Origin of the sequence: Pseudobacillus sp. 179-B 2D1 NHS, from assembly GCF_045370945.1 — a bacterium.
Lineage (GTDB): Bacteria > Bacillota > Bacilli > Bacillales > Domibacillaceae > Pseudobacillus.
Genome location: NZ_JBIQDP010000010.1, coordinates 57672 through 115342, shown reverse-complemented (window position 1 = coordinate 115342; position 57671 = coordinate 57672). Strand labels below are relative to the sequence as shown.

General features: G+C 42.6%; 56 protein-coding genes, 1 tRNA gene, 1 other RNA gene, 1 pseudogene, 2 riboswitches and 1 other annotated feature (1 of these 62 only partly in view). Of the genes and pseudogenes, 51 read left to right on the top strand and 8 right to left on the bottom strand.

Annotation, left to right across the window (positions count from 1 at the left end; translation table 11 throughout):
- The 3 genes from uvrA to ACH0BF_RS12065 form a co-directional block, all read left to right on the top strand.
- Nucleotides 1–1858 carry the 3' portion of an excinuclease ABC subunit UvrA gene (gene uvrA, locus ACH0BF_RS12075; RefSeq protein WP_340852344.1) on the top strand. The gene continues 995 nt to the left of window position 1, outside the view, so only the last 1858 of its 2853 coding nucleotides appear in the window; its start codon lies beyond the left edge, outside the window; its stop codon occupies nt 1856–1858.
- A 226-nt stretch (nt 1859–2084) separates the two neighbouring features.
- Nucleotides 2085–3266 (top strand): DUF4097 family beta strand repeat-containing protein, encoded by a 1182-nt coding sequence (locus ACH0BF_RS12070; RefSeq protein ID WP_182917020.1) that lies wholly within the window; start codon nt 2085–2087, stop codon nt 3264–3266.
- Nucleotides 3267–3271: 5 nt separating this feature from the next.
- Complete coding sequence (locus tag ACH0BF_RS12065) at nt 3272–3622, top strand: phage holin family protein (protein WP_120034705.1); 351 nt, start codon at nt 3272–3274, stop codon at nt 3620–3622.
- An 86-nt stretch (nt 3623–3708) separates the two neighbouring features.
- Here ACH0BF_RS12065 and ACH0BF_RS12060 read toward each other — a convergent pair whose 3' ends face one another.
- Nucleotides 3709–4260 (bottom strand): N-acetylmuramoyl-L-alanine amidase, encoded by a 552-nt coding sequence (locus ACH0BF_RS12060; protein ID WP_340852348.1) that lies wholly within the window; start codon nt 4258–4260, stop codon nt 3709–3711.
- A gap of 161 nt (nt 4261–4421) precedes the next feature.
- On the opposite strand from ACH0BF_RS12060, the gene hprK reads away from it, so the two are divergent.
- The 21 genes from hprK to ACH0BF_RS11955 all read left to right on the top strand — a co-directional run bounded on the left by hprK (nt 4422) and on the right by ACH0BF_RS11955 (nt 22583).
- Entirely contained in the window at nt 4422–5357 is a 936-nt protein-coding gene (hprK, locus tag ACH0BF_RS12055; RefSeq protein WP_120034701.1) for an HPr(Ser) kinase/phosphatase, read from the top strand.
- 30 nt (nt 5358–5387) lie between these two features.
- Nucleotides 5388–6203 (top strand): prolipoprotein diacylglyceryl transferase, encoded by an 816-nt coding sequence (gene lgt / locus ACH0BF_RS12050; protein WP_340852350.1) that lies wholly within the window; start codon nt 5388–5390, stop codon nt 6201–6203.
- Between the two features lie 14 nt (nt 6204–6217).
- Nucleotides 6218–7168: a nucleoside recognition domain-containing protein gene (locus ACH0BF_RS12045; protein ID WP_340852352.1), complete on the top strand. Its 951-nt coding sequence runs from the start codon at nt 6218–6220 to the stop codon at nt 7166–7168.
- Nucleotides 7165–7821 carry a pyrophosphatase PpaX gene (gene ppaX / locus ACH0BF_RS12040; protein ID WP_120034695.1) on the top strand — a complete coding sequence of 219 codons (657 nt, stop codon included), beginning with the start codon at nt 7165–7167 and terminating at the stop codon, nt 7819–7821. Before ACH0BF_RS12045 ends, ppaX begins: the two co-directional genes overlap by 4 nt.
- On the top strand, nt 7818–8315 hold the full coding sequence (locus ACH0BF_RS12035; protein WP_120034693.1) for an acyltransferase: 498 nt from the start codon (nt 7818–7820) through the stop codon (nt 8313–8315). The genes ppaX and ACH0BF_RS12035 overlap by 4 nt, the downstream gene beginning before the upstream one ends.
- A gap of 117 nt (nt 8316–8432) precedes the next feature.
- Nucleotides 8433–9062, top strand: coding sequence for a LysE family translocator (locus tag ACH0BF_RS12030; RefSeq protein WP_340852355.1), 630 nt, complete (start codon nt 8433–8435; stop codon nt 9060–9062).
- Nucleotides 9063–9262: 200 nt separating this feature from the next.
- Nucleotides 9263–10447 (top strand): ATP phosphoribosyltransferase regulatory subunit, encoded by a 1185-nt coding sequence (locus ACH0BF_RS12025; protein ID WP_120034689.1) that lies wholly within the window; start codon nt 9263–9265, stop codon nt 10445–10447.
- 5 nt (nt 10448–10452) lie between these two features.
- Entirely contained in the window at nt 10453–11082 is a 630-nt protein-coding gene (gene hisG / locus ACH0BF_RS12020; protein WP_120034687.1) for an ATP phosphoribosyltransferase, read from the top strand.
- 5 nt (nt 11083–11087) lie between these two features.
- Nucleotides 11088–12356, top strand: coding sequence for a histidinol dehydrogenase (hisD, locus tag ACH0BF_RS12015; protein WP_340852357.1), 1269 nt, complete (start codon nt 11088–11090; stop codon nt 12354–12356).
- 47 nt (nt 12357–12403) lie between these two features.
- Nucleotides 12404–12994 carry an imidazoleglycerol-phosphate dehydratase HisB gene (gene hisB, locus ACH0BF_RS12010; RefSeq protein WP_340852358.1) on the top strand — a complete coding sequence of 197 codons (591 nt, stop codon included), beginning with the start codon at nt 12404–12406 and terminating at the stop codon, nt 12992–12994.
- Nucleotides 12995–13627, top strand: a complete 633-nt coding sequence (gene hisH, locus ACH0BF_RS12005; protein WP_340852359.1) for an imidazole glycerol phosphate synthase subunit HisH — start codon at nt 12995–12997, stop codon at nt 13625–13627.
- Nucleotides 13624–14358 carry a 1-(5-phosphoribosyl)-5-[(5-phosphoribosylamino)methylideneamino]imidazole-4-carboxamide isomerase gene (hisA, locus tag ACH0BF_RS12000; protein ID WP_340852361.1) on the top strand — a complete coding sequence of 245 codons (735 nt, stop codon included), beginning with the start codon at nt 13624–13626 and terminating at the stop codon, nt 14356–14358. Before hisH ends, hisA begins: the two co-directional genes overlap by 4 nt.
- The gene (hisF, locus tag ACH0BF_RS11995) at nt 14355–15113 is read left to right on the top strand and encodes an imidazole glycerol phosphate synthase subunit HisF (protein ID WP_340852362.1); all 759 of its coding nucleotides are present in this window, start codon (nt 14355–14357) and stop codon (nt 15111–15113) included. The genes hisA and hisF overlap by 4 nt, the downstream gene beginning before the upstream one ends.
- On the top strand, nt 15110–15748 hold the full coding sequence (gene hisIE, locus ACH0BF_RS11990) for a bifunctional phosphoribosyl-AMP cyclohydrolase/phosphoribosyl-ATP diphosphatase HisIE (RefSeq protein ID WP_340852364.1): 639 nt from the start codon (nt 15110–15112) through the stop codon (nt 15746–15748). The genes hisF and hisIE overlap by 4 nt, the downstream gene beginning before the upstream one ends.
- A gap of 239 nt (nt 15749–15987) precedes the next feature.
- Nucleotides 15988–17499, top strand: coding sequence for a tetratricopeptide repeat protein (locus ACH0BF_RS11985; protein WP_340852366.1), 1512 nt, complete (start codon nt 15988–15990; stop codon nt 17497–17499).
- Between the two features lie 113 nt (nt 17500–17612).
- A complete protein-coding gene (trxB, locus tag ACH0BF_RS11980; RefSeq protein WP_259455610.1) occupies nt 17613–18566 on the top strand; it encodes a thioredoxin-disulfide reductase in 954 nt (317 codons plus the stop codon).
- A gap of 391 nt (nt 18567–18957) precedes the next feature.
- Nucleotides 18958–19416 (top strand): NUDIX domain-containing protein, encoded by a 459-nt coding sequence (locus ACH0BF_RS11975; RefSeq protein ID WP_049664749.1) that lies wholly within the window; start codon nt 18958–18960, stop codon nt 19414–19416.
- A gap of 62 nt (nt 19417–19478) precedes the next feature.
- A complete protein-coding gene (gene rapZ, locus ACH0BF_RS11970) occupies nt 19479–20372 on the top strand; it encodes an RNase adapter RapZ (RefSeq protein WP_120034672.1) in 894 nt (297 codons plus the stop codon).
- On the top strand, nt 20369–21334 hold the full coding sequence (locus tag ACH0BF_RS11965; protein ID WP_340852375.1) for a gluconeogenesis factor YvcK family protein: 966 nt from the start codon (nt 20369–20371) through the stop codon (nt 21332–21334). Before rapZ ends, ACH0BF_RS11965 begins: the two co-directional genes overlap by 4 nt.
- Before the next feature lie 19 nt (nt 21335–21353).
- Complete coding sequence (gene whiA / locus ACH0BF_RS11960; RefSeq protein ID WP_340852378.1) at nt 21354–22301, top strand: DNA-binding protein WhiA; 948 nt, start codon at nt 21354–21356, stop codon at nt 22299–22301.
- Nucleotides 22302–22319: 18 nt separating this feature from the next.
- Complete coding sequence (locus ACH0BF_RS11955; RefSeq protein ID WP_120034668.1) at nt 22320–22583, top strand: HPr family phosphocarrier protein; 264 nt, start codon at nt 22320–22322, stop codon at nt 22581–22583.
- Between the two features lie 171 nt (nt 22584–22754).
- Here ACH0BF_RS11955 and clpP read toward each other — a convergent pair whose 3' ends face one another.
- Nucleotides 22755–23351, bottom strand: coding sequence for an ATP-dependent Clp endopeptidase proteolytic subunit ClpP (gene clpP / locus ACH0BF_RS11950; protein WP_120034666.1), 597 nt, complete (start codon nt 23349–23351; stop codon nt 22755–22757).
- A gap of 249 nt (nt 23352–23600) precedes the next feature.
- Here clpP and ACH0BF_RS11945 point away from each other — a divergent pair.
- The 10 genes from ACH0BF_RS11945 (at nt 23601) to secG (ending at nt 33389) form a co-directional block, all read left to right on the top strand.
- Nucleotides 23601–23672, top strand: a tRNA-Arg gene (locus ACH0BF_RS11945).
- Nucleotides 23673–24167: 495 nt separating this feature from the next.
- Nucleotides 24168–25496, top strand: a complete 1329-nt coding sequence (gene rpoN, locus ACH0BF_RS11940) for an RNA polymerase factor sigma-54 (protein WP_120037928.1) — start codon at nt 24168–24170, stop codon at nt 25494–25496.
- Between the two features lie 19 nt (nt 25497–25515).
- Nucleotides 25516–25752 (top strand): glutaredoxin family protein, encoded by a 237-nt coding sequence (locus ACH0BF_RS11935; protein WP_120034664.1) that lies wholly within the window; start codon nt 25516–25518, stop codon nt 25750–25752.
- 153 nt (nt 25753–25905) lie between these two features.
- Complete coding sequence (locus ACH0BF_RS11930; protein ID WP_340852382.1) at nt 25906–26934, top strand: sugar-binding transcriptional regulator; 1029 nt, start codon at nt 25906–25908, stop codon at nt 26932–26934.
- Between the two features lie 87 nt (nt 26935–27021).
- On the top strand, nt 27022–28029 hold the full coding sequence (gene gap, locus ACH0BF_RS11925; RefSeq protein ID WP_340852384.1) for a type I glyceraldehyde-3-phosphate dehydrogenase: 1008 nt from the start codon (nt 27022–27024) through the stop codon (nt 28027–28029).
- 166 nt (nt 28030–28195) lie between these two features.
- Entirely contained in the window at nt 28196–29380 is a 1185-nt protein-coding gene (locus ACH0BF_RS11920) for a phosphoglycerate kinase (protein WP_340852385.1), read from the top strand.
- A 32-nt stretch (nt 29381–29412) separates the two neighbouring features.
- Nucleotides 29413–30174, top strand: a complete 762-nt coding sequence (gene tpiA / locus ACH0BF_RS11915; RefSeq protein ID WP_120034658.1) for a triose-phosphate isomerase — start codon at nt 29413–29415, stop codon at nt 30172–30174.
- On the top strand, nt 30167–31702 hold the full coding sequence (gene gpmI, locus ACH0BF_RS11910) for a 2,3-bisphosphoglycerate-independent phosphoglycerate mutase (protein WP_406909416.1): 1536 nt from the start codon (nt 30167–30169) through the stop codon (nt 31700–31702). The genes tpiA and gpmI overlap by 8 nt, the downstream gene beginning before the upstream one ends.
- Nucleotides 31703–31729: 27 nt before the next feature.
- A complete protein-coding gene (gene eno / locus ACH0BF_RS11905; RefSeq protein WP_120034654.1) occupies nt 31730–33025 on the top strand; it encodes a phosphopyruvate hydratase in 1296 nt (431 codons plus the stop codon).
- A 127-nt stretch (nt 33026–33152) separates the two neighbouring features.
- Nucleotides 33153–33389: a preprotein translocase subunit SecG gene (gene secG / locus ACH0BF_RS11900; protein WP_340852390.1), complete on the top strand. Its 237-nt coding sequence runs from the start codon at nt 33153–33155 to the stop codon at nt 33387–33389.
- 139 nt (nt 33390–33528) lie between these two features.
- Here secG and ACH0BF_RS11895 read toward each other — a convergent pair whose 3' ends face one another.
- The gene (locus ACH0BF_RS11895; protein WP_340852391.1) at nt 33529–34914 is read right to left on the bottom strand and encodes an APC family permease; all 1386 of its coding nucleotides are present in this window, start codon (nt 34912–34914) and stop codon (nt 33529–33531) included.
- Between the two features lie 321 nt (nt 34915–35235).
- Nucleotides 35236–35452: a binding site (T-box leader), on the top strand.
- 44 nt (nt 35453–35496) lie between these two features.
- Between ACH0BF_RS11895 and argS the strand changes: the two genes are divergently transcribed.
- The 9 genes from argS to ssrA all read left to right on the top strand — a co-directional run bounded on the left by argS (nt 35497) and on the right by ssrA (nt 46505).
- The gene (gene argS / locus ACH0BF_RS11890; protein WP_340852393.1) at nt 35497–37188 is read left to right on the top strand and encodes an arginine--tRNA ligase; all 1692 of its coding nucleotides are present in this window, start codon (nt 35497–35499) and stop codon (nt 37186–37188) included.
- 201 nt (nt 37189–37389) lie between these two features.
- Nucleotides 37390–38349, top strand: coding sequence for an agmatinase (gene speB, locus ACH0BF_RS11885; protein WP_120034650.1), 960 nt, complete (start codon nt 37390–37392; stop codon nt 38347–38349).
- A gap of 71 nt (nt 38350–38420) precedes the next feature.
- Nucleotides 38421–39782 (top strand): APC family permease, encoded by a 1362-nt coding sequence (locus tag ACH0BF_RS11880; RefSeq protein ID WP_406909415.1) that lies wholly within the window; start codon nt 38421–38423, stop codon nt 39780–39782.
- A 42-nt stretch (nt 39783–39824) separates the two neighbouring features.
- Nucleotides 39825–41462 carry an amidohydrolase gene (locus ACH0BF_RS11875; protein WP_340852398.1) on the top strand — a complete coding sequence of 546 codons (1638 nt, stop codon included), beginning with the start codon at nt 39825–39827 and terminating at the stop codon, nt 41460–41462.
- 132 nt (nt 41463–41594) lie between these two features.
- Nucleotides 41595–42173 carry a TetR/AcrR family transcriptional regulator gene (locus ACH0BF_RS11870; protein WP_340852399.1) on the top strand — a complete coding sequence of 193 codons (579 nt, stop codon included), beginning with the start codon at nt 41595–41597 and terminating at the stop codon, nt 42171–42173.
- Nucleotides 42174–42422: 249 nt separating this feature from the next.
- A complete protein-coding gene (locus tag ACH0BF_RS11865; RefSeq protein WP_120034644.1) occupies nt 42423–43169 on the top strand; it encodes an alpha/beta hydrolase in 747 nt (248 codons plus the stop codon).
- A gap of 24 nt (nt 43170–43193) precedes the next feature.
- A complete protein-coding gene (gene rnr / locus ACH0BF_RS11860; protein ID WP_340852402.1) occupies nt 43194–45536 on the top strand; it encodes a ribonuclease R in 2343 nt (780 codons plus the stop codon).
- A 59-nt stretch (nt 45537–45595) separates the two neighbouring features.
- On the top strand, nt 45596–46063 hold the full coding sequence (smpB, locus tag ACH0BF_RS11855) for an SsrA-binding protein SmpB (RefSeq protein ID WP_120034639.1): 468 nt from the start codon (nt 45596–45598) through the stop codon (nt 46061–46063).
- Between the two features lie 100 nt (nt 46064–46163).
- Nucleotides 46164–46505: a transfer-messenger RNA gene (gene ssrA / locus ACH0BF_RS11850) on the top strand.
- A 407-nt stretch (nt 46506–46912) separates the two neighbouring features.
- Here the strand turns inward: ssrA and ACH0BF_RS11845 are convergent.
- Together ACH0BF_RS11845 and ACH0BF_RS11840 are read right to left on the bottom strand one after the other, a co-directional pair.
- Entirely contained in the window at nt 46913–47320 is a 408-nt protein-coding gene (locus ACH0BF_RS11845) for an LAGLIDADG family homing endonuclease (RefSeq protein WP_340852405.1), read from the bottom strand.
- 194 nt (nt 47321–47514) lie between these two features.
- Nucleotides 47515–47865, bottom strand: a complete 351-nt coding sequence (locus ACH0BF_RS11840; RefSeq protein ID WP_340852407.1) for a winged helix-turn-helix transcriptional regulator — start codon at nt 47863–47865, stop codon at nt 47515–47517.
- Between the two features lie 119 nt (nt 47866–47984).
- Between ACH0BF_RS11840 and ACH0BF_RS11835 the strand changes: the two genes are divergently transcribed.
- The 7 genes and pseudogenes from ACH0BF_RS11835 to brnQ all read left to right on the top strand — a co-directional run bounded on the left by ACH0BF_RS11835 (nt 47985) and on the right by brnQ (nt 55010).
- Nucleotides 47985–48611 (top strand): nitroreductase family protein, encoded by a 627-nt coding sequence (locus tag ACH0BF_RS11835; RefSeq protein ID WP_340852410.1) that lies wholly within the window; start codon nt 47985–47987, stop codon nt 48609–48611.
- Between the two features lie 140 nt (nt 48612–48751).
- Nucleotides 48752–48852, top strand: a riboswitch (glycine riboswitch).
- Nucleotides 48853–48855: 3 nt separating this feature from the next.
- Nucleotides 48856–48939, top strand: a riboswitch (glycine riboswitch).
- A gap of 108 nt (nt 48940–49047) precedes the next feature.
- Nucleotides 49048–50297 (top strand): annotated as a pseudogene (gene glyA, locus ACH0BF_RS11830) (serine hydroxymethyltransferase).
- A gap of 15 nt (nt 50298–50312) precedes the next feature.
- Nucleotides 50313–50831: a serine dehydratase beta chain gene (locus ACH0BF_RS11825; protein ID WP_120034633.1), complete on the top strand. Its 519-nt coding sequence runs from the start codon at nt 50313–50315 to the stop codon at nt 50829–50831.
- Nucleotides 50831–51712, top strand: coding sequence for an L-serine ammonia-lyase, iron-sulfur-dependent, subunit alpha (gene sdaAA, locus ACH0BF_RS11820; RefSeq protein ID WP_120034631.1), 882 nt, complete (start codon nt 50831–50833; stop codon nt 51710–51712). The genes ACH0BF_RS11825 and sdaAA overlap by 1 nt, the downstream gene beginning before the upstream one ends.
- A gap of 307 nt (nt 51713–52019) precedes the next feature.
- A complete protein-coding gene (gene gcvH, locus ACH0BF_RS11815) occupies nt 52020–52415 on the top strand; it encodes a glycine cleavage system protein GcvH (RefSeq protein ID WP_340852414.1) in 396 nt (131 codons plus the stop codon).
- Between the two features lie 375 nt (nt 52416–52790).
- Nucleotides 52791–53264, top strand: a complete 474-nt coding sequence (locus ACH0BF_RS11810) for a CarD family transcriptional regulator (RefSeq protein ID WP_259455608.1) — start codon at nt 52791–52793, stop codon at nt 53262–53264.
- A 390-nt stretch (nt 53265–53654) separates the two neighbouring features.
- The gene (brnQ, locus tag ACH0BF_RS11805; protein ID WP_340852418.1) at nt 53655–55010 is read left to right on the top strand and encodes a branched-chain amino acid transport system II carrier protein; all 1356 of its coding nucleotides are present in this window, start codon (nt 53655–53657) and stop codon (nt 55008–55010) included.
- A 43-nt stretch (nt 55011–55053) separates the two neighbouring features.
- On the opposite strand, the gene ACH0BF_RS11800 is transcribed toward brnQ, so the two are convergent.
- Nucleotides 55054–55716 carry a GntR family transcriptional regulator gene (locus ACH0BF_RS11800; RefSeq protein WP_340852419.1) on the bottom strand — a complete coding sequence of 221 codons (663 nt, stop codon included), beginning with the start codon at nt 55714–55716 and terminating at the stop codon, nt 55054–55056.
- A 293-nt stretch (nt 55717–56009) separates the two neighbouring features.
- Between ACH0BF_RS11800 and ACH0BF_RS11795 the strand changes: the two genes are divergently transcribed.
- Nucleotides 56010–56249 (top strand): hypothetical protein, encoded by a 240-nt coding sequence (locus ACH0BF_RS11795; RefSeq protein ID WP_120034621.1) that lies wholly within the window; start codon nt 56010–56012, stop codon nt 56247–56249.
- A gap of 63 nt (nt 56250–56312) precedes the next feature.
- On the opposite strand, the gene ACH0BF_RS11790 is transcribed toward ACH0BF_RS11795, so the two are convergent.
- Both ACH0BF_RS11790 and ACH0BF_RS11785 read right to left on the bottom strand, forming a co-directional pair.
- Entirely contained in the window at nt 56313–56789 is a 477-nt protein-coding gene (locus ACH0BF_RS11790; RefSeq protein ID WP_340852423.1) for a DUF4188 domain-containing protein, read from the bottom strand.
- A 10-nt stretch (nt 56790–56799) separates the two neighbouring features.
- Entirely contained in the window at nt 56800–57348 is a 549-nt protein-coding gene (locus ACH0BF_RS11785) for a PadR family transcriptional regulator (protein WP_340852425.1), read from the bottom strand.
- Nucleotides 57349–57671 lie beyond the last annotated feature (323 nt).

Below are 57671 nucleotides of genomic sequence, written 5' to 3'. Positions count from 1 at the left end.
GGATGTACCAGTAAAGGATTTATCGAAAGAGCAGCTTGAAAAGATTTTAAATGGCTCTGGACGGGATCGCATTCATTTCCGTTATGAAAATGATTTTGGTCAAATTCGCGAAAACCATATTATTTTCGAGGGAGTTCTTACTAACATTGAGCGCCGATATAAAGAAACAAGCTCGGATTTTATTCGGGAGCAAATGGAGAAATACATGAGGGAGCAAAAATGTCCGACATGTAAGGGCTACCGTTTGAAAAAAGAAAGTCTCGCCGTCAAAATTAATGGCCTGCATATTAGCGAAGTAACCGACTTTTCAATTGAAGAAGTGAAGCAGTTTTTCGCGGATCTGTCCCTGACAGAAAAAGAAACGCAGATTGCTCAATTAATCTTACGGGAGATCTGTGAACGGCTTGGTTTCTTAGTCGATGTCGGTCTTGATTACCTGACATTAAGCCGCTCAGCCGGTACGCTTTCAGGCGGGGAAGCGCAGCGGATTCGTCTTGCTACCCAAATTGGTTCGCGGCTGACAGGTGTTCTTTACATTCTTGATGAGCCATCAATCGGTCTGCACCAGCGGGACAACGATCGCCTGATCAGCACGATGCAAAATATGCGCGACATCGGTAATACATTAATCGTTGTCGAACATGACGAGGATACGATGATGGCAGCCGATTATTTAATAGATGTAGGACCGGGTGCTGGCGTACATGGTGGGCAGATTGTTTCAGCAGGTACGCCAGAAGAGGTGATGAATGATCCAGCCTCGCTGACCGGCCAATACTTATCAGGGAAGAAATTTATCCCGCTGCCGGCAGAACGCCGCAAGTCGGATGGACGATGGGTTGAGGTGACCGGGGCAAAAGAGAACAATTTACGCAATGTAAAAGTTAAATTCCCGCTTGGAACATTTATTGCTGTTACAGGCGTTTCTGGTTCAGGTAAAAGTACGTTAATTAATGATATTCTGCATAAAGCACTTGCTCAAAAGCTGCAGCGTTCCAAACAAAGGCCAGGTAAGTATGGGACAATCAAGGGGATTGAACACCTTGACAAAGTGATTGATATTGACCAGTCACCGATCGGGCGGACCCCGCGCTCAAATCCAGCCACATACACAGGTGTGTTTGACGATATTCGCGACGTATTTGCTACGACGAATGAAGCGAAAGTTCGGGGCTATAAAAAAGGTCGTTTCAGCTTTAATGTCAAGGGTGGCCGCTGTGAAGCTTGCCGCGGTGACGGGATTATTAAAATTGAAATGCATTTCCTGCCGGATGTGTATGTACCGTGTGAAGTCTGCCATGGCAAGCGTTATAACCGTGAAACGCTTGAAGTGAAATATAAAGGCAAAAACATCGCTGATGTGCTCGCTATGACAGTCGAAGATGCGCTTGAGTTTTTTGAGAATATCCCTAAAATCAAGCGCAAGCTGCAAACCATCGCTGATGTTGGTCTTGGTTATATTAAGCTGGGCCAGCCGGCAACGACGCTGTCAGGAGGGGAGGCGCAGCGCGTAAAACTCGCTTCTGAATTGCATCGCCGTTCGACCGGACGTTCATTTTATATCTTGGATGAGCCGACGACGGGTCTTCATGTAGATGATATTTCCCGCCTGCTAACTGTTTTACAGCGCCTTGTCGAAAATGGTGATACTGTTCTCGTCATTGAGCATAATCTCGATGTGATTAAGACAGCCGATTATATCATCGATCTTGGACCTGAAGGTGGCGATAAGGGGGGAACCATTGTTGCAGTCGGTACACCTGAGGAAGTTGCAGAAGCAGAAGGGTCATATACCGGCCGTTATTTGCATAGAGTGTTAGCGCGCGAACGAGAAAGAGAGCAGTACATCGAAAGCTGAAAAGATTGAGCACTTTTCGGAGGCTATCCGTATAATTGGCTTCCGCACGGCTATCAGTCTAATTAGAAACGCTTGTTTTTCGAGAGTAAGGTCCAATGGAGAGCCTGTGAAAATAAAACCAAGAAAGCAAGCGTTTCGTAACAGCTTAGGAAAAGAATGAAACCTTTTTCTTTTATCTTCGTAAGAATGAACAGAAAACCAATTCCTAATGAATGGAGTGCCTGAAATGAACGAAGAGAAAAAAAGAATTTTGGAAATGGTAGAAGCAGGCTTAATTTCAGCAAGTGAAGGGTTAACCTTGCTGGAGGCGCTTGATAAGGAGCCTTCCCAGCAGGCCCGTAAAGAGCGCAGAGATAATTTCTTTGATGAATTGCTCAACTTGGGCCAAAAGTTGACTGGCAGCGGAGAAAAGCAAAGTGAGCAATCACATAGCCAAGCAGACAGTTCTGTTAACCAGCCGAAAGACAAGCTGTTTCAATTTGTTCAGTCCACTGTACAAAAATTAAAAGACTTTGAGTTTCCACTTGGAAAAACAGTAGAATTCACTCACACATTCCAAGAAAATGATTTTTTACCGAAGCGCATTAAGGCAGAGACTGCAAGCGGCAGCTTCACTATTAAGCCTTGGCAGGAAAATGGGGTAAAAGCAGAGTGCCAGATCAAGATGTACGGGGCGGATAGTGAGGATGAAGCGCGGGAGTCATTTATTAAAAATAGTGTCTTTTACGCACGTGAAGATAAGCTCTCATTCTCAGTCGGTTTAAAACTGATGAAAGTTGATACGGTTTTGTATGTGCCTGAAGCGGCTATTAACAACATTTCTGTCAAGTTGTTTAATGGGTCATTTAGCATGCGTGATATGGAAGTGCAGGATCTCGAGGTAAAAACAGCAAACGGCAAAATTGAAGTAAAGAAATCACAAGTAAATGAATTTGAAGCAGAAACAGGTAATGGCCAAGTTTATTTTATTGACTGTGAAGCAAGGAAAGTAGAAGCCAGTTCCTTTAATGGAGCCGTTCACGTAGTCGGTTCTGTTGGCTACACGGAGATTAAGTCATTTAACGGAAATGTGCTTTGCGATTTAAAGTCTGATGCAGCTCATACAGTAAAAGCCCAAGCTGTGACCGGCAATATTGAAATATATGTGCCTGAACATATGGCAATGAAAGGGATTTTACGCACAAATCTCGGCTCTTTACATCTTCCTGAAACGGGGCTGAAAAAAGTAACGGAAAAAGAGGAAATGGTTCAGAAGCTTATTCGTTTTGAAAGTGAAAAGGAAACACTTGGGCAAGTGACGATCGAGGCAGAAACGAAAACGGGATCTGTTTCTGTCAAGACAACAGCTTTTCATGAAAACGATAATAGCGGAGATGATGAACCACCGTCTATTTTTGAAGGTAAGTGATTAAGATGAATTGGATTATAGGCATTTTAGTGAATGCAGTTTTGTTTATTGCCATTTCAGGCTATTTTTCGGGACTGCATGTAGATAATTTTTCATCAGCGGTTATCGCCAGTTTTATCTTATCAATCCTAAATATGATTGTTCGGCCGCTGCTTGTTCTTTTTACTTTGCCTATTACCTTTTTAACACTCGGGCTGTTTCTATTTGTTATCAATGCTATTACCTTGCTTTTAACAGACAATATTATGGGATCGGCGTTTGACATTGCCGGTTTTGGAATGGCATTGTTCATTGCGGTGATTATGGCATTAGTCAATCTTATCCTTCAGGTGACAGTATTTAAAAAAAATAAATAACTGTTCCGGAAGAAAGCCAGGTAACTCTCATTCTCTTTGTTCGACTAAATGTTTGAAGAGAAGAGGAGAAGCCTGGCTTTTAGCTGTTAGCGAATAGACAGCTTATATATTTTTTCTATAGCTTCGACTATTCCACGGGCGCATAGTTCTCTATACGTGTCTGTTCGCAGAAGGCGTGCTTCTTCAGCGTGGGTCATGAATCCTGCTTCCACAAGAACAGCTGGCATGAGAGTCTTTTTGAGTATATAGAAGTTTGCGGTCTTTACCCCACGGTTTTTACGTCCCGTGAGCGCAACCAGGCGTTGCTGGATGGCTGTTGCTACAGTTTCTGCCTGTTTGGGGCGTGAAGAATGAATAAACGTTTCAATACCATTAGCGTTATTCCAGTCGTTTCCATAAGCATTTGCATGGATGGATAGAAAGAGATCGGCTTTCCAGTTGTTTGCTTTCCACACCCTTCTATCGAGGAGGACATCTTCTGTGTCTGAGTGAGAGAAAGTGATACTTGCTCCTCTTTCCTCCAGCTTTTTTCTAATCAAGATAGCCACACTTCGGTTAAATTCAAATTCCTTCATGCCATCCGGCGTTCTTTTGCCTGGAGTAGAATAGCCGTGCCCCGCATCGATCATAATTTTCATCAGCTTTCCTCCCTATCATTTTTTCATTTTATACATGCTGATTAGCAAAGAAAAAGGACACTTTAACAGCCTGTAAATAAAAAATTCTAATTCTTCATTTTAATTGCCCCCCGCAAAAATGTTACAATGGAATCAGACTGCCATGATGAGGAGGAAAAACAGTGGCTAAAGTGCGTACATCTGATTTGCTAGAAAACCTAGACTTGGAGCTAATTAGCGGTGAAGACGGCATCCATCGTCCGATTATAACGAGCGATCTTTCTCGCCCAGGACTTGAGCTTGCCGGCTTTTTTGATTATTATCCAAAAGAGCGTGTGCAGCTGCTTGGCATGACAGAGCTGACCTTTTTTCAAAAGCTTCATCCAGATGAAAAGCTGGAGAGAATGGAAAGGCTATGTGATGACCAGACACCAGCAATTATTATCTCACGTGAACTGGAAGTGCCGAAAGAATTAATTGAAGCTTCTGAACGGCATGCAGTCCCCGTAATGAAGTCAAAACTGACTACTACAAGGCTCTCCAGCAAACTGACGAATTACTTGGAAAGAATGTTGGCACCGACAACAGCCGTTCATGGTGTGCTTGTTGATATTTATGGTGTAGGCGTGCTCATTACCGGGCAAAGTGGTGTCGGTAAAAGTGAGGCCGCCCTTGATCTCGTTAAAAGAGGGCATCGCCTCGTGGCCGATGACTGTGTAGAGATCCGCCAGGAAGACAACGATACGCTTGTCGGCAGCGCACCGGAACTTATTGAGCATTTACTTGAGATTCGCGGGCTCGGCATTATTAATATCATGACCTTATTTGGCGCGAGTGCTATTAGGAGTACAAAAAGAATTACCCTGAATGTCCACTTGGAGCTGTGGAATTCTAAAAAACAATATGACCGTCTAGGCATTGAGGAAGACAAGCTGAAAATAATTGACACGGAAATCACAAAAATCACTATTCCTGTCCGTCCAGGCAGAAATATAGCCGTTATTATTGAAGTAGCCGCAATGAATTTCCGCTTAAAACGTCTGGGAATTAATACAGCGAAGGATTTTACAGATAAGCTAGCCAATGTCATCAGTGAGCGCGACACTGATTTTATGTAACAAGGGCTGCAAGCAGAAAGGGGAAAAAGAATGGAAGGCTATCCGCTTGATCCGATTGCGATCGCGATTGGGCCGCTTCAGGTTCATTGGTACGGTCTCATTATCGGTCTTGGTATTGCACTCGGTTTTTATTTAGCTGTAAAAGAAGGCGACCGGCTTGGGTTGCCAAAAGATACATTTGCCGATTTGCTGATTTGGGCCATCCCGATTGCTATTATTTCAGCACGTATTTATTATGTTTTATTTCAATGGGAATACTATTCCCAGCATCCGGGAGACATCATTAAAATTTGGAATGGCGGAATTGCCATCCATGGTGCGTTAATCGGTGCAGTTGTTACCACTGTTATTTTTTCGAAAGTCAAACGTGTTTCGTTCTGGAAGCTGGCTGATATAGCGGCCCCCAGCATCATTTTAGGGCAAGCAATTGGCCGCTGGGGAAACTTTATGAATCAGGAGGCCCATGGCGGCGAAGTGACAAGGTCTTTTTTAGAGGGCCTGCACTTGCCTGACTTTATTATTAATCAAATGTATATAGACGGTCATTACTATCACCCGACTTTTTTGTATGAATCGATATGGAATTTTGTCGGTTTGATATTGTTGTTAAGCTTGCGGAAAGTGAATTTAAAACGGGGAGAATTGTTTTTATCTTACGTTATTTGGTACTCCATCGGGCGTTTCTTTATTGAAGGGCTCCGTACAGATAGTCTGATGCTGACTGATTCACTGAGGATTGCTCAGGTGATTTCACTTGTCCTTTTAATATCAGCTGTCCTTATTTTGCTTATCCGCCGCAGGCAAAAAGGTAAACAGCTGCCTTACAATAGTTTAGTGAATGAATGAACAAGGGGGATAATATGGGGAACACGTTAAGAAACGGTCTGTTTTCAGGGGTAAAAACAACATGGCTGCTCGGTAAAATTATTTTTCCAATTACCCTCATTGTCACGCTGCTCCAATATACACCGATATTGCCGTGGCTGATGAATGCGATCAGCCCAGTTATGCGGATATTTGGATTATCAGGTGATGCTTCCATTCCGCTTGTGCTCGGCAACTTTTTAAATTTATATGCGGCCATTGGAGCCATTTTATCATTGGATTTGACAGTTAAAGAAGTGTTCATTTTAGCTGTCATGCTGTCTTTTTCACACAATCTGTTCATTGAATCAAGCGTGGCTGCTCGGGTTGGCGTAAAATTGCCCGTCATTTTAGCAGTAAGGCTAGGGCTTGCGGTTGCATCCGCCCTGATTATTAACTTGGTTTGGCGTGGAGGGAGTGGCATAGCGCAATATGGTATGGCTCCGCCGCTGCAGGCAGAACCTAATGGCTGGGGGGAAATTTTCATGCTTGGTCTTGAAAAAGCAGGGTATGGCATTTTTCAGCTAGCTTTAATTGTTATGCCCTTGATGCTCGCTATCCAAATTTTAAAGGACTTAAAGTGGCTTGATGCCTTTTCGCGCTGGATGGCTCCTGTGACCCGTTTACTTGGAATGAAAGAAAATACGTCTATGACATTGGCATCCGGCTTGCTTTTCGGACTCGCGCTCGGATCTGCTGTCATGATTCAAGCGGTGAAAGAGGACGGGGTAAGCGGCAGGGATGTGACGCTTGCAATGGTTTTCCTAGTAGCATGCCATGCAGTCGTAGAAGATACGGTAATATTCATGCCGCTCGGTATTACAGGTTGGCCATTACTCGCTCTATTTTTAATTCGCTTAGTTACAGCTATTCTACTGACGCTTGTTGTGTCTTCCCTATGGAAGCCGACTGAATTGGTTCAAAGAAAGGAAGCAAAACTATCATGACAAAAATAACAACATTGCTTTTTGATTTGGATGGTACCCTTATTAATACAAATGAATTAATTATTTCTTCTTTTTTGCATACGTTGAATCATTATTTTCCTGAACAATATAAACGTGAAGACGTTTATCCATTTATGGGCCCCACTCTCGTTGAAACGTTTTCCAGTATTGATGCTGAACGTGTAGAAGAAATGGTGACTCGCTACCGAACATTTAATCTTGAGAACCATGATTTGCTCGTCACCGAATTTGACGGTGTATATGAAACAATTCGTACATTGAAAGAAAATAATTTTAAGCTCGCTATCGTTTCAACCAAGCTGCGAGACACAGTCATTAAAGGGCTTAAATTAACTAACTTATATCCATTTTTTGATACGATTGTAGCTTTAGACGATGTCACTCATCCGAAACCTCATCCAGAACCGTTATTAAAAGCATTACAGGAGGTTGGTTCTCAGCCAGAGGAAGCGATGATGATCGGCGATAACTTCCACGACATTGAAGGGGGAAAAAATGCCGGTACCCTAACAGCTGGTGTAGCCTGGTCTGTTAAAGGAAAAGAGTTTTTGCAGTCTTTTCAGCCGGATTATATGCTCGATGCGATGCCTGATCTTTTAGATATTGTAAAGATCGGGGTACCGGAAAAGTGAGAAAGACGAAACGGTATAAAGTGGAAGGGGCCAACTCGCTCTGGAATATTTATAAAACCGTCTCGTTTTGGAAAACGTTTAAAAATACAGCAATTATTGAAATCGGCCGTTTTATCCCTTTTATGAGAGTGAAAAACAGCCTGTACCGCACATTTCTTGGCATGAAGATTGATAAACAAACGGCGCTTGCCTACAAGGTAGTCCCAGATATTATGTTTCCGGAACTCATCTCGATTGGCCGCAATACGATTATTGGCTATAACACCGTCATTCTCGCCCATGAATATTTAATTGAAGAATATCGTCTTGGAGAAGTGATCATCGGTGATAATGTAATGATCGGTGCCAACAGCACCATACTTCCTGGTGTAACGATTGGGGATGGCGCCATTATTTCAGCTGCTACACTTGTCCATCGCGATGTGCCGCCTGGTGCTTTTGCTGGCGGGAATCCGATGCAGATAAAAGAAAAGAGAGAGCCCGTTAAGCCTTAAGGCTTAACGGGCTTTTAATTGTTCATTTGCTGCACTGTCTGATCTGACATCGCATTTTTCCTCTTCTAAAATATTTGCTTTCTATGATAAAATTTCGAAATAAAAGGATGTGAAGTTATGATAAATATCGTTACTTTTATGATTATGTCTTTCTTTTTGGTTATTCTTCCGGGACCTGATAACGTAATTTTAACGAGAAATACGTTAAGAGAAGGGAGGAAAGGAGGGTTAAGAACCATTTTAGGGATCTGTTTGGCGCTGTTAGTTCACACATTAATAGCAATCATTGGATTATCTGCTATTATTGCCAGTTCCGCTTATTTATTTTCAATATTCAAATTTGTAGGTGCTGCCTATCTCATTTACTTAGGTGTGAGAGCCTTTTTATCCGTCAGAGATAATAAATTAAAGGCCCCTGCTCTAAGTGAAAGCTACCAAGCGGCAGACGAAAATTTCTTTCGACAAGGGTTTTTAACCGATTTGTTAAATCCTAAAGTGGCTGTATTTTTCTTAACATTTTTACCCCAATTTGTAGAGCCGCATGTGCACAGCTTTGTTCCCTTTCTTCTGTTGGGTTTTATTTATACAGCCCTAACTTTTCTATACTCTCTTTTTTTCATTTTGCTCATAGATCAAATAAGTGGGTTTATGCAGAAACAATCCACTCAAAAAGTCATTCAGGGAGTATCGGGCGCTGTGCTTGTAGGCTTTGGTTTAAAGCTTGCTTTTGAAAAGGCCCCTGCATAAGAAAGGCTGAAGTGATCCAATCCTAATAGGATCACTTCAGCTTTTTTATTTTAAAGGGAAAGTTAAAGGGAATGGCGTATTTATTTCTCTTGACGGAAATTGTCAGAAACGTTAAACTACTTGTAATTACTTCATCATGTTAGCATATTAGCGAACTAAAGCATGCTGCGTGAAATCTACAGATGATCGGGTGATAGACCATGTCGAAGCTGTTAATGTTTGAAAAACCTGTCGGGATGCGTGACACGCTCCCTCATATATATGAAACGAAGCGAAAGCTAAAAGAAACAGCGGAAACAGAGATGAGAAGCTGGGGATATCGATTCATTGAAACACCTGCTTTGGAATATCATGAGACCGTAGGAGAAGCCTCTGCTATTTTGGATCGCCAGTTGTTTAAATTGCTTGATCAGCAAGGAAATACTCTTGTGCTGCGTCCCGATATGACAACGCCGATTGCGCGAGTGGCGGCCTCAAAGTTATTGAAGGAACGTGTGCCGTTGCGGCTCGCCTACTCAGCGAGCGTCTACCGAGCACAGCAGCGTGAGGGAGGAAGAGCAGCTGAATTTGAGCAGATTGGTGTAGAAGTGATTGGTGACCAGACGGTAAGCGCCGATGCAGAGCTTATTGCACTGCTTGTATCTATCCTAAAGAAAACTGGTATGGAGCGTTTTCAAATTTCTCTCGGCCACATTCGCTTTACGGACGAGCTGTTCCGCCAAATTCTTGGTACAGAAGAGCGGGTTGAACATCTACGCCGTTTTTTATACGAAAAAAATTATGTCGGCTACTGTGAACATGTAAAAAGTCTCCCGCTTTCTTCCATTGACCAGCAGCGCCTTCTGCGTTTTCTAGATTTAACAGGGGAACTGAACTGTCTTGAAGGGGCGGCTGATCTAATTGAGGGCGGGGCAGGTAGCGAGGCGATTGCTGAATTGCGCGGTTTATATGAAAGATTGCAAGAATATGGTGTAGCGGAGTATATACAATTCGATTTACCGCTCGTCAGCCATATGAGCTATTATACAGGGTTAGTGTTTGAAGTTTACGTTGATGGAGCCGGAACATCGGCGGGCAACGGAGGCCGTTATGATCATTTGCTCGAAAAGTTCGGCCAGCCAGCCAGTGCTACAGGATTCGGACTTCGTGTTGATGTATTGCTTGGCGCTCTTGAACAGCTGGAAGAGGAAGAAAAAGTACATTGCATCTTATTCAGCAATGAGCGCCGAGTAGAAGCTATTCAAGAGGCAAGAAAACGTCGTGAAGCAGGAGAAGCGGTGCTTTTGCAGGATGTAGCCGGCGTAGAAGATGTAGACCGGTTTACAGAAGCATGCAAGAGTGTCTCCTTCTTCGTAGGAAAAGCAACAAGCGGAAGGGAGTTCTGATCGCCATGTTAACAATTGCGATGCCCAAAGGACGAATTTTTGAAGAGGCAGCTGAACTGCTCCGTGAGTCAGGCTATCAGCTGCCTCCGGATCTCGATGAATCACGCAAGCTAATTATTGAAGTGCCGGAAGAGCATTTACGCTTTTTTTTAGCGAAACCAATGGATGTGGCAACATATGTCGAATATGGTGTCGCAGATCTCGGAATTGCGGGCAAAGATGTGCTCCTTGAAGAGGAAAGAGATGTGTATGAGCTGATCGATTTAAAGATCAGTCCATGCTACCTGGCTGTGGCTGGTTTGCCTGATACTTCTGTGGATGAAGTAGCTCCTAAAGTGGCAACGAAGTATCCAAACGTCGCTTCTTCTTATTTTCGCGGAAAAGGGGAGCAAGTTGAAATTATCAAATTAAACGGTTCTATTGAGCTTGCTCCAATGATTGGGCTTGCAGATCGGATTGTTGATATCGTATCGACCGGCCGGACTTTAAGAGAAAATGGGCTTGTTGAATATGAAACAATTGTAGATATTACTTCCCGGCTAATTGTTAATCCAGCCAGTTATCGTTTAAAGGGTAAGGAAATTAGCCAGCTTGTCAGCCGGCTGTCAGAAATTATTGCAGAAAAGGCAGTGTGAAAGAGATGAAGATCCAAAATATCACACAAGAATTATCGTTAAAGCGTTCTGTGGATAATGGAACGAATGAACAGCGTACCGCTGTACAAAGAATTATTCAAACAGTCCGTGCAGAGGGAGACGCTGCGCTGTTAGCCTACACGAAGCAATTTGACGGAGCAGAACTGAACATCATGAGGGTCACGCGCGGTGAAATTGATGAAGCCTATAACGAGTTTCCTGAGGAGATCACACAAGTGATCAAAGAGGCGGCTGACAATATTTTTACGTTTCATCAAAAGCAGCTGAGGGAAACGTGGACTTATACAGATCAGAATGGGACAATGCTTGGCCAAATGCTGACACCGCTTGACTCCGCTGGTGTATATGTACCAGGGGGAACGGCTGCCTACCCATCCTCTGTGCTCATGAACGTTCTGCCTGCAAAGGTTGCCGGAGTGAAGCGGATTGTGATGGTCTCGCCTCCTGGTCCTGATGGCCGTTTGCCAGCAGGAGTTCTCATAGCTGCTGATATTGCGGGAGTAGAAGAAATTTATAAAGTTGGCGGTGCTCAGGCAGTGGCTGCACTCGCTTATGGAACTGAATCAATCCGTCCAGTCGATAAGATCACTGGTCCCGGCAATATTTATGTAGCATTGGCGAAGCGTGAAGTGTTTGGTGATGTGGATATTGATATGATTGCCGGACCGAGTGAGATTGCCGTTCTCGCTGATGAAAGTGCAAGGCCAGCAGAAATTGCGGCAGATTTATTGTCTCAAGCAGAGCATGATCCGCGTGCAAGCAGCGTGTTGGTTACACCTTCATGGAAGCTCGCTGAAGAGACGGCAGCAGAAGTTGAACGACAGCTTTCGGGCCTTCCAAGGGAAGAAATTGCCCGGGAATCTATTGAAAACTATGGAGCCATTTATGTCGCAAAAGATATGAAGGAGGCGATAAGCGTAGTGAACCAGCTGGCGCCGGAACACTTAGAAATCATGACAGAGAACGCGCTGGATGTCGTGAAAAGCATTCGCCATGCTGGGGCCATTTTTATTGGTCGCTTCAGTTCTGAGCCTATTGGCGATTATTTTGCAGGCCCTAATCATGTCTTGCCAACAAACGGAACTGCCCGTTTTTCTTCACCGCTCAATGTGGATGATTTTATGAAGAAATCGAGTTTAATTATGTATAGCGAGAAAGCTTTCAATGAGAATGTTGATAAAATAGCTGCTTTTGCCCGCTTAGAGGGACTAGAAGCTCATGCCCGAGCTGTAGAGGCACGCAAAGAAAAATAAAGTAAACAAAAGATATAGCAAAACTAGCAGAAGAAGGAGTGGCCCAGTTGAGTAACCGGACGTCAGAATTAACCCGCAACACGAATGAAACCAAAATACAGCTTGCTTTTTCTATCGATGGTGAGGGCCAGGCAGATATTCAGACGGGCGTGCCGTTCATGGATCATATGCTTGATTTGTTCACAAAGCATGGCCAATTTGATTTAACAGTCAGAGCCGACGGAGATGTGGAGATAGACGATCATCATACAACAGAGGATATTGGTATTTGTCTTGGGCTTGCTTTGAAAGAAGCCCTTGGTGACAAAAAAGGAATTAAACGTTATGGAAATGCATTTGTTCCTATGGATGAGACGCTTGCCCAAGTGGTTGTTGATTTAAGCAACCGTCCGCATTTTGAGATGCGCGGAGAGTTTCCGGCGCAAAAGGTCGGCACATTTGATACGGAACTTGTCCGCGAATTTCTCTGGAAGCTTGCTTTAGAGGCACGAATGAACCTTCATGTCATCATTCATTACGGCAGCAACACACATCATATGATTGAAGCGGTCTTTAAAGCACTCGCCCGGGCGCTCGATGAAGCAACAATCGTGGACCCGCGCGTTAAAGGCGTGCCATCGACGAAAGGAATGTTGTAAATGATCGGCATCGTTGATTACGGAATGGGCAACTTGTTCAGCGTCAGTAAAGCGCTTGAGAGGATAGGTGTGCCTTATATTATTAGTGAGTCGCCGGAAGAACTGAATGAAACGAAAGGATTGATTCTGCCGGGAGTTGGTTCTTTCAGAGATGCTATGTCTTTATTGAAAGAAAAAAAACTCGATAGCTTTTTGCATACATATGTAGAAAGTGGCCGTCCGCTTTTAGGTATTTGTCTCGGCATGCAGCTATTGTTTCAGGAAAGTGAAGAAAACGGCCGGACACAGGGCCTCGGATTGTTAAGAGGGAGTGTGGTGCGTATTCCGGTTGACAGCGGTGACAAAGTAAAAGTTCCGCATATGGGATGGAATCAGCTTGCTTTTCATCTAGAGTCGCCTGTACTTCACGGTGTGGAAGAAGGCTTTGTCTATTTTGTACACTCTTATTATGTGGACGGGATGGATAGAGAATCGCTGCTTGCCAGCACCGTCTATAGCGTAGAAATTCCTGCTGTTGTTGGGAATAACAATGTGTTCGGCATGCAATTTCACCCTGAGAAAAGCAGCCGGGTCGGCATGCAGCTATTAACGAATTTTACAAAAGCAATGGAGCAATCGGAGGCGATTATATGAGCTTTACCATCTACCCGGCTATTGATATGCACGGCGGCAAGTGTGTCCGTCTAAAGCAAGGCGACTACAGTCAGGAAACCGTGTATGGTGATTCTCCTTTTGATATGGCGAAATCATTCGTGGAAGAAGGCGCAGAATGGATTCACATGGTTGATCTGGACGGAGCGAAAGACGGCAGGCGGATCAATGACCAGTTTGTGATTGAAGCAGCACAAAAGCTTGAGGCGAAAGTGCAGATTGGCGGAGGCATTCGTACAGAAGAAGATATTCGCCATTATTTAGAAAATGGGGTTGATCGGGTCATTATTGGCAGTCTTGCTGTTTCAGAGACGGAGCTTGTTAAACAATGGCTCAATAGGTTTGGTGACAAGATCGCTATCGGTCTTGATGCAAAGGACGGATTCGTTGCCACGCATGGCTGGATTGAAACGTCTTCTTTAAAGGCGGTAGATCTTGGCAAGGAGCTGGCAACAGCCGGAGCAGAAACCTTCATTTTCACAGATATCGCCACTGATGGAATGCTCTCTGGACCCAATATCCAAGCGGTAGCCGAGCTTGCCCGGAAAACTGGTAAACGTGTGATTGCTTCCGGAGGCGTCAGCTCGCTCCAAGATTTAAGGGAAATTAAACGCTTTGAGCAAGAGGGTGTCAGCGGAGCGATTGTAGGAAAAGCTATTTATACCGGCCAATTTACTGTTCGCGAAGCGCTAAAGGAGGCAAGAGGCCAATGATCACGAAACGGATTATTCCATGTCTCGATGTGAAAGACGGCCGTGTTGTGAAAGGTATTCAGTTTGTTGAATTACGCGATGCCGGTGACCCGGTGGAGCTGGCGAAAGTGTATGATGAACAGGGGGCAGATGAGCTCGTATTTCTTGATATTTCTGCTTCTCACGAAGGCCGGAAGACAATGGTGGAAGTTGTTCAGGATGTTGCTTCGCAGCTTGCCATTCCTTTTACAGTAGGCGGAGGCATTAATTCACTTGAAGACATGAAACGTATTTTGCGTGCGGGGGCTGATAAGGTTTCGTTAAACACGGCAGCTGTTCTTGATCCGGAACTTATCACAATCGGTGCCGATTACTTTGGTACACAGTGTATAGTTATCGCAATTGATGCTAAGTGGGACGATGAGCTTGGCTCATGGCGGGTTTATACGCATGGCGGCCGGCAGGCGACTGAGCGAGAAGTCATTAGCTGGGCTCGGGAAGCAGTTGAGCGAGGAGCTGGTGAAATTCTGCTGACGAGCATGGACAGTGATGGTGAAAAACGTGGATTCGACCTTGCGCTGACGAAAGCAGTCAGTGAAGCAGTTTCCGTCCCTGTCATTGCTTCTGGTGGGGCAGGAGATGCCAAACACTTTTTTGAAGTGTTCACAGAAGGGGTAGCAGATGCTGCGTTAGCTGCTTCTATTTTCCATTACAAGGAAACAAGCGTGAACGAAGTGAAAAACTTTTTGAAAGACCGGGGAGTGAATATACGATGAGTGTAACCGTGGAAGAGATTCGATTTGATGAGAAAGAGCTAGTGCCTGCTATCATCCAGGATGCCACTACATATGAAGTGCTAACGCTTGCTTATATGAATAAAGAGTCTTTGCAGCGGACGATAGACAGCGGCGAAACATGGCTGTTTAGCCGTTCACGTCAAGAACTGTGGCACAAAGGAGAAACGAGCGGCCATACCCAAAAGGTTGTGAACATTAAATATGATTGCGACCAGGATGCACTCGTCGTACTTGTAAAGCCGGAAGGGCCTGCCTGTCATCTTGGAACAACAAGCTGTTTCGAGCAATCTTTATATGGTGAACAGACGGAAATGCTGCCGTATACTATTTTGCAAAAACTAGAGGAAGTGATTGCTGACAGGGAGCAAACTCGTCCGGAAGGAGCATACACGACTTATTTGTTTGAAAAAGGCGTCGATAAGATCCTGAAAAAAGTTGGAGAGGAAGCAGCCGAAGTGATTATTGCGGCGAAGAACCGTGATAAGGATGAACTGCAGTGGGAAGCGGCTGATTTGCTCTATCACCTGCTTGTCCTTCTTCGTGAGCAAAAGGTAGAGCTTGCTGATGTGTTAGGTGTGCTTGCTAAGCGCCATGAAGAGAAGAGAGGCAAATAGAGTCGAATAAAGCTGTCCTGAAGCCTTGGAGATAGGCTTCAGGACAGCTTTATTCTTGTGAAATGAGAATCCACACAGGCGGATGAACGAAGTGTATAGAACAATGACTGACGTGTATCGCTGTCTATATGCCGTACTTGCATCTTATTTTTATTTTTGTTTCTTTTCTTCTTTATTAACGAGGCTTTGACATCTATGATATACTCAATAGGTTAATTAACAATGCTCGGAGGACTTACATGACAAAACACTCAAAGCTACGGAAAGAAAAGGGAAAGGTCATCTCTTTTTTGCCGACAGGTGAGTATTACTATACAAAAGGCTTGAAAGCACTGCGGAAGAGAGAGCTGTCAAAAGCGAAGAAGTATTTGTCACGCGCGATGGATTTAGAGCCGATGGAACCAATGATCGCTTGCCAATTAGCGATTGTAGAAACGGAGCTCGGCAATTTTGAACAATCAAATGGCTTGCTGCATTTTGTGCTGGATGATCTAGATCCGCTGATCAGTGAGTGCCATTATTTTTTAGCTAATAATTATGCTCACTTAGGCTTGTTTAAAGAAGCTTTTAAGCACGCCAAGGCATATTTGGAGCAGGACGAAACCGGGGAATTCACAGAGGATGCCGAAGAACTACTCGATTTAATTGAGCTTGACAGTGAAGAAGGTTTTGATGAGTTGGATGAACAGGATGAGTTGATTGCTCTGCAGGAAGAGGCTCGTTATCTGCTTGAGGGCGGCAGTTTCGAGAAAGCAATAGAATGCTTGGAGGGATTGATTGCTAAGCATCCGGATTTTTGGCCCGCTCATAACAACCTGGCTCTTGCTCATTTCTATCTTGGGGAAATTGAAGAAGCCCATGGAGTGTTGGAAAGCGTATTAGAGAAGAACCCTGGGAACTTACATGCCCTATGTAATCTAGCTGTTTTTTTCTTTTACGAAAAGCAATACGGTCTGTTGAGACAACTGGTGGATTTGCTAAGAAAGACATACCCGCTTTTGCCGGAGCAGCAATTTAAGCTCGGCGTAACATTTGCTCTGATCGGCCAGTATGAAGATGCTTATCGATGGCTTAAAAAGCTTCAAAAAAGCGGTTTTGAAGGCGAGCCGGCTTTTTATTATTGGCTCTCTCACTCAGCTTACTTTTCTGGCCGGCAAGAGGCAGCAGAAAACGCCTGGAAGCATATATTGAAGATGAGTCCGGAAAAGGCTGGACAGGAGCCGTGGGCGAGTAAAAAGGCGGAGCAGCTTGGCCATGAGCAGCAGCCTGCTTCAATTGTAAAGCGGTTGAATAGTGAATATGAAGAAGAGCGTTTTTTCGGCATCTTTTTACTTTCCATAACAGAGGATCAAAAGAAAGTAGTGAGCCATCCTGACTTTTGCGATATTGAATCACTCGCTTTCCGTGAGAAGATTTACCTGGCGGATGTGCTTGGCATGTCGGTGGATATCAAACTAAAGGAAGAGGCTCGCATTAGTCTGGCGCATGACACAGCTCTAACTCTCTATAAGAAATTTCAGCCGATCGGTACAGAAGAAGCTGGTTTATTTATGCTTTGGTTCACTGTTTTTGGCGAAATAGCAGAGGAGCAGACACGCTTGAAAAATAAAGAAGCATTTGCAGCAGCCACAGAGTATATGTGGCGCAAACTTCGCGGTGAGAAAGAATCACAGACAAGCCTGGCAGAAAAGTATAACCTCTCTGCTTCTACATTGCAAAAGTATATCAAGTACGTGCGTGAACGATTATAATGATAATGAGCAGAAAATTAGACGAAAGTCCATAGATTGATTAGGATAGAAAGAGAATAAATTATACGATTTAGGGTATCTATATAGTACCGAAGGAAAAGGAGTGGCTAGCTTTGGCAGCAGAAGATAAAATTTATGATGTCATTATTATCGGCGCGGGACCAGCAGGAATGACAGCCGCTGTCTATACATCGCGTGCGAACCTTTCTACGCTAATGATTGAGCGCGGCGTGCCTGGAGGGCAGATGGCAAACACAGAGGAAGTAGAAAATTATCCGGGGTATGACCATATTCTCGGTCCGGATTTGTCTACGAAAATGTTTGACCATGCGAAAAAATTCGGCGCTGAATATGCGTATGGTGATATTAAGGAAATTGTCGACGGCAAAGAGTATAAAATCATCAAAGCAGGCGCAAAAGACTTTAAAGGCCGCTCAGTAATTATTACGACAGGAGCCGAATGGAAAAAGCTCGGCGTACCTGGTGAAAAAGAATTAACAGGCCGTGGCGTCTCATACTGTGCGGTTTGTGATGGTGCATTCTTCAAAGAGAAAGATCTTGTTGTTGTTGGCGGCGGCGACTCGGCCGTTGAAGAAGGAACATATTTAACCCGCTTTGCTAAAAATGTAACGATTGTTCATCGCCGTGATGAGCTTCGTGCCCAAAAGATTTTACAAGATCGGGCATTCAAAAACGAAAAAGTGGATTTTATTTGGAATCATACAGTAAAGGAAATAAATGAAAAAGACGGAAAAGTCGGCAGCGTCACACTCGTGTCTACAGAGAACGGCGAAGAGCAGAAATTTCCGGCTGATGGTGTGTTTATCTATGTAGGTATGCTGCCGCTTTCAAAGCCGTTTTTGAATTTAGGCATTACTAATGATGCTGGCTATATCGTGACAAACGAAAAAATGGAAACAAAGATACCTGGCATTTTCGCGGCAGGTGATGTGCGTGAAAAAACACTCCGCCAGATCGTAACAGCAACTGGGGATGGAAGCATCGCAGCTCAAGCGGCCCAAAACTTTGTGGAAGAATTGAAAGAAGAGTTAGGGGTAGAAGCGTAAGTTTAACAGATTGTTAATCGGCTCGTAATGAAGCTGCAATAAAAATGTGTTACATTAATTGAGTAATCTGATACACCCCCTATATTTAATCATATCCCTTTTGACGAGGTTGTTCCGATAACCGGCACTGACTTCCGCGGCTGAAAGCAGCCGCTGGAATTGCCGGTATGGAGCACCCTCTTTTTTTAGGTTCTCGGCTTAATAGAAGGTTCTGTTATGAAGAAAAGGCTAGCTTTTCTATATTATCTTCTGATTTTAGAGCGGAAACGTTTTCTTAGCGGAACCCATCATTGAGATCAATGGAGTGAACATAGTATAATAATAAGAATGAGAGAAGAGACGGATTACCCGGTTTCTGTTGGAAGCCGGACTTACCCGGAGGTGAAGAAATGTGCAACGTGTAACAAACTGCTTGTTGTTAAAAGATGATAAAGTACTGCTTCTGCAAAAGCCTCGTCGCAACTGGTGGGTCGCTCCGGGTGGGAAAATGGAGCCAGGGGAGTCGATCCGCGATGCTGTCATTCGTGAATATAGAGAAGAGACGGGTATTTATTTACGCCGGCCAGCTGTAAAAGGCATTTTCACATTTATTATTAAAGATGGTGACGATATTGTTTCTGAGTGGATGATGTTTACATTTTTTGCTCAGGAAAGTGATGGCGTATCGATTAAAGAATGCGAAGAAGGCCAGCTGGAATGGCACCCGGTTGAAAAAATAAAAGAACTGCCGATGGCGGAAGGTGATCGCCACATTTTAGAATACATGGTACATGGCACTGGGGTGATTTATGGGGCTTTTACATATACGCCTGATTTTAAGCTGCTTTCCTACCGGCTTGATCCAAATTAATAAAAGAGATATGTACAGAGCAAATTGCTGGCATAACCGCTAAAAGAGAGAGGGGAATGAGAATGAGCAATAAAGCGGGAAGCGAAATGCAGCTGGTTATTATTACCGGTATGTCCGGAGCGGGAAAAACAGTGGCTATCCAAAGCTTTGAAGATCTTGGTTTTTACTGTGTAGATAATTTACCGCCGACCTTGCTGCCCAAGTTTTTAGAGCTGATGAAGGACTCAGGCAATCAAATGAACAAAGTAGCAGTCGTAATGGATATGCGTGGCCGGGAATTTTTTGATTATCTTTTTCAAGCCTTAGATGAAGCGGCTGAGATGTCTTCTGTTACCCCTAAATTATTATTTTTAGAAGCAGAGGATTCTGTGCTTGTTCGCCGATACAAAGAAACGCGGCGCTCTCATCCGCTGTCACCGACTGGTCTTCCTCTCGACGGTATTCAGCAGGAACGCGCCCTTTTGGAGGATTTAAAAGGACGAGCGCATATTATCTATAATACGTCTGCCATGAAGCCCAAGGATTTACGCGAGAAAATTTTAAGTGAGTTCTCACTTAATAAGAAGTCAGTTTTCACTGTGAATGTGATGTCTTTCGGTTTTAAATATGGTCTACCTATTGATGCAGATCTCGTATTTGATGTCCGCTTTTTACCTAATCCGCATTATGTGGACCATCTTAGACCGCGCACCGGGCTTGAAGAGGATGTATCCAGCTATGTACTGAAATGGAATGATACACAGAAATTTCTTGAGAAAGTGATTGATCTGCTTTCTTTCATGTTGCCTCATTATAAAATGGAAGGCAAGTCACAGCTCGTTATTGCGATTGGCTGCACCGGCGGCCAACATCGTTCGGTCGCTTTAGCGGAACACATTGGAAACTACTTTGCCAGCGATTATCAAACCCGGATTACTCACCGGGATATTAATAAAAGAACGGTTCAAGCGCCATGAGGCAAAAACAAGAAAAGAAAGTAGTAATTATTGGTGGCGGAACCGGGTTATCGGTCCTTCTGCGCGGACTAAAAAAGCATCCGGTTGATTTAACGGCGATTGTCACTGTGGCTGACGATGGGGGGAGCTCCGGACGTTTGAGGAATGAACTGAATATCCCTCCTCCTGGGGACATTCGCAATGTGTTAGCTGCTTTGTCAGATGTAGAACCGCTTGTAGAAACATTGTTTCAACATCGTTTTAGCACGAAAAATGAATTATCGGGGCATTCGCTTGGCAACTTGATGATTGCAGCGTTAACGTCAATTACTGGTGATTTTGTTCATGCGGTGCAGGAAATGAGCAAAGTGTTAAATGTTCGTGGTAAGGTGTTGCCAGCAGCCAATCAAAGCGTTGTGCTTCATGCAGAAATGGACGACGGCACAGTGGTATCCGGGGAATCGAAAATTCCTTATTCCGGCAAGCGGATTAAGCGGGTGTTTTTATCACCGGAGGATATCCAACCTTTGCCTGAAACGATCCGAGCGATCAGAGAGGCTGATCTAATTATTGTCGGGCCAGGCAGCTTGTATACGAGTATTTTGCCTAATTTGCTTGTTCCGCAAATTGGCGAGGAAGTATGCCAGTCACCTGCCAAAAAAGTCTATATCTGCAATTTGATGACCCAGGCCGGCGAAACGCTTGACTTCACAGCAAGTGACCATGTAAAAGCCATTTATGATCATATGAGTTGTCGCTTCATCGATACCATTTTAGTGAATAATGACCCGATCCCGGAATACATCCAGGAAAAATATAAAGAGGAAAGAGCAAGGCCAGTCTTTTATGATGTTGATTTATTAAAATCATTGGGCCTAAATGTTATTTTTGATGAAATTGCGATTCGTGAAGGTGGCGTGGTTCGCCATGATACAAATAAGGTTTCTGAGATTCTTTTTCGGCTCATTGAGGATAAAAAATAAATGGAAGAAGGTGGCGTAGTTGTCATTTGCTTCTGAAACAAAGAAAGAGCTAACGACGCTGGAGGTAAAGGATTGCTGTGCTAGAGCCGAGCTTTCAGCGCTCATCCGCATGAATGGATCGCTCTCTTTCTCCAATCGTCTCCTTGTCGTCAATATTCAGACAGAAAACGCAGCGATTGCCAGGAGAATTTATGTACTGTTAAAGAAAAACTATGAAGTAGAAGTAGAATTGCTCGTACGAAAGAAAATGAGACTGAAAAAAAATAATATATATATCGTTCGCTTAAAAGAAAGAGCGCGTGACATTCTTGAGGATTTAGCGATTATTGAAAATTCATTTTCTTTTGTGCACAATATATCTTCGTCCTTAATTGAAAAAAAATGCTGTCGTCGCTCGTATTTACGCGGTGCGTTTTTGGCAGGAGGATCTGTAAATAATCCTGAAACATCTTCTTATCATTTAGAGATATTTTCGCTTTACAAAGAGCATAATGATGCTTTGTGCGAGCTGATGAATAGCTTTGACTTAAACAGTAAAACGCTCGAGCGTAAAAAAGGATTTATCACCTATTTAAAAGAAGCAGAAAAAATCACCGAATTTCTTAATATTGTAGGGGCTCACAGTGCATTGTTGCGCTTTGAGGATGTCCGCATTGTGAGAGACATGCGCAATTCCGTTAACCGTCTTGTGAACTGCGAAACGGCTAATTTAAATAAAACGATCGGTGCGGCTTTGCGCCAAGTAGAAAACATCCGTTTTATTGAATCATCTGTCGGTTTGGATGTATTGCCAGACAAATTGCGTGAAATTGCTGAATTGCGTGTAGCCCACCAAGATGTCACTCTCAAAGAGCTTGGTGAAATGGTATCAGGCACGGCAATCAGTAAATCGGGCATCAATCATCGGTTGCGCAAGATTGATGAAATCGCTGAAAAACTACGAGCAAATGAACCAATTAATAAATAATTGAAAGAGGAGATAGTTATGATTGAAAAAACAACAGAAGTTCAATTGAAAACAGGACTGCAAGCACGGCCAGCTGCATTATTTGTTCAGGAGGCAAATCGCTTTTCTTCGGAAATTCATCTTGAAAAGGAAGGAAAGAAAGTCAATGCTAAGAGTATTATGGGAATTATGAGCTTAGCGATTAATCGCGGTTGCACGGTGACATTGTCTATTGACGGCCGTGATGAAGAAGAAGCAATGGCAGCCCTTGTTGAGTTCGTTGAAAAAGAAGGGAACTACTAAAAATAGCGGGCGATGTGCAGAAGCGTTTTACAGATGTGCAAAGCCCGGTGGCCACTACATAAATACTTTGACATCATATTTCTTCAACCGATGACTTTATATCCATGTAGAAAGCAAAAGGGCTGCTCCAAAGCCAGCGGGTTGCTGGTTTTTAGAGCAGCCTTTTTTATTTTACTTGTTAGGAAGTTCGTTGCGTGTCAAAATTTTATCAATCAAACCATACTCAAGTGCGCGTTCAGCAGTCATAAAGTTATCGCGGTCTGTGTCTCTGGCAATCACTTCAAGCGGCTGTCCAGTGCGATCGGCTAGAATTTGATTTAATTTATCACGCAAGAAGAGAATGCGTTTAGCAGCAATTTCGATTTCAGTTGCCTGTCCTTGTGCTCCACCAAGAGGCTGGTGAATCATGACTTCGCTGTTTGGAAGAGCATAGCGTTTGCCTTTTGCTCCAGCTGCCAGCAGGAAAGCTCCCATAGATGCTGCCATGCCGATACAAATCGTTTGAACATCCGGCTTAATAAACTGGATGGTATCATAGATAGCCATGCCGGCAGTGATGCTTCCGCCTGGGCTATTAATATAAATGGAGATGTCTTTTTCTGGATTCTCTGCCTCAAGGAACAAGAGCTGAGATACGATAGAATTGGCTACATTGTCATCAATTCCACTGCCAAGCATAATGATGCGGTCTTTCAATAAGCGTGAATAGATGTCATAAGCACGCTCTCCGCGATTCGTCTGTTCAATAACTGTAGGGATTAAATTCATTTTCTTTCCTCCTTGAAAAATGAAATAGTTAGAAATTCTTATGTAGTAGTATCATACATTGATGGTCAATTAAGGTCAAATAATATGGCTTATTTGGAAAATGATTCTTCTTCATAGATTTCTATTATACCCACTTGAATTCCTGCTAAACCTGTAAGAAAAGCAACAGAACTTATTTGTGAGAAAACTTTCAAATAATGATTGCTTTTGCTAAAGGTTTCCGCTATAATTTTGTAGTGTACTGATTAAGCCCTCGTGGTGCAACGGATAGCACGTGAGATTCCGGTTCTTAAGATGTGGGTTCGATTCCTGCCGAGGGCGTACAGCAAGCAAAGCTCCACAGTTTTCCTGGCTTAGTGCCATGAGGCTGTGGGTTTTTTTTGTTAGGTCAAATAGTGATGCATAGTTCTCTAGCCATCAACAACGATCAGTTATGAAAGGACCGTCATAAAAAGGGAAGTCAAACAAGCGATAAGCTAGCTGTTTGACCAAAAGGCTAAATAGCGAGCGAGGAACTATAGATGGGCTGCTCATTATCTAACTTTTTATGTAAACCCATTAAAAAGTATATAATATCCATTTATGTTATAGAACTAACAAAATAAAGGTTTTCTACTCTTTATTTTAGAACTTTTTCTTTGCGGCTTGATTTCCTTAGTTGGTTGCTGAAAACCTTACTCTGACGCGGATCGTTTAATTTATTTTGCTGTGACTTCCCCGTTTTATGTAACGCAGTGAGTGAAAAATTCTAAATTTTCATTCTCAAATTTTGATCCTGTTGTATAATAGAGTAGGAAGGGGGAGAGGAACTTGAGTATGCATTTAAAGCCCGGACTTTGGCAGCAGCAAACGATGAAACTCGCGATGACTCAGGAATTAACACAAGCAATTGCTTTGCTGCAATACTCTGCCCAGGAGTTAACCGAATTTTTAGAAGCGAAAACAATGGAGAATCCATTTATTCAATTAGAAGTATCCGAAATGAAAGCGCTTCAGCCGAAAGAGAAGGCAGGAACGCGCAAAGGGAGACTAGAAAAGAAAGAAGACAAAAACTGGGTGGAGCATTTAGCTGATCACTCCCAGACACTTACAGACTATTTAAGAATGCAGCTTTCGATCGTGCCGATGACTGCGGATCAAAGGCGCATACTTGATTTTTTATTATATAATATGGATGAAAACGGCTATATGTCGATTACAGTTGAAGAGGCTACACAAATGTGTCGCTGTCACGAAGAGGCGGTGGCAGAGGTATGGGAGTTAATTCGCGATTTGGAACCTGCGGGTGTTGGAGCGGCGAATTTACAAGATTGTTTGCTTTTGCAACTCGAACGCATGAAAGATGTGCCACCGCTTGTCCCAGCTATTATTAAAGATTACTTTGTTGAATTTGCTGAGAAAAATTGGCGTCTTGTTGCCAAAAAGCTGAGCGTTGACGTGAAGGAGATTCAAGAGGCTGCTGATTTTATTCAAAAGCTCAATCCAAAGCCTGGCTCTCGTTTTCACTATGAACAGCCAACCTATGTCCGTCCCGATTTAACGGTTGCGCTCAAAAACGATTCTATTGAAGTGCATTTGCTGGAAGATGAAATGCCGAAAATTGTGTTTCAGAAAGATTATTTTGACGAGCTGGCAAGCCATAAAGATGAGCAGTTAAAGGAATTTATGAAAGATAAGCAGAAAGATTATCTTTGGCTCTTAAAAAGTCTAGAGCAGCGCAAAAGAACGATTCAGCGTGTCGGCCTAAAGATTGTCGAAAAGCAAAAAGATTTTTTCTTCTATGGGCCTAGCCGCTTGCAGCCGCTCACAATGAAGGAAATTGCTGATGAGCTTGAGATTCATGAATCAACTGTCAGCCGGGCTGTTCGGGGGAAATATATGCAGACTCCCTATGGCACATACGAATTAAAAACATTTTTCCCAGCAGGCTTGTCCGGCGGGACAGAAGAAACGGCTTCAGCTGCACAGGTAAAATCAAAGATTACTGAGCTTGTTAACGGCGAAGATAAGAAAAAGCCGCTTTCCGATCAAGAAATTAGTAATCTTCTAAAAGAAGAAGGATGGAAAGTATCACGAAGAACGGTTGCAAAGTATCGGGATCAGCTCTTTATTCCTTCTTCATCAAAAAGAAAAAGATACGACTGAGAATAGAGGAATAAAACGGATGAAAGAAGTTTGTTTTTATACGCGGCCCCAATGCCGGCTCTGCGAAGAAGCGAAGCGTACGTTGGAACTGGTACGGGAAGAAACGCCGTTTCATGTTCGTGAAATTAACATTGATGAAAGTGATGAGTTAACTGAAAAGTATGGTTTAATGATTCCGGTTATTGAATTAGATGGAGAAATTGTGCAATTTGGGGATGTAGACTATCCTACCATTAGACTTAAGCTTGATTCCTAGATTATTCATTAAAGAAAATTCATATCAATTGCTTTTCAGTACCTTCCCTGTTAGAATGTTTGGTGTAACAGGGATTTATTTTTTTATCCTGGGTGGGACATGATTTTAATGAAAGGGACAAAAAACGTCCCTGTTTCAAACGAGGGGTTTCAGATGCAAACAATTATTGATATTCAAAAAAAAATTGTGCCTGATTTGCTTGATGTCTTACAAAAAAGATATGAAATCTTGCAGTCGATCCGCTTGTCACAGCCAGTTGGCAGAAGATTGTTAGCGCAATCGCTCGGATTTACAGAGCGAACACTTAGAGCAGAGGTGGATTTTTTAAAAGCACAGCGCTTAATTGACTACCGCACAACCGGCATGGTTCTAACAGAAGAAGGTATGTCTGTTCTTGAAGAATTACAGGAGTTGATGGGCAGTATAAAGGGTATACATACGATGGAAGAGAAGCTGAAAAAGCAGTTCGGGCTGGATGAAGTAATCATTGTTCATGGAGACAGCGATCAATCCTCCTGGGTAAAAAAAGAGCTTGGAAAAGCATGTGCAAATAGTATAAAACAGCGTCTACTGGCAAATAATATCATCGCAGTAACAGGGGGAACAACAACGCTCGAAGCAGCTGAGGCAATGACAGCAGATTTTGCTGGCCAAAAGGACGTGGTTTTTGTACCAGCAAGAGGGGGACTTGGTGAAGATCTCTTAAATCAGGCAAACTCCATCGTAGCAAAAATGGCAGCGAACACAGGCAGCAAACATAAATTGTTGTACGCGCCTGATCAAATTAGCCGGGAAACCCATGAGTCGATCTTAAAAGAGCCAACTATTAAGGAAGTGCTTGAGCTTATTAAGTCTTCTACTCTCGTCTTGCATGGAATCGGTGAGGCAATTACGATGGCGAAGCGCCGAAACACCCCTGAAGAGGAATTTCAGAAAGTTAAAGACGGAAAGGCAACTGCCGAAGCGTTCGGTTATTACTTTAATGAAGAGGGAGAAATTGTTCATAGAGTGTCAACAATTGGTTTGCAGCTCGATGATCTTGCCTCCGCCCATGATGTGATTGCAGTCGCTGGCGGAACATCAAAAGGAAAAGCCATCCGTTCTTATCTGCGTGGAGCACCGAAGATTACAGTGCTCATCACAGATGAAGCGGCAGCTGAGCAGCTATTAGCTGAACAATAATTTTGTTGGAGTCAAATAAACAGCTGATATATGTTCAAAGGCTGTTCACTATAAAATTTTTAATAACTTGAAGAGGGAGCGATTTATATGACAGTAAAAGTTGGTATTAATGGATTTGGACGTATTGGACGTGTCGTTTTTCGTGCGGCGTTGAAAAATCCTTCTATAGAAGTGGTAGCGGTGAATGATTTAACAGATGCAGAGATGCTCGCCCACCTTTTGAAATATGATACCGTACACGGCACATTAGAAGAAGATATCGCCGTAGAGGGAGAATATATTGTTGTTGGCGGCAAAAAAGTAAAAGTAATCGCTGAGCGTGATCCTGCCCTTCTTCCTTGGGGAGAGCTTGGCGTAGAAGTGGTTATTGAATCAACTGGTCGTTTTACAAAACGGGAAGACGCTGCAAAGCATTTAGAAGCAGGAGCAAAGAAAGTTGTTATTTCAGCACCAGCAAAGGATGAAGATATCACAATTGTAATGGGTGTAAACCAAGATAAGTATGATCCGGCCAACCATCATGTCCTTTCTAATGCATCTTGTACAACAAACTGTCTGGCACCATTTGCAAAAGTGCTAAATGATAAATTTGGTATTGTGCGTGGCATGATGACAACTGTCCATTCTTATACAAATGATCAGCAAATTCTAGATTTGCCTCATAAAGATTATCGACGTGCACGTGCGGCAGCAGAGAATATTATCCCGACAACAACAGGAGCGGCGAAAGCTGTTTCGCTCGTGCTGCCTGAATTAAAAGGCAAGTTAAACGGCATGGCGATGCGTGTGCCAACACCTAATGTTTCTGTTGTTGATTTGGTTGCTGAACTAAGAACGAATACGACGGCTGAGGAGGTAAATGATGCATTGCAAGCGGCAGCTGAAGGTGAGTTGAAAGGAATTCTTGCTTACAGTGAGGAACCACTTGTCTCACGTGATTATAATGGAAGCACTGCTTCTTCTACAATTGACGCCTTATCTACTATGGTGCTAGAAGACAATATGGTGAAAGTGCTATCCTGGTATGATAATGAGACTGGTTACTCTAACAGAGTGGTCGATCTTGTTGATTATATTGCTCAAAAAGGTCTCTAATTCGAATAGTGTGATACTAATAAGAAAATGTGTTATATTTTTCAATATCTTTATTGGAAAATGATAACCCAACATCTATAATGTAAATGGGATGAAAGGGGAGCGGGGAAAAAAGATCCCCCTCCTTTTTATTTATTTTTCTATTGAAGAGGGAGGACCTTTTTAGATGAACAAAAAGACGATGAAAGATTTGGATGTGAAAGGAAAGCGTGTGTTTTGCCGTGTGGATTTTAACGTGCCGATGAAGGACGGTGTCGTAACGGATGATACACGTATTCGGGCAGCGCTTCCAACCATCCAATATTTGTCCGACCAAGGGGCGAAAGTCATTTTGGCAAGCCATCTTGGCCGTCCGAAAGGCGAAGTAAAAGAAGAATTACGCTTAACGCCTGTGGCAGCCCGTTTGTCCCAGCTTTTTGGCAAAGAGGTAAAAAAAGTCGATGAAGCCTTTGGAGAAGCAGTTCAGCAAAAGATCGCCGCAATGAAAGACGGAGAGGTCCTATTGCTGGAAAATGTCCGCTTCTATCCAGGAGAAGAAAAAAATGATGAAGAGTTAGCAAAGCAATTTGCAGCACTTGCTGATCTCTACGTTAATGATGCCTTTGGCGCTGCTCACCGGGCCCACGCATCAACAGAGGGGATTGCCCATCATCTCCCAGCAGCTGCAGGCTTCCTTATGGAGAAAGAGCTAGATGTTCTCGGTAAAGCGTTATCTGATCCGGAGCGGCCCTTCACCGCAATTATTGGCGGCGCTAAAGTGAAAGATAAAATTGATGTCATTGATCATTTGCTTGATAAAGTGGACAATTTAATCATTGGCGGTGGTCTCGCTTTTACGTTTGTTAAAGCAAAGGGCTATGAAATCGGGAAGTCACTGCTTGAAGAAGACAAGATTCAACTGGCAAAGCAATTTATGAAAAAAGCAGAAGAAAAGGGTGTTGCCTTTCTAATGCCGATTGATGCTGTGGTTGCCGATAAGTTTTCTGAAGACGCAGAAGTAAGAGTCGTCGACATCGAAGACATCCCAGCGGATTGGATGGCGCTTGATATTGGTCCGAAAACGAGCAGTCTTTATCAAGCAGCTATCAACTCATCCAAGCTGGTGATCTGGAATGGACCAATGGGTGTATTTGAAATGGATGCTTTTGCTGAAGGAACAAAGGCAGTGGCCAAATCTCTTGCGGAAGCAGAAGGTACATATTCAGTCATTGGCGGCGGAGATTCTGCAGCAGCGGTTGAAAAGTTTCATTTGGCTGATAAAATGAGCCATATCTCAACAGGTGGCGGTGCTTCGCTTGAATTCATGGAAGGTAAGCAGCTTCCAGGGATTGTAGCTTTAGACGACAAGTAAAATCTATGAAAATAAAGAAAGGATGAAGCTTTATGCGCAAACCTATTATCGCAGGCAACTGGAAAATGCATAAAACAGCAGGAGAAGCAAAGAGTTTTGCTGAAGAAGTAAAAAACCTCGTGCCGGATGCTGTCGTAGTCGATAGTGTCATTTGTGCTCCTGCTCTGTTTTTAGACCAGCTTGTTCAGACGGTACAAGATTCCGATGTGGAGATTGGTGCCCAAACGATGCATTTTGAAGAAAGCGGAGCATTCACTGGTGAGATTAGTCCGAAAGCTCTCGCAGATCTTGGTGTAAAATATGTGATTATTGGTCACTCTGAACGCCGTGAACTGTTTAATGAGACAGATGAAACAGTGAATAAAAAAGTGCTTGCTGCTTTCAAAGCGGGGATCACGCCAATCGTATGTTGTGGTGAAACACTTGAACAACGTGAAAATGGGGAAACAAACCGTTTGGTTGCAAGCCAGATTGAAAAAGCGCTCACTGGTTTGACAGCAGAGCAAGCAGGAGAAGTTGTTATTGCCTATGAGCCAATTTGGGCCATTGGAACAGGTAAATCTTCCACAGCAGAAGAGGCGAATGAAGTATGTGCTCATATTCGCCAAACAGTCGCCAAAAAGTTTTCACAGGAAGCAGCTGATAGTCTGCGCATCCAGTACGGTGGCAGTGTAAAGCCAACTAACATTAGTGAATTTATTGCTCAGTCGGATATTGACGGTGCGCTTGTAGGCGGAGCCAGCCTGGAGCCTGCTTCGTTTTTGCAACTGCTGGAGGCTGTCAACCATGGCTAAATCACCTGTTGCATTGATTATTTTGGATGGCTTTGCCTGCCGGGCCGAGACAAAAGGAAATGCAGTAGTCCAGGCAAAAAAGCCAAATTTTGATCGCTATTGGGAGCAGTTTCCCCATGCGACCTTAACAGCGAGTGGGGAAGCGGTAGGTCTTCCTGAAGGCCAAATGGGAAATTCTGAGGTAGGCCATTTAAACATTGGGGCTGGCCGTATCGTCTATCAGAATTTAACACGCATTAATATCTCTATTCGTGAAAAAGAATTTTTCAAAAATGAAGCCTTTTTGCAAGCGATTCAACATGCGAAGAAGCATGGATCCGCTCTTCACTTGTTTGGATTGTTATCTGACGGCGGCGTTCATAGCCATATTGAGCATCTATTTGCTTTGTTAAAGCTTGCGGCACAAGAGGGGCTTAAGAAGGTATATGTTCATGCATTCTTAGATGGCCGTGATGTCGGTCCGCAGACGGCAAAGGGATATATTGAAGAAACACTTGAAAAAATGCAGGAATATGGAGTGGGCCAATTTGCCACCATTTCCGGCCGCTATTATGCAATGGACCGGGACAAGCGCTGGGATCGGGTAGAGAAAACATACCGCGCTATGGTTTACAACGAAGCACCATTTTTTGAGAATCCACTTGAAGTGGTGGAGGAATCTTATGCAAATGGCATTTATGATGAGTTTGTAGTGCCAGCTGTGTTAACAAATGAAGCGGGCCAGCCGGTGGCGAAAGTAGAAGATAATGATGCCATCATCTTTTTCAACTTCCGACCAGACCGGGCGATTCAATTATCAAATGTGTTTACAAATGAAGAGTTTGAAGGGTTTGATCGTGGCGATCAGCTGCCGGAGAATCTCTACTTCGTTTGTATGACCCCTTACAGTGTGACAGTTAAAGGTGTGATTGCTTTTAACAATGTCGACCTGACCAATACAATCGGGGAAGTATTATCTGCTCATGGGTTAAGCCAGCTGCGCATTGCGGAAACGGAAAAATACCCGCATGTTACGTTCTTTATGAGCGGGGGCAGAGAAAAAGAATTTTCGGGAGAAAAAAGAATTTTAATAAATTCCCCGAAAGTAGCGACCTATGATTTAAAGCCAGAAATGAGCGCCTATGAAGTAACAGAAGCGCTTCTTGATGAAATTAATAATGACCGTCAGGATGCCATTATTTTAAACTTTGCTAATCCTGATATGGTTGGCCATTCAGGGCTGTTGCAGCCAACAATCAAGGCGGTAGAAACAGTCGATGAGTGTCTGGGACGAATCGTTGATTTAATTATTTCCAAAGGCGGAGCTGCGATTATTACTGCAGACCATGGAAATGCTGATGAAGTAATCACATTAGAAGGGGAGCCGATGACGGCTCATACAACAAATCCAGTGCCAGTCATTGTTACAAAGAAAGGCATCGAATTGCGAGAAGGCGGCATTCTTGGTGACTTGGCACCAACTATGCTTGATTTGCTGAAAATAGAGAAGCCAGCAGAAATGACGGGTACATCTCTAATTAAAAAATAAATGTTTTGTAAAAAAGGAGAGAATGTTATGCCAATTATTACTGATATTTACGCACGTGAAGTGTTAGATTCCCGTGGAAATCCAACAGTAGAAGTAGAAGTTTACACACAATCCGGAGCTTTTGGAAGAGCGCTTGTTCCATCCGGCGCTTCTACAGGAGAGTACGAAGCAGTAGAGCTGCGTGATGGCGATAAAAGCCGTTATCTTGGCAAAGGGGTACTGAAAGCAGTTGAAAATGTGAACGATGTAATCGCGCCGGAACTAGTCGGCAGCTTTGAGGTACTGGATCAAATTGGTATTGACCGTGCCATGATTGAATTAGATGGAACAGACAATAAGGGCAAGCTTGGAGCCAATGCGATTCTAGGTGTGTCTATGGCTGTAGCTCATGCCGCTGCTGATTTCCTCGGTGTTCATTTATATGAATACCTTGGCGGTGTGAACTCTAAACAACTGCCAGTGCCGATGATGAATATTCTAAATGGCGGTGAGCATGCGGATAACAACGTTGATATTCAAGAGTTCATGGTCATGCCAGTTGGAGCAGAAAGCTTTAAAGAAGCACTTCGTATGGGTGCGGAAATTTTTCATAGCTTAAAAGCCGTTTTAAAAGAAAAAGGACTAAACACTGCAGTGGGTGACGAAGGCGGATTTGCTCCAAACTTAAAATCAAACGAAGAAGCCTTGCAAACCATTATTGAAGCGATTGAAAAAGCAGGTTATACACCTGGAGAACAAGTGAAACTAGCAATGGATGCTGCTTCTTCTGAGTTCTTTAATAAAGAAGACGGTAAATATCATTTAAGCGGAGAAGGAGTTGTGAAAACTTCTGCGGAAATGGTGGATTGGTATGAAGAAATGGTTTCTAAGTATCCGATCATCTCTATTGAAGATGGCTTAGATGAAAATGACTGGGAAGGCCATAAAATGCTGACTGAACGCATTGGAAATAGAGTTCAGCTTGTCGGCGATGACTTATTCGTAACGAATACGAAGAAACTTGCTCAAGGAATCGAACAAGGAGTAGGCAATGCTATCCTTATTAAAGTAAACCAAATCGGTACATTGACTGAAACATTTGATGCTATTGAAATGGCTAAACGTGCAGGCTATACAGCCGTTATTTCCCACCGTTCCGGTGAAACGGAAGATGCAACAATTGCTGATATCGCTGTTGCGACAAATGCCGGTCAAATTAAAACAGGCGCACCATCCAGAACAGACCGTGTAGCTAAGTATAACCAGCTTCTTCGCATTGAAGACCAGCTTGGAGAGCTTGCTCAATACTTAGGCGATAAAACATTCTATAACTTGAAAAAATAAGGAAAATCAGGGCCAGCCTCCCATCTTTTTAAGTGATGGGAAGCTGGCCTCTTGTTATTTTATTCACATTTTTGTTTTTTTGTGTTAAACTTGGTGTATTCGTATGCTCGTTCATGGAGGTAGAAACATGCTACACACTTTGTTAGTAACTCTGCTTGTGATTGTATCGATTGCGTTAATTGCTGTTGTGCTGCTGCAATCTGGAAAAAGTGCCGGGTTGTCCGGGGCGATTTCCGGCGGAGCGGAACAGCTTTTTGGTAAACAGAAAGCACGGGGGATTGATTTAGTCTTGCACCGTGTAACGGTTGTGTTAGCGATTTTGTTTTTTGCTTTAACAATTGCTGTATCTTATTTTGGTTTGTAATGCAAAAAGGGCTGACCCGAAAGCCGGTTTTTACCGTTTTTCAGGTCAGCCCTTTTTTTATTAATATTGGTTTTTATATCGTTGACCGGATCACCAATAAACACTCGTCAGGAACAGATCCTTATTTTGAAATATTATTTTACTTGTCGTTTCCTGCTCTTGGAGCAATGGATTCTGCTAAAATCTCATTTTGTTCACCAGCAAACTGTGGTGGTTGTTTTCGGAAGCCTTTCGTCATATACAGCAAGTAGGAAAAGCCGATGAGTGCCCAGATGATTCCTAATGTTAGAGAGTGGATGTCCAAGTTCACCCATAGCACACCAACAATCGCAGCTCCAATTAAGGGCATAACCAAATAATTAACAAATCCTTTCACTGTTTTATGCTGTTTCTTCTGAATAACAAAGTAGCTAATGACAGATAAGTTAACGAATGTGAAAGCGATCAAGGCGCCAAAATTGATGAGCGAGGTAGCTGTCACAAGATCAAGAAAGATCGCTGATAAAGAAACTATTGCTGCAATAATAATATTAAACATCGGCGTACGCCATTTTGGGTGAAGATAAGCAAACCATTTTTTCGGAAAAACATTGTCTCTTCCCATAACATACAGCAACCTTGACACACTCGCTGTAGAGGCGAGTCCGGATGCGAGTGTATTGACGAAGGTAATGCCAAGAAAGATGGATTGGAACAAAGCGCCTCCCACATATAAAGCGATTTCAGGAAGAGCGGCTTCCGGATCGTTAAATCTGGAATTGTCAGGGAAAAACACCTGAATAAAGTAAGAAGTAAGAATGAAAATAATGCCGCCCCAAAGCGCCGTGAAGAAAATCGCTTTTGGAATCGTTTTCACTGCATCAGGCGTTTCTTCCGATAAGGTGGTAACCGCATCGAACCCTAAAAAAGAAAAACAGAGAATAGTTGCTCCGGCAATGAGAGGCCCTATTTCCATGCTATCACCAAAGAAAGGCTGAGATGTTAACAGTTGACCGGTTCCTTCACCATTGCTAAGCCCTCTGATAACAAGAAATACAAATACAACCATAATGGCAATCTGTATTAAAACAAAGAGTGTATTAAAATTGGCAAGAATGTTGATGCCTCGCACGTTTATTAGCGTGACAAGCCCGACAAAACCGACGACCCATACCCATGAAGGCACGGCCGGAAATAAAGCATTCAAATAAAGTTTAGTCAGTAAAGCATTGACCATTGGTAAAAATAAATAATCAAGCAGCGAAGACCAGCCGACTAAAAATCCGAGATGAGGATTAATGGCTTTTTGAGTGTACGTGTAGGCTGAACCGGCTGAGGGGAAGACTTTGACAAGCTTTCCATAGCTGGCTGCTGTGAACAGCATCCCCGCCAAAGCGATAAAGTAAGCGGCAGGCACGTGGCCGCCAGTAATGTCTGACACAATCCCGAATGTATCAAATACAACCATAGGGGCCATGTAGGCCAGCCCAATCATGACCACTTGCCATAACTTTAAGGATTTCTTTAGACGAATGTTTTCATTCAAGGTGCATCCTCCTTTTGTAGCATAAATTTGAAATCTCCAAACATTCTTACAATTTTTGTGCCAACTCTAAGAGAAGGACGAGAATAAATTTAAATTAATTAAGGAAAAGGCGAGCTTTTAAAAATATATTTTAAACTATTATTAGGTTTATTTAATACATTATTTTTTGTTAATTCTATTCATTTTTGCATAAATTATTATGAAGTGAATAGGAAAATTAGATGATGAAGGACTTTTTATTCATTTGACGAGTTTTAGAATTTGGCACAAATCTTGCAAAAGTGTAAAAAATATAAGGGATAAAAATTGAATTTATAAATATAAAAGTCGATGAGGAAGAGAGTAATCATTATGAGGGACTTAGCGAATCAGGGATAGTGAAAGCCTGGTCGAAATCAAATGACGAACCGCACTTCTGAGACGCTTGTCTGAAAAGATGGTGATAGGGCAAGCCGGGTATTTCCGTTACCAAAGATGAGCCGGTTCCGTTATGGAACAAAAAGAGTGGTACCGCGGGAAAGAAACTCCCGTCTCTTCATGAAGAGACGGGAGTTTCTTTATTTTTATCATAAGGAGAGAATGATGATGTATAGTAACGAATTTGCACAAGCTCTGTATGAGGCATTAGAGGGAAGAATGGCGAAGGATCACTTGCAGCCATTAATTGAAAAGCCAAAGCATTTGGAACGTGGGGATCTAGCCTTTCCATGCTTTTCCCTGGCGAAAATTGAGCGGAAGTCGCCACAGTTGATTGCCGAAGAGATGAGCCGAAAAGTAAATTCTCCGCTTTTTGAGAAAGTAGAGGCGGCTGGGGGATATCTTAATGTGTTTCTGAACAAACAAAAAGTAACTGCTCAAGTGCTGGAAGAGGTATTAGCGAAAAAAAATCATTTTGGCGCATCAAACAGTGGAAAAGGAAAAACTATTGCCATTGACATGTCTTCACCTAATATCGCCAAGCCATTCTCCATGGGGCATCTTCGTTCAACGGTGATCGGCCATTCCCTTGCCCTCTTATTAGCCGAGTGCGGTTACAAGCCTGTGAAAATTAATCACCTCGGTGATTGGGGCACGCAATTTGGCAAGCTGATTACGGCTTACAAAAATTGGGGAGATGAAGCTAAAGTAAGAGCAAACCCGATTAAGGAACTGCTCTCTTTGTATGTAAAGTTTCATGAGGAAGCAGAAACGAACGTCCAGTTGGAAGCGGAAGGGCGTGAATGGTTTAAGAGGCTCGAAGACGGCGACGAGGAAGCAGCTAGGCTGTGGAAGTGGTTTAAAGACGAATCGCTAAAGGACTTTTCACGGATTTATGAACTGCTGGGCATTGATTTTGATTCATACGCAGGAGAGGCATTTTACAATGACAAAATGGACCGGGTCGTCCATTTACTAGAGGAGAAAGGGTTGCTTATGGAGTCAGAGCAAGCTCAAGTCGTGTCGCTGGAAGAAGAGAATCTCCCTCCTTGCCTGATTAAAAAGTCGGACGGAGCGACCTTGTATGCCACAAGGGATCTGGCAGCCGCTCTTTACCGCAAAGAGACGTACGATTTTGAAAAGGCCCTTTATGTGGTGGGTGGAGAACAGAGCCTGCACTTTAAACAACTAAAAGCTGTATTGGAAAAATTGGGCTTTGACTGGGCGGACGACCTGGTCCATGTGCCGTTTGGTATGATGCGTAAAGACGGCAAGAAGATGTCGACGAGAAAAGGACAGGTGGTTTTGCTTGAAGAAGTGCTGCAGGAGTCTATTGCCCTTGCCAAAAAGAATGTCGAACTGAAGAATCCCAACCTGTCGAATAAAGAAGAAGTAGCGAGACAAGTTGGTGTGGGTGCCATTATTTTTAACGATTTGAAAAATTATCGAATGAACGACATTGACTTTTCATTGGAGGATATTTTGCGATTTGAGGGAGAGACGGGGCCATATGTGCAATACACGCATGCAAGGGCTTGTTCTATTCTGCGAAAGGCTGGCTGGAATGCTGAGAAAGAAACGTCTATTCGATTGTCCGGTGAAAAAGAGTGGGAAGTGGTCGGCCTGCTGATGGCATTTCCAGAAGTGATTGAAAAAGCAGTAGTGACCTTTGATCCTTCACGAGTTGCCAAGCATATTATTGATCTGGCGCAAGCTTTTAACAAATACTACGCAGAAGTGAAAGTGCTCCAGGAGGATGAACAGAAGGAATCTCGCCTTGCTTTCGTTTTGGCTGTCACTCAAGTTCTAAAGACGGGGCTGTCATTGCTTGGTATTGAAGCGCCGGATGAAATGTAAAAAAACTCTATTTATCTCAAAATAAAAGTTGTGGACAGAGCGGAAAACGAATCAATATGTTTTCCGTTCTAAAATAGTGGGGTCCACACAGAAAACTATTTTAAAAAGTTTAAAATAGTTTGACTTTTCCTCAAACTGGTTTTATAGTAAAACTAACTACCGGTAGTTAGTAACATTTTATAACAATAGGAGCTGACAAAAATGAAATATCCACTTTCACCTGATGTAAAGCCTGAATTTTGTACGACTGGCACGTTTATGCGTTTGCCTTCCTCAAATGAAAATGCAAAGCTGGCGATCTTAGGAATGCCCTTTGATACAGCTGCTTCTTTTCGCGTTGGAGCGCGCTTTGCACCTCAAGCTATTCGCCAGGCCTCAATGACACTTTTTCCTTATCATCCGATTCATGAGGTATATCCGTTCGATGATTGCAATGCCATTGATATAGGAGATGTGCCCGTTATCCCTCATAATATCCATCGCAGCTATGAACTGATCGAAAATGCGATGGTCGATTTAATGAAGCAAGGAATCATTCCTATTGGTTTAGGAGGAGACCATTCTGTGACGCTGGCTAACCTTCGCGCTGCAGCCAAAATACATGGACCGGTTGCTTTAATCCACTTTGATTCCCATACAGATACATGGGATACATATTACGAGGAGAAGTACTGGCACGGTTCCCCGTTTATCCGGGCGCATGAAGAAGGATTGCTGCAACCAGATAAAGTATTTCAAATTGGTATTCGAGGAACATTAAATCACCCAGGAGACATGCAAGCGAGTTATGATTTAGGATATCAGGTAATCACAACTCCTGAACTTCATGAACGCGGATTCGAGAGTGTGCTAAAGCAAATGAAAGAGGTTATTGGCGACACACCGTGCTTTTTAACATTTGACATTGACTTTGTGGATCCTTCTTGTGCTCCAGGAACAGGAACATTGGAAGTGGGCGGTTTTAATAGTCTCGAAACATTGAAAATGGTTCGCTCCCTCACAGGATTCAATTATGTTGGCTTTGATTTGGTAGAAGTGCTACCTACTTACGATCCAACGCAGATTACGTCCTTGTTAGCGGCTACACTTGTCCATGAATTTGCAAGCCTTACCGCATTAAATATTAAAGATAAAAACAAGGAAAACGTTCTAGCTAAGTAGTCTCGAAAGAAACACACGTAAAAAAATAGGTAGCTCCTCAAATTGTATTCATAGGGAGGAAAGGCTTCACCATGAATAGGTCTCCAGCATTGAAACGCTCGCTCACGTTGCGCCATGTAATTTTATTTGGGATTGCTTTTATGGCTCCGATTACTGTTTTTACAACATACGGCATTGCCATTAAAAGCACACACGGAATGATACCAGTTGCTTATATGATTGCCTTGATTGTCATGATGTTTACTGCATATAGTTACGGAAAGATGGCTCAGGAATTTCCGATCACAGGGTCAGCTTATACGTTTGTGCAAAAAGGAATCAATCCATCACTTGGTTTTCTTGTGGGATGGGTGATTTTGCTGGATTACCTATTCAGCCCTATGATCAGTGCCTTGCTTTTTGGAATCTTTGTGAATGCTTACTTGCCGGTTCTTCCTATCGGCGTATGCATTCTTTCTTTCATCGTAATTGTAACCGCTATCAATATTTTTGGGATTAAGATTGCGGCGAATGTAAATGCACTCCTTGTCTTTTTTCAAATTCTTTTTATCGTGGCTTTTTGTCTTTTATGTATAAAGGGACTTTTAGAAGGAAAAGGAAGCGGAGAGCTTTTCACATCTGCTCCATTTTTTGATCCAGAAGTTAAATTTGCAAGTTTATTAGCGGTTGTTCCTCTTCTTTGTTTTAGTTTTCTAGGCTTTGATGCCATAACCACTTTAGCGGAAGAAACAAAAGATCCAAAAAGAGTCATGCCCAAGGCGATTTATGGGATTGTCTTGATAGGTGGAGCATTGTTCGTTGCTTCTACTTATTTTGCCCAGTCTATCTTCCCGAACTTCAGTACATTTAAAGATCCTGAATCAGCTGCTGTTGAGATTTTTATGTACGCCGGGGGAAATTTCTTAAATGCTTTCTTTCTCTCTGTAACTGTAACAGCAAGTATTGCTTCAGCCGTCGCCTCCGGCGGCAGCGGAGCGCGTATCCTATATGCAATGGGAAGGGAAAACATCCTTCCAAACAAGATATTCGGTCACCTTTCAGCCAAGTTCCAGACACCTGTTTATAATATATTAATTATTGCTGCTATTGCGACGAGCGCTCTGTTTTTGAGTATAGAGACAGCTACTTCCTTTATTAATTTTGGTGCCTTGTTCGCTTTTACTTTCGTGAATCTTTCAGTGTTTGTCCATTACTTTATTAAAAAGAAACAACGTTCAATAAAAGGTCTATTGCTATATATGCTTATCCCGTTAATGGGCGCCGGCACGACGGCTTTATTTTGGACGAAGCTAGACATTCATTCCATGACTTTGGGGAGTGTTTGGCTGCTCATCGGGCTCGGTTATCTTCTACATCTAACGAAAATGTTCAAGCAGCGTCCGCCTGAATTACACTTTGAGGAAACAGAATATGAAATGAGAATAGTCGAATAAGTAATTGCTAGATTTATAACTTACAAAAGAAAAGGGGACATTATGTTGAATAAGCAAAAAGAAGCGGATATTGTTCTTAGCAGTGAGGCTATATTTACAGGGCTTGAAAGCAACCCGCAGCCAGGGGCGATTGCCATTATTAATAATAAAATTGTAGCAGTCGGTTCGAAAGAAGAGCTGCGTCCATTTATTGGAGCAAACACAAAGGTGCTTGACTATGGAAGCCAATTAATTATGCCTGGTTTTCATGATTTTCATTTGCATGCGATGATGGGAAGTCTTGCATTGCAATGTGTGAACCTTTTTGATGCGCGCTCGGAAGAGGAAGCGGTCGAAATGGTACGGCAGTATGCAGAACAGCATCCGGATGAACCTTGGATTATTGGTTTTATGTGGGATTCTAGTTATTGGGAGGACAAAAGGCTGCCGAGCCGTTTCTCCCTGGATCGGGTATTCCCGGACCGGCCAGTTGTATTATTTCATGCGGAGGGCCATTACTCATGGGTAAACAGCAAAGCATTGGAGGTTGCCAATATTAATAAGGATACGAAAAATCCTTCTTACGGAACCGTTGAAAAAGATGATAATGGGGAACCGACGGGCATATTAATTGAAGAAGCTTCTTCATTGGTAACGGAATATGCCTATGATCTTCCGAAAAATAAAAAAGCTAGTTTATTTAGAAATTTTCTTAAAGAAGCAGCTAGTTACGGGGTTACGTCCATCAATAATTTGTATGGAACAGAAACATTGAGCAAGCTGGATGATTTTGAACTGTTCCGGGAATTTGAAGAGAATGACGAACTAACTGTACGCATGCATCTTTTTCCACAGCTTGATGGCAACATTGCGCATGCGAAACAACTGAGGGAAAAATATCAGTCAGCCAAATTACGGGTTGCTGGATTAAAGCAGTTCATTGATGGGGTAGTGACGAGCCGGACGGCTTACATGCTCCAGCCTTACGCGGATCAGCCGGACACTTGTGGACATGCAGCTTTCTCTTCAGACCAAATAAAAGATTGGGTCATCGAGGCGGATAAAGAGGAATTTAGCATTCGTTTTCATGCTATTGGGGATGGGGCTATCCGTTTAGCTCTAGATACGTTCGAAGAAGCACAAAAAGTGAATGGAGCAAGGGATTCCCGCCATGCGATTGAACATATAGAAGTCATTGACAGAAATGACGTTTCCCGCTTTTCTTCATTAGGAGTAATCGCTTCTATGCAGCCGGATCACATGGCTTTATCTGAGCGTGGGGTCTATACGGAACGAATTGGCAAAGAGCGAGAGAAGGATGTTTTCATTATTAATACGCTGCAAAAATCAGGAGCACAGCTTGCTTTAGGAACTGACTTTCCGATTGATTCCTTAAATCCCATGTTGCAAATATATCGGGCTGTGTCGAGAATTGACAGCGGTGGAAAAAATGTATGGAATCCTGATGAGCGGATTACTGTATCTGAAGCTCTGCGTGCATATACGTACGGTTCAGCATTTGGCACATTTAGAGAGCATGAATTAGGAACGCTTGAAGCGGGAAAGCTGGCTGATATTGCCATTCTGGACAGAAATATTTTTGATGTGCCTGTAGAAGAAATTCTTGATACGAAAGTGGAAATGACGATCATTGACGGAGAAATTGTTTACTCTAAACAAGAACAACCATCTTTCAATTAAAAAAGGCCTGTCTTTAGTTCGATTGACTAAGGGCAGGGCTTTTTTAGTTAAATTATTAAGGAAACACTTAGACTAAACAGTGAGAATCGTTTATCATTTTGTTAATGAAAGAAAAGGATTCGGAGGCTGCCAATGACAAAAGACAAAATTATCGCTATAGCGATTGCGCTGTTTGCTAAGAACGGATATGAAGGCACGACCTTAGCAGAGATTGCCAAGGGAGTGGGAATTCAAAAGCCGTCCATCTATAACCACTTTAAAAATAAAGAAGAGATATTTTTAACGATTTATAAGAAAATTTTGTGGAGTCATATTGAGGATGTAAGGCGGCTGATGGAGCGTATAAAAGGAGAGACGTCTGAAGAACAACTGAGACAAATTATGCTGTTAACGGCGCAAGATTACATAGATGATGAGGAAAAAACTACTTTTTTGAGAAGAGCAGTAGTCTTTCCGCCAGAGTCACTGAAAGAGCTTGTAAATGAAGAGTTTTTGTTATCGGAGGAAGCCTTGTCCGCTATTTTGCGCTCAATTTTCATACAAGGAATAGAAGCGAAAGAAATTCGTGAAGAAAACATAGAAGATTTAATCATTGCTTATTATTGTTTGCTTGATGGCATTTTCATTGAGCTGTCTTTTTACGGAGCAGAAAAGATGGTCCCAAGACTCCAAAATATATGGAAGATTTTTTGGGCCGGTATAAGCAATTAAAGAGCTCTCTTTCCATAGATGATTCATAGGAACATACGTGATGAACAGCGGCCTTTTCCCTGTATTCCACCGGGAAAAGGCCGTTGAATTTTCTTGGGAACACTAGATCCTTGCGTCTTTTTAGAGAGAAGAAGCTTTTTTTATTGAAATGAGACAGGCCTCACGCTGGTTTCTAAGGGCATTATTTCGTAAAATGATAATGAATGTCTGTGGAACGGTTCATACTAGAGAAAAGGGGTTTTTTGAATTATGAAATTACGTTTGCCGAAACCATTTACGTTTGAAGCTGGAAAGCGGGCGGTGCTTTTGCTTCATGGGTTCACGGGGAACTCTTCCGACGTGCGAATGCTCGGGCGCTTTTTGCAAAAGAAGGGATATACATCGCATGCTCCGCATTATAAAGGGCATGGGGTTCCGCCGGAGGAGCTTGTTCATACTGGTCCGCAAGACTGGTGGCAGGATGTGATGGATGGCTATGAGCATCTAAAAAATCTTGGCTATGAGGAAATTGCTGTGGCTGGCTTGTCCCTCGGCGGGGTATTTTCTTTAAAGCTCGGCTATACTGTTCCTGTGAAAGGAATTGTGACGATGTGCGCGCCGATGTACATTAAAAGTGAAGAAGTGATGTACCAGGGGGTTTTAGATTACGCCCGCCAATTTAAGAAGTTTGAAGGGAAATCGGAAGAGGTAATTGAACAAGAAATAGAGGCGTTCAAAAAAACACCGATGAACACGTTAAAAGCACTGCAAAATCTCATTTCGGATGTGCGTGATCATATCGATATGATTTATGCGCCCGCCTTCGTCGTTCAGGCTCGCCACGATGAGATGATTAATCCGGAAAGTGCCAACATCATTTACGATGAAATTGAGTCAACAATGAAGGAAATAAAGTGGTATGAAGAGTCAGGCCATGTGATTACCATTGATAAAGAAAAAGAACAGCTGCACGAGGATATTTACGACTTCCTGGAAAAGCTGAACTGGAACGACTAATACAAAATGTAAGGAGGGACTGCTATGGATCAGCAAAATGAGCTTGTTGACAGATTATTGACATATATGAAGGAAGAGTCCTACAAGCCGCTCACTGTTAAAGAGCTGGAAGAGATGATGCAAATTGAAGATTCTGCTGAGTTTAAAGATTTTGTGAAGGCTCTTGTATATATGGAAGAAAAGGGATTGGTCGTTCGGACCAGAGCGAATCGCTACGGGCTTCCTGAAAAAATGAATTTAGTACGCGGTAAAATTTCCGGACATTCAAAAGGCTTTGCTTTTTTAGTGCCCGAAGAACAAGGAATGGACGATATATTTATTCCACCACATGAAACAAATGGCGCATTAAATGGCGACATTGCGCTTGTGAGGGTGACTTCGGAAACGAGCGGATCACGACGAGAAGGGACGGTTGTCCGCATTCTTGAGCGTGGAAAAACAGAGATTGTTGGTACATACACTGACAGTAAGCATTTTGGTTTTGTCATCCCCGATGATAAAAAGTTTGCGAGTGATATTTTCATTCCGAAGGAGGCTGCTCACGGGGCAATTGAGGGCCACAAAGTGGTTGTGAAAATTACTTCTTATCCGGATGGGCGTAAAAGTGCTGAAGGGGAAGTCATACAGATTCTTGGCCACAAAAATGACCCGGGTGTAGATATTATTTCAATTATTTATAAGCATGGCTTGCCACAGGAATTCCCTGAGGAAGTGATGGAACAGGCAAATGCTGTACCGGAAACAATTAGCGAAAAAGAAATAGAAGGCCGACGGGATTTGCGCGAAGAAACGATTGTCACAATTGACGGCGCCGATGCGAAAGATTTAGACGATGCCGTGACTGTGACAAAGCTCGATAATGGAAACTATAAGCTCGGCGTTCATATTGCTGATGTCAGTTATTATGTGACAGAAGGTTCTCCCATCGATGAGGAGGCGTATGAGCGAGGTACGAGTGTTTACCTCGTTGACCGCGTCATCCCAATGATCCCACATCGTCTTTCTAATGGTATTTGCTCATTGAACCCAAAAGTGGACCGGCTGACACTCTCGTGTGAGATGGAGATTAACTCATCCGGCGAAGTCGTAAGCCACGAAATTTTCCAAAGTGTGATTAAGACAACTGAGCGAATGACGTATAGTGATGTAAATGATATTCTTGTTGATAAAGATGAAGAACTGCGGTCGAAGTATGCACCGCTTGTACCATTATTTGAAGACATGGAAGAGCTGGCGGCTATCTTGCATAAGAAGCGGGAGAAGCGTGGTGCCATTGATTTTGACTTTAAAGAATCGAAAGTCATTGTTGATGAAGACGGCAAGCCGGTGGATGTCGTGCTGCGTGAGCGGTCTGTTGCCGAGCGGTTAATTGAAGAATTCATGCTGGCAGCGAATGAAACAGTAGCCGAACATTTTCATTGGATGGATGTACCGTTCATTTATCGGATCCATGAAGATCCGAAAGAAGATAAGCTGCAGCGTTTCTTTGAATTCATTACGAACTTCGGATTAGTTGTCAAAGGCACGTCTAACTCTGTACATCCGCGCGCTTTGCAGGAGGTGCTTGAGGCGATCCAAGGCAAACCGGAAGAAGTAATCATTTCTACCGTTATGCTTCGTTCCATGCAGCAGGCGAAATACTATGATGAAAGCCTAGGGCATTTTGGATTGTCGACAGATTATTATACGCACTTCACTTCACCCATTCGACGTTATCCGGATTTAATTGTGCACCGTCTAATCCGTACGTATTTAATTGAGAAGCAGGTGGATCCGGCTACTCAGGCAAAGTGGGAAGCACGCCTGCCGGAAATTGCCGAACATACATCGAACATGGAGCGCCGGGCTGTGGATGCCGAACGTGACACAGATGAACTGAAAAAAGCAGAATTCATGCTGGATAAAATTGGGGAAGAATTTGACGGCATTATTAGTTCTGTCACCAACTTCGGGATGTTTGTTGAGTTGGAAAACACCATCGAAGGCTTGATCCATGTCTCTTATATGACGGATGATTACTATCGCTATGATGAACAGCAATTTGCTATGATTGGTGAGCGGACGGGAAATGTTTTCCGCATCGGCGATCAAATTACCGTCAGAGTGAGAGATGTAAATAAGGACGAACAATCCATTGACTTTGAGATTGTTGGCATGAAAAATATAAGAAAACGTCCTGCTGTTCAGACAAAAACGATTAATGGAAAATCACAAAGCAAAAAAGCAAGCGGCCCGCAAGGCAACAGCGATGAAGGAGCGGGCGGCGAATGGACGAATCAGCCGCCAAACAAAAAGAAAAAACGCGGTAAATATTATGAAGGCGTAGCAAAAAAACAAGCGAAGAAAAGACGCCGGAATAAAGGATAACAGGCACCCGGCAGCTTCCAGGCTGCCGGGTCGGACTGAATAACGGAAGGTGAAGAAAAATGCCAAAGGGAGAAGGAAAAGTAGTTGCGCAAAATAAAAAAGCGCGCCATGATTTTTTTATCGAAGAAACGTTTGAAGCGGGGATCGTACTTCAAGGAACGGAAATTAAGTCAATCCGTGCTGGAAGAGTAAATTTAAAAGACGCGTTTGCCCGCATTCAAAAAGGGGAAGTGTTTGTATATAACATGCATATCAGTCCCTATGAGCAGGGAAACCGCTATAATCATGACCCGCTCAGAACGAGAAAGCTGTTATTGCACCGCAAACAGATTGATAAGCTCATTGGGGAAACAAAGGAAGCGGGTTATTCAATTGTCCCGCTGAAAATGTATTTAAAAGACGGTTACGCCAAGCTGCTAATCGGTTTGGCTAAAGGGAAGAAGAAGTTTGACAAGCGGGAAGACTTGAAGAAGAAAGAAGCGAAGCGCGATGTAGAGCGCGCGTTTAGAGAGCGGCAGAAAGGGTAAAGAGCGAACAATTGTTGCTTTTTCTATGAAAAATGGTATAATAAGAACTGTAGCTGAGCTTCGGACATTTGGTCCGGTTCCTATTTTATAATGGGGACGTTACGGATTCGACAGGGATAGTTCGAGCTTGGGCTGCGAGCCGAGGGGATCGTCCTCGTAAAAACGTCAAAGCCAATAATAACTGGCAAACAAAACAACAACCTCGCTTTCGCTGCTTAATAACAGCTGATAGCGGTTCCTCCCTCCATCGCCCATGTGGTAGGGTAAGGGACTCACTCTTAGTGGGCTACGCCGTAGTTCTCCGTCTGGGGACAAAGGAAGAGATCAATCAGGCTAGCTGTCCGGCCGCCCGTCGGTAGGCAAAAGGTACAGCGAAATCCGAATATATCGACTACGCTCGTAGACGTTCAAGTGCCGTTATCTTTGGACGTGGGTTCGATTAGAAAATAGTCGCCTTGTATGGTAACATACAAGTGAAAATTCGGCTTTATCGGTGAAACCTAAGTCATCGAATGATGATAAGGCAATGCCGAGCGGTATGTGGAGCAATCCAACAGCCGTGTATCGACTTATAGGCTGCCACTTAGTTGGAGGGCAGTACTAGGATGCGGGAAGCTACCTGGGGATCCAGGTAAATCTATTTTTCGCATAAGACGCCGAAGAGCCTGTCTTACTATGCAGGTTCAAGATATAGTCAGTGCCATGACGAAAGCATGGAAAAGCACGTCCCACCGTCTCCACCATACATGATTTGGTGGATATTACCTATTTAATTAAAAGACTTGCCAAACGTGGCAAGTCTTTTTGTGTTCATAAATAGGAAGGAAAGGTGGAGGTCTTTAACAGTTTTTATATGTTAAAAAATGACTCCTCAAATAATAATTTCGCTTTTAACATATCAGCTGTATATTTCCCATTTCGAGGTGTGACTCTGTTGTAGTGTTCCAATATCCATTTAGCTCGATTTCTTTTTTTATCTATTCTGAGATAAGGGGAAACTTCTTTTAAAATCATCAACACGCTCTCTTTGTTCTTTATAGACAAAGTATAAGAGTCCTTGTGAAGGCCAGGCTTATAATTTTTCTTATTACTAATGGCTCCGCCGGTCAGTGTTTGAATATAGAGAAGAAGCTCTTTATCCGACGAAGAAATTGTGATGCAAGGACGCCGATGTTCTCTTTGGTGCATTCTAGTTAGTGTGATAGAGCCTTCTCCATCTATAATCCCTGCTAAATAGCCCGCTTCCCAATCTTTCATGTCCTCTCCTCCTGAATTATTGTCATTCTTGAAAAATGGAAGCTTTGTGAAAGAAAAAACTTCGTCAAGTTGTTATGATCATCTACTTATATTGAAGCTTCAAAACATAGAACTGTTATGTCTATGAGTCTGTTTTTCTAAGGAAGGATAATAAACATTAAATTCTTATCTAGTTAATGACCCAGGTGTAGGGTTTAAATACGAGAAGCTTTACTAACCCAGCGCATAACAGCAGTAATGACATCTTCGAGTTCTTTGCCGATTGGGGTTAGTTCATAGATCACTTTTCTTGGGGAGGATTCAAATGTTTTCTTCACAACTAGTCTCTCATTTTCTAGCTCGCGCAGTCGTTCTGTAAGGAGCCGATCAGAAATGCCGGGGATTTCGTTTAATAATTCGTGATACCGTTTAGGGCCTTTCAGCAGTGTATAAATAATGACTCCCATCCAGCGCTTTCCGATGAACTCGATCGTGTGGTGAAAGTTATCGCAAATAGTGGTCTTATCTTTGTACTGAGAACAATTCAACTCATTTTGTTGGCTCATTCTATAACCTCAATGTTTTTATATAAATTTTAGCATATAGTATTTGACAAACCAAGCTTACTAATAGTAAGCTTGGTTTTGAACTTACTTAAAGTAAGTTCAATTAGGAGGGAAAGAAAGTGACAACAACTATGCAAAGTTTATCAGAAGTGATTCGCAATCGCCATTCTGTTAGAAAATATGATCCAACTTATAAAATTTCGAGAAATGAAATAGAAGAAATGCTGCAAGAAGCGATGCTAGCTCCTTCATCTAGCAACCTTCAGCCATGGCGCTTTATCGTTATTGATAATGAGGAGGTAAAGAAGGAACTAAGAGCCATTGCTTACAACCAAGAGCAAGTGGAGACATCTTCAGCTGTCATTGCTGTTCTAGGCGATGTAGAAATGTATAAAAATGTTGAAAAGGTATACCAAAGCAGCTATGAAGCTGGCTTTATGGATGAAGCGAGTATGAATAAACTGATTCAAAACACATATAATACGTATCCTAATGCGCCAGTTGAAGCAAGAGCCAATATTGCTTCATTTGATGCAGGGCTCGTCTCTATGCAGCTTATGCTTATTGCCAAAGCGAATGGTTATGATACGGTAACTATGGGCGGCTTTGATAAGCAGAAGTTTGCTGAGCGGTTTGATGTACCGGAACGCTACATTCCAATTGTTTTAATCGCTATTGGTAAAGCTGCTGCGCCTGCTCATAAAACGACTCGTCTTCCGCTGGAAGAAACAGTTCGTTTTATCTAACTAAATAGACGTTATTTAATAAAAGAGCATTTTCTGGTTTTTCAGAGTGCTCTTTTTATATTGCTTTTTCCTATCTTCATAAATTGAAAAAAGTGGTTGACAATTATAATTATTTTTAATATTCTAAACAAAAATAGCGGATGACGATTGTGGGAGAGCACGAGCAATAAGCCACCGAAGGAGCAAGTTCCAAAAAGACCCTTGGAGCTAATCTCTCAGGTAGAAGAACCACAATGGGACGCACCTCTGGAGAGCGCGTTTAGGTACGCCACCAAAGGGGAAGACTCTACGATCGATAAGAGTTAAACTCTCAGGTAAAAGGACAGAGAAGGGAAATGTTACCCTTTTCTGTCCTTTTTTGTGTGCAGAAAAAGGTAGCGAGAGATAAATGTACAGCACATGTTTAAAAGAGGAAATCTGAATAGGAGGCAAGGAAATGAGTTTGCAAAAAAATGATTTTACTATTTTTGAGGCGATTGAGAAAGAAAAGAGACGCCAGCATGAGACATTGGAATTGATTGCATCAGAAAACTTTGTCAGCCCGGATGTATTAGAAGCTATGGGAAGTGTAATGACGAATAAGTACGCGGAAGGATATCCGGGAAGGCGCTACTATGGGGGCTGTGAATTTGTCGATGTGGCGGAACGGGCAGCGATTGAACGTCTGACCAACCTATTTTGTGCTAAATATGCCAATGTGCAGCCTCACTCGGGGGCGCAGGCGAATCTCGCCGTCTTTTATGCACTGCTTCAGCCTGGCGATAAAATCATGGGCATGAATCTTTCGCATGGCGGACATTTAACTCACGGAAGCCCTGTGAGTATTTCTGGCAAATGGTTTGAGGTTGTTTCTTATGGAGTAAAGGAGGATACGCAATTAATTGATTACGATGAATTGGAGGAGATTGCCCATAAAGAAAAAACGAAATTGATCATTGCCGGGGCGAGTGCTTATCCGAGAACGATTGATTTTGCCCGCTTTAAAGAGATTGCCGATCAAGTGGACGCGAAATTGATGGTGGACATGGCGCATATCGCCGGGCTGGTGGCAGCAGGTCTTCACCCTTCTCCTGTTCCTTATGCAGATGTTGTGACAAGCACTACCCACAAAACATTGAGGGGGCCTCGGGGCGGCATTGTGTTAACGAACGACGAGGAAATCATTAAGGCTATTAACAAAGCAGTATTCCCAGGAATCCAGGGAGGCCCCCTTATGCACATTATTGCAGCAAAAGCGGTAGCTTTCAACGAAGCGGCGCAGCCGGACTTTAAAGAGTATGCCAAGCAAGTTATCCGAAACAGCCAGGCACTGGGCGAAGCGTTAAAGAGGGAAGGAGCTGCTCTTGTTTCCGGGGGGACAGATAACCACCTTGTCCTGCTGGATGTGCGTCCGTGGAGTCTGACTGGAAAAGAAGCAGAGCGTTTGCTTGAGGAAGCAGGTATTACCGTAAATAAGAACACGATTCCTTATGATCCGGAAGGCCCGTTTGTGACGAGCGGAGTGCGGATGGAACAGCTGCGTTAACTACGCGCGGCATGAAAGAAGAGCAAATGGAGAAAATTGCTCAGGTGATAGCCGCTGTGTTGAAAAACAAAGGGGAACCGGCGGTACTGGCACAGGCAAAAGAAACAACGGCCTCTATTTGCGAAGCTTATCCATTATTCCAACAGTCAGTCAACGTATAGGAAAGGAGCAACAAAATGGAATTTCAAAGCTGCTTTGACATTATCGGGCCTATTATGGTGGGGCCGTCAAGTTCTCACACCGCTGGCGTTGTATCGATTGGCAAATTTATTTATGAATGGTTGGGCGGGTGTCCTGAAGAGGCGGATATTGTCTTCTATGATTCCTTTGCTGAAACCTATCAAGGGCATGGAACGGATAAAGCACTGCTTGGCGGTTTACTTGGCATGGGGACGGATGACTCGGGCATTCGGGATGCTCTGAAGCGGGCCGGGGAGGTTGGCCTGGATTATACGATTGAGCCGCAAGGAAGCTGCTTATTTTTTGACCATCCGAACACGGCTATGGTTACAGCTAGACGGGGGAACCAGCTTGTAAAAGTAGGCGGTGCTTCTCTCGGAGGCGGGTTATCGAAAATCTTTATGATCAACGGCCGAATGGTCGATATTCGTTTGAGCACGAGCGATGATTTTTCGGTGCTGGCTAGAAACTATCAGATATATCGATTAAGAGAAGAAATTGCGAGGAATGCCTGATGGAGATCTTATCAATGAAACAGCTTCTGAAGTCTTGTGAAAAGGAGCAGAAAAGTATCGGTGAAGTGATGCTGCTGCTAGAAGAAAAGAAATCAGGCAAAAATCAACAAACGATTCTTCGCATGATGGAAGAACGGCTCATCAAAATGAAGGAAGCGGTCGACAGTGGAACAGAGGATTCCTCATCCGCGCCGAGCGGAATTTCCGGAGGAGATGCCGTAAAAATGCGAGATTACGTACGAGGAGGAAAAACGCTTACAGGCAGCTATATTAGTCAGGCAATGACTTTCTCACTGGCTACTTCGGAAAGCAATGCCAGAATGGGAGTCATTGTGGCTACGCCCACTGCCGGAGCAGCAGGCATTTTGCCAGGCGTGCTCTTTTCGCTTCATCACAATGACGGAACGCCCTTTAAGGAGTTGGTTATGGGACTGTTTACCGCCAGCATGCTCGGCTATGTGATTGCTAATCGTTCGTTTATTTCCGGGGCTGCTGGAGGATGCCAGGCGGAAGTGGGCTCGGCAGCCGCCATGGCTGCTGGCACCATCACTGAATTAAAGGGAGGCAGCCCAGAGCAAGCTGTGCATGCAACGGCGATAGCGATGAAGTCTCTCCTAGGATTGGTTTGTGATCCGGTGGCAGGGCTTGTTGAAGTGCCTTGTATTAAACGGAATGCGATCGGTACATCCATTGCTTTTTCGGCTGCAGACTTGGCTCTTGCAGGAGTAGAAAGCCGCATTCCATGTGATGAGGTAATTGAGGCAATGTACAAAGTGGGGAAAGATATGCCAAGAACATTAAGAGAAACGGCTCTTGGCGGTCTTGCTATGACTGAGACTGGTCAGAGGATAAAAGAACAGCTCTTCTGCAGTAAGAAATAAAGCAATTTATGGATGGGAAAGACGATTGCTATATAAAAGGGATATCAGTGTTTATTTATATAGAAGTAACGATGACAGAGAGCAGCTTGAATAAAAGTGTTGTCGGTGGGAGAAGAAATGACTATTGCTTGGGGGAGCGGTAGCCATTTACAGGAAGAAGCTCAGTAAAAAGGCAGTGACTGTTAGGATAAAGACACCGGCTTATAAGTGGGGTATAAACTGTTTTTTGATATATATGTTAGTTAAGTAGGACGCGATTGGATTTATAAAACAAAGAGAACGTTTGAGGGGAAAGGGAGAAGAACAGATGACAGAAGCAACAGCGAATTTACTATATAGCGAAGAACATGAATGGGTACTTCAATTAAGTGAAAACCGGGTAAGAATTGGTATTTCTGATTATGCCCAAAAGCAGTTAGGGGATATTGTATTTGTAGAAAATCCAGAGATGAATGACGAAGTAACGGCCAATGAATCTATGGGAACTATTGAATCTGTTAAGGCGGTGTCAGAATTATTTTCTCCTCTCTCAGGCACGGTTATGACTGTTAATGAACGGTTAGAGGACAATCCTGAATTAATTAACGAGCAGCCTTATAAAGAGGGCTGGTTGATCGAAGTGGAGATGTCTAATCCGGAAGAACTGAAGGTGCTGCTAAGTGAAGGCGACTATGAAGCGTTTATTAATGAAGGAGAAAAATAAGGCCAGCAACGCTTGATAGAGAAAGAACTGGCAGCCAGGTATTAGAACTACTAAGAAAAACGATAAGAGAGAAGGCAAGGTGTGAATAGGTGATCCGAGAGCGCACAAGCCCAGGCGGCTGTTTCAAGTTGTAAGTATCATAGTCAATATTTACTGTCGCATGCAGGTTTCTTCCTGCATGCGTTTTATGTTCTCAAGGTTACAAAGGATGAATTAAATGTTGACGATAAAAATCTTCATAAGTACAAGAATTTTGGTTTATATACAAGAAAAAGAATATTGATTATTTTAAATATTCGTGATATATTTAAAAATTTGAATAAAAATATTGTTGTGATAACATAGTAGTTGTAAATGTGAATGGAGGTGGAGGATTTGTTTCAAGTTGGCGACAAGGTTTTTTATCCAATGTATGGAGCAGGGGTGATCGAAGCCATAGAAGAACGAGAAATCCAAGGGAAAACACAAGAGTACTGTGTTATTGCCATTCCTCTTAGTAAGATGGATGTCATGATTCCTGTAAAGGTGATCAAGAAATCACGAATCCGTTCGATTACTAGCAGAAAAGTAGCAAAAGAGATATTATCCGACTTTGATAATAAGGTATCTGATTGTTCGCTTTCGTGGAAGGAAAGGTTAAAAAAGAATACGGAAAAAATGAAGACAGGAGAAATGCAGGACACAGCTGAAGTAGTTCGAGACTTGCTTCATTATGAACGGGAAAAAGCGCTTAACTCTGTTGAAAAGCAGTTGCTTGACCGTGCCAAGCGTATTCTAATTAGTGAATTAATCATGATAAAAGATATTACGGAAAATGAAGCGGCAGAGTTGCTGAAACTCACAAGTTGACGTAAAAGGGAAATGATTTTTCAAGCGTGATGGTCTGAAACATCTTGATTTAGAGCGTCCTGAATTTTTAGGATGCTTTTTACACTGATAAAATATTTAAAAGATTAATATTGAAGAAAAAAGTTAAAGATTCTTTGCTGACATCTAGAATAATGTTATCTCAATATGGATCTACCAAGGAAGGATCAGCTTATATCAAGAGTGAGAGAAGGTATCGCCCTTTTTATAGAAAGCGCTTTAACTATTTTTAAATCTTCAAAATATTTTACAATAATATATTGAAATTACAGAGCAATAGAAGTAATATAGTTCTAGCGATATATTGCATACTTCGAATAGGATCTTTATTGAGCGAAAATAGATTTTGTAATTTAGAAAGGAATAAACTATATGAAGTCGAAATTATCATTTTCAGCTTATCTTGCAATTGGAGTTATGTTGTTTGCACTATTTTTTGGAGCGGGTAATCTTATTTTTCCAGCGCAGCTTGGCCAAAATGCCGGCACGAACGTTTGGCCAGCGGTTATTGGCTTTTTAACAACTGGAGTAGGGCTGCCGTTTCTCGGAATTTTAGCGATGGGCTTCTCGGGCAGTTCTAATCTTCAAGAACTGGCAAGTCGTGTCCATCCGATATACGCAGTTATTTTCACTTCGCTTCTTTATTTAACGATCGGACCATTTTTCGCCACTCCGCGTACAGGTACAGTCGCTTACGATATCGGTATATCTCCGTTTGTAGGTGAGGGCTCTGCACAAGTAGGGTTATTGATTTTTACTCTAGTGTTCTTTGGTGTTACGATGTGGCTGTCATTAAACCCTTCAAAGATTGTTGACCGGGTTGGAAAGATTCTATCACCAGCACTGATTATACTGCTCTTGATCTTATTAATTACTGTTATTGCTAAACCTATGGGATCTATTGAGGCTCCTCAGGAAATGTATGCAAACGGGGCATTTGTGAAAGGTTTCTTAGAAGGATACAACACAATGGATGCGCTCGCTTCGCTTGTCTTCGGAATTATTGTTATTAATGCGATTCGCTCCATGGGTGTGACATCCAAAGGAGAGGTATTATCCGCAACAATTAAAGCGGGGACTGTGGCAATCTTTTTCCTTGCTATCATCTATGTAGGTATTGCTTATTTAGGTGCTACAAGCACAGAGAAATTCGGAGTTTTTGATACGGGGGGCCCTGTTCTTAACAGCGCAGCTTCTTATTATTTTGGAAGCTTCGGAACAGTGATGCTGTCAGTGATCATTATACTGGCATGTTTAACAACAAGTATTGGGTTAATTACAGCGTGTGGTGAGTACTTCCATACTTTGTTCCCGAAAGTAAGCTATAAAAAGTTTGTTGTTTTCTTTTCATTGTTCTCATTTATCATTGCGAACTTTGGGTTATCCAACATTATTATGTACTCAATTCCAGTCTTAATGTTCCTGTATCCGCTGGCTATTACTTTAATGTTGTTAACATTCTTATCGCCATTGTTTAATCATTCACGGGTTGTTTATGTAGCAGCCACAATAGTAGCATTGCTAATCAGTACAATCGATGGCCTCAAAACATTCTGTGATTCATTCAGCATTCCATACTTTAATTGGATGAAAGCGGTAGTGTCATTTTACGAGCAAGTATTGCCGTTATACGGCCAGGGACTTGGCTGGTTGTTGCCAGTTTTAATCGTAATCGTCATTACAGGAGTGATTGTCCGTCTTCAAAAGTTATCAACTGTTGAAGCTTAATAAAAGCCGGCTCCCTCTCTTGAGAGGGAGCCGGCTTTTATGTTTATAGTGATTTGAGCGAGCGAAATTCTTCGATCGAACGAAGCCAGTTCTTCCTCATGCTTGCCGCAGCCCCTGTAGCATCCCGATCCTTTAAGTGTTTAATGATCGCTGCATGTTCTTCTATCGTCTTTTCCGTTAAAACAAGCGAACTGTGAAAAAATAATCTCCGAACATGTGATTGTAAAGATGGAATCATTTTAAGAAGATAAGGGTTATTGGCTGTATCGACAATAATTTGGTGAAACTCTTCATCAATTTTTAGAGCACCAAAGTAATTTTTTGAACGTACAGCCTCAGCTAATTGTTCATTTGTCATTTCTAGCAGCAGGGTTGCTTCATCTGTTAAATGGGGGACAGCCAGTTCAGCTGCCAATGCTTGTAATGCTGCTAAGGGTGGGAGGATATCTTTCATTGATTCTTCTTCCACTCTTGTCACTTGTGTTGATTTACCTGGGTACATTTCTACAAATCCTTGTGCTTCAAGAAGCTGCAGCGATTCACGAATTGGAGTTCTGCTGACACCTAAAGCCTCAGCAAGCTCTTTGTCATTCAATTTTTCGCCCGGACGCAAGGTGCCGTCAATAATCCATTGTAGCAGCTGGCTGAATGCGCTTTCTTTTGCTGATTTTCTTACCAGCTTTGAATGATCAGTAGGTATTGGCACTGGAATTCACCATCCTGCATAAATTCTATATTTTCTCTATATATTATACAGGTAAACTACCTGGATAGGAATATGCAATATATTAATCTCTTATTTTATAAGGTAAACCGGTAAGAAACCTACCGTCAGGTAAATTTTTCCTAATGATAATTATTATGGAATAAATAGATTTTAGTTTTATGAACAAACGGAAAAGTCAATAGTAATATATATAAAAGATGTGTCTAAATTAGAAAAAATTATTGACAAAAATGTGAATTTGAGAAATAATAGAAGAAAGGGAGATGGATAAAATGGAAACTAAACGGAAGATGTTAAATGCAGTAAAGTACATCGGTGGTACAGTGCTTGCTCTTGGGATTTTAACTTTCTTAATCGGTTTCTTTGGAAGCGATTCCAGTGTGTTAACTCCTATGGGCATTGGGGCAGTTGTAGGAGCAGTTTTCGTCTTTTTAATAGGGGTATTTTTTGTAGCATCTGAAGAAATGCTTGATAAAGCTTATAAAGGTATGGAACCTTATAGAACAAAGTAAAGAGCGTCTCTAAAGCGACGCTCTTTTTTTGTGTCAAGGATTGATCGGCCAGTAATGGATCTTTTATAAACCTGCATCCAGGCGCTGTCGGGCGGAATGCAATTCTGGTGTGATGGCTTGATGGCCTGTAGCCCGTGCCAATCCATAAGCGGGCATGTTTCCATACATACATTCGTATTGTCCTTTAGGAACAATATATGTCTCATGATAAATGCCTACCACACCATTGTTTCCGATTTTTTGATTAAACTCTTTCCATGCGGTAAGGTGGTTCTGTCCTTTTGCATAATCCATCAATTCGTCTGCAGAACGCCAATATTGCACCATGATAGTTGTTCGCAGTCCAAAAAACGATTCCATAGACAAAAAGCCAAGATCTTTATTTGTATACAGCTCTCGAATCATAGCTGGCATGGCTTTGAATACGGGCAGCCATTTATGAATAGCCCACCATTTATTCACTCGCATACCGATAATAAATACGACAACCTCCTCATTTGAACTGGCAGTGTAACGTCCGGGAAAAATTTTTTTAGGCATATGATCCCTCCTATAACTGGTCAATTTTCTTCATACAACACTCACACCATTCAATCGCTGCTTTTGTTGTCCTTTTTCCATAGTCCAATGTCATAAGCCAAAATTGGGCCTCGTGTTTGTCAGCATAGCTGCTATTAATCATGTGTTCAATGCTTTGATAGGTCTGATATCGCTCATGGAGCTTTTTTAAGTATTCTGAGAGCTGAGCATAAATAATGTTCTTCTCCTCGTGCTGGCTAAAAAACAGCTTAAGTAAAAATTCATTTTTTTCCGTTGGTAGCTCTTTGAAAGGCGCCTGAATCCACTCTTGGAGAGCTTGCTTTCCTTTGGGCGTTATATAATACTCTTTTTTATCAGGTTTTTTGTCTTGTAAAGTTGTTTCTACCGTTGCAAACCCTTCATCAACCAGCTGTTTTAGAGTAGGATATATTTGTCCATAGCTGACTTTCCAAAAGTAGTTTAAACTTCCATCAATCATTTGTTTGATAGAATACCCAGAGCGGCATCCAGTCGTAAGTAGCCCAAGTATTGCATACTTTGTTTGATTTTCTCTTGCCATTGTATCTCCTTATATCAATTAGTTATATATCATTTAGATATATTATATTGGATGAACAGCAAAAAAGACAGACTTTTAGGATAATATTCAAATCTTTCTTGGCAAATTGTCTGGATGATGATTTTAATTTTTAGAAGTGTGTGATTGCTGTATGTGAAAAAGAGTGAGTGTTCATTTATCAGGCTTGCCAATGCAATTGGCAAAAACAGAAGAGGGTTTAATGGTCTATTCCACTATCCTATCGATTGAAGGAGCCTCTCTATTTGTCTGACTTCTTTTCCTGGAGTGGAGGGGGATCAATTTTCTTTTTTATCGGGCCGTTT

What these genes read in the sequence shown, in the direction of transcription:
- gap (WP_340852384.1), top strand. Translation starts at nt 27,022, where the DNA reads ATGACAGTAAAAGTTGGTATTAATGGATTTGGACGTATTGGACGTGTC.
- speB (WP_120034650.1), top strand. Translation starts at nt 37,390, where the DNA reads ATGAAATATCCACTTTCACCTGATGTAAAGCCTGAATTTTGTACGACT.
- argS (WP_340852393.1), top strand. Translation starts at nt 35,497, where the DNA reads ATGATGTATAGTAACGAATTTGCACAAGCTCTGTATGAGGCATTAGAG.
- ACH0BF_RS11920 (WP_340852385.1), top strand. Translation starts at nt 28,196, where the DNA reads ATGAACAAAAAGACGATGAAAGATTTGGATGTGAAAGGAAAGCGTGTG.
- ACH0BF_RS11965 (WP_340852375.1), top strand. Translation starts at nt 20,369, where the DNA reads ATGAGGCAAAAACAAGAAAAGAAAGTAGTAATTATTGGTGGCGGAACC.
- ACH0BF_RS11825 (WP_120034633.1), top strand. Translation starts at nt 50,313, where the DNA reads ATGGAATTTCAAAGCTGCTTTGACATTATCGGGCCTATTATGGTGGGG.
- hisH (WP_340852359.1), top strand. Translation starts at nt 12,995, where the DNA reads ATGATCGGCATCGTTGATTACGGAATGGGCAACTTGTTCAGCGTCAGT.
- hisIE (WP_340852364.1), top strand. Translation starts at nt 15,110, where the DNA reads ATGAGTGTAACCGTGGAAGAGATTCGATTTGATGAGAAAGAGCTAGTG.
- rpoN (WP_120037928.1), top strand. Translation starts at nt 24,168, where the DNA reads ATGCATTTAAAGCCCGGACTTTGGCAGCAGCAAACGATGAAACTCGCG.
- ACH0BF_RS11865 (WP_120034644.1), top strand. Translation starts at nt 42,423, where the DNA reads ATGAAATTACGTTTGCCGAAACCATTTACGTTTGAAGCTGGAAAGCGG.
- hisA (WP_340852361.1), top strand. Translation starts at nt 13,624, where the DNA reads ATGAGCTTTACCATCTACCCGGCTATTGATATGCACGGCGGCAAGTGT.
- clpP (WP_120034666.1), bottom strand. Translation starts at nt 23,351, where the DNA reads ATGAATTTAATCCCTACAGTTATTGAACAGACGAATCGCGGAGAGCGT.
- hisG (WP_120034687.1), top strand. Translation starts at nt 10,453, where the DNA reads ATGTTAACAATTGCGATGCCCAAAGGACGAATTTTTGAAGAGGCAGCT.
- rnr (WP_340852402.1), top strand. Translation starts at nt 43,194, where the DNA reads ATGGATCAGCAAAATGAGCTTGTTGACAGATTATTGACATATATGAAG.
- ACH0BF_RS11790 (WP_340852423.1), bottom strand. Translation starts at nt 56,789, where the DNA reads ATGCCTAAAAAAATTTTTCCCGGACGTTACACTGCCAGTTCAAATGAG.
- ACH0BF_RS11880 (WP_406909415.1), top strand. Translation starts at nt 38,421, where the DNA reads ATGAATAGGTCTCCAGCATTGAAACGCTCGCTCACGTTGCGCCATGTA.
- ACH0BF_RS12025 (WP_120034689.1), top strand. Translation starts at nt 9,263, where the DNA reads ATGTCGAAGCTGTTAATGTTTGAAAAACCTGTCGGGATGCGTGACACG.
- gcvH (WP_340852414.1), top strand. Translation starts at nt 52,020, where the DNA reads ATGACAGAAGCAACAGCGAATTTACTATATAGCGAAGAACATGAATGG.
- ACH0BF_RS12030 (WP_340852355.1), top strand. Translation starts at nt 8,433, where the DNA reads ATGATAAATATCGTTACTTTTATGATTATGTCTTTCTTTTTGGTTATT.
- ACH0BF_RS11840 (WP_340852407.1), bottom strand. Translation starts at nt 47,865, where the DNA reads ATGAGCCAACAAAATGAGTTGAATTGTTCTCAGTACAAAGATAAGACC.
- smpB (WP_120034639.1), top strand. Translation starts at nt 45,596, where the DNA reads ATGCCAAAGGGAGAAGGAAAAGTAGTTGCGCAAAATAAAAAAGCGCGC.
- ACH0BF_RS11795 (WP_120034621.1), top strand. Translation starts at nt 56,010, where the DNA reads ATGGAAACTAAACGGAAGATGTTAAATGCAGTAAAGTACATCGGTGGT.
- ACH0BF_RS11875 (WP_340852398.1), top strand. Translation starts at nt 39,825, where the DNA reads ATGTTGAATAAGCAAAAAGAAGCGGATATTGTTCTTAGCAGTGAGGCT.
- ACH0BF_RS12065 (WP_120034705.1), top strand. Translation starts at nt 3,272, where the DNA reads ATGAATTGGATTATAGGCATTTTAGTGAATGCAGTTTTGTTTATTGCC.
- hisF (WP_340852362.1), top strand. Translation starts at nt 14,355, where the DNA reads ATGATCACGAAACGGATTATTCCATGTCTCGATGTGAAAGACGGCCGT.
- secG (WP_340852390.1), top strand. Translation starts at nt 33,153, where the DNA reads ATGCTACACACTTTGTTAGTAACTCTGCTTGTGATTGTATCGATTGCG.
- ACH0BF_RS11845 (WP_340852405.1), bottom strand. Translation starts at nt 47,320, where the DNA reads ATGAAAGATTGGGAAGCGGGCTATTTAGCAGGGATTATAGATGGAGAA.
- ACH0BF_RS12060 (WP_340852348.1), bottom strand. Translation starts at nt 4,260, where the DNA reads ATGAAAATTATGATCGATGCGGGGCACGGCTATTCTACTCCAGGCAAA.
- ACH0BF_RS11955 (WP_120034668.1), top strand. Translation starts at nt 22,320, where the DNA reads ATGATTGAAAAAACAACAGAAGTTCAATTGAAAACAGGACTGCAAGCA.
- ACH0BF_RS11985 (WP_340852366.1), top strand. Translation starts at nt 15,988, where the DNA reads ATGACAAAACACTCAAAGCTACGGAAAGAAAAGGGAAAGGTCATCTCT.
- eno (WP_120034654.1), top strand. Translation starts at nt 31,730, where the DNA reads ATGCCAATTATTACTGATATTTACGCACGTGAAGTGTTAGATTCCCGT.
- tpiA (WP_120034658.1), top strand. Translation starts at nt 29,413, where the DNA reads ATGCGCAAACCTATTATCGCAGGCAACTGGAAAATGCATAAAACAGCA.
- hisD (WP_340852357.1), top strand. Translation starts at nt 11,088, where the DNA reads ATGAAGATCCAAAATATCACACAAGAATTATCGTTAAAGCGTTCTGTG.
- gpmI (WP_406909416.1), top strand. Translation starts at nt 30,167, where the DNA reads ATGGCTAAATCACCTGTTGCATTGATTATTTTGGATGGCTTTGCCTGC.
- ppaX (WP_120034695.1), top strand. Translation starts at nt 7,165, where the DNA reads ATGACAAAAATAACAACATTGCTTTTTGATTTGGATGGTACCCTTATT.
- ACH0BF_RS11870 (WP_340852399.1), top strand. Translation starts at nt 41,595, where the DNA reads ATGACAAAAGACAAAATTATCGCTATAGCGATTGCGCTGTTTGCTAAG.
- lgt (WP_340852350.1), top strand. Translation starts at nt 5,388, where the DNA reads ATGGAAGGCTATCCGCTTGATCCGATTGCGATCGCGATTGGGCCGCTT.
- ACH0BF_RS11930 (WP_340852382.1), top strand. Translation starts at nt 25,906, where the DNA reads ATGCAAACAATTATTGATATTCAAAAAAAAATTGTGCCTGATTTGCTT.
- brnQ (WP_340852418.1), top strand. Translation starts at nt 53,655, where the DNA reads ATGAAGTCGAAATTATCATTTTCAGCTTATCTTGCAATTGGAGTTATG.
- ACH0BF_RS12045 (WP_340852352.1), top strand. Translation starts at nt 6,218, where the DNA reads ATGGGGAACACGTTAAGAAACGGTCTGTTTTCAGGGGTAAAAACAACA.
- ACH0BF_RS11935 (WP_120034664.1), top strand. Translation starts at nt 25,516, where the DNA reads ATGAAAGAAGTTTGTTTTTATACGCGGCCCCAATGCCGGCTCTGCGAA.
- rapZ (WP_120034672.1), top strand. Translation starts at nt 19,479, where the DNA reads ATGAGCAATAAAGCGGGAAGCGAAATGCAGCTGGTTATTATTACCGGT.
- ACH0BF_RS11785 (WP_340852425.1), bottom strand. Translation starts at nt 57,348, where the DNA reads ATGGCAAGAGAAAATCAAACAAAGTATGCAATACTTGGGCTACTTACG.
- sdaAA (WP_120034631.1), top strand. Translation starts at nt 50,831, where the DNA reads ATGGAGATCTTATCAATGAAACAGCTTCTGAAGTCTTGTGAAAAGGAG.
- ACH0BF_RS12070 (WP_182917020.1), top strand. Translation starts at nt 2,085, where the DNA reads ATGAACGAAGAGAAAAAAAGAATTTTGGAAATGGTAGAAGCAGGCTTA.